The organism is Dyella sp. KRB-257 (assembly GCF_049445995.1).
Lineage (GTDB): Bacteria > Pseudomonadota > Gammaproteobacteria > Xanthomonadales > Rhodanobacteraceae > Dyella_A.
The window spans coordinates 1-57671 of sequence record NZ_JBMSDZ010000014.1 but is presented as its reverse complement, the minus strand read 5'-3'; the positions used below and the strand labels follow the sequence as shown (position 1 = coordinate 57671).

Genomic DNA, 57671 nt, shown 5'->3' with positions numbered 1-57671 from the left:
CGCTGCTGCCGCGCGATGAGGAACGCCTGTGCCAGGCGCAGTTCTCGCTGCTGGTGCTCGACGAAGCGCAGGCGATCAAGAACCCGCACAGCCAGGCCGCGCAGGTGGTGCGCAGGATTCCCGCCACGCGCCGGCTGGCGATGACCGGCACGCCGCTGGAAAACCACCTGGGCGAGCTGTGGGCGCAGTTCGATGCGGTGGAGCCGGGCCTGCTCGGCAGCCAGCGGCAGTTCACCCGGCTCTATCGCACGCCGATCGAGAAGCACGCCGATGCCGATCGCCGGCAGCGGCTCAATCGGCGCATCGGCACGCTGCTGTTGCGCCGGCGCAAGGACGACGTGCTCACCGACCTGCCGGCCAAGAGCGAGATCGTGCATACGCTGGAACTGGACGGCGATCAGCGCGCGCTCTACGAAACCCTGCGGCTGGCCCAGCACGAACGCGTGCGGCAGGCGGTCAAGGAGCGCGGCCTGGCGCAATCCGGCATCATCGTGCTCGATGCCCTGCTCAAGCTGCGCCAGGCCTGCTGCGACCCGCGCCTGGTCAAGCTCGCCAGCGCGAAAAAGGTCAAGCGCAGCGCCAAGCTCGACGCCCTGCTCGACCTGCTCGACGGCCTGCTCGGCGAGGGCCGTCGCGTGCTGCTGTTTTCCCAGTTCACCGAAATGCTCGACCTGATTGCCGCCGCGCTCGACAAGCGGCGCGTGCGCTACCAGCAGCTCACCGGCCAGACCCCGTCCAGAAACCGTACCGCGCTGGTCAAGCGCTTCCAGGACGGCGACGTGCCGGTGTTCCTGATCAGCCTCAAGGCGGGCGGCGTGGGCCTGAACCTCACCGCCGCCGATACCGTGATCCACTACGACCCGTGGTGGAACCCGGCGGTGGAAGCCCAGGCCACCGACCGTGCCCACCGCATCGGCCAGGACAAACCGGTATTCGTCTACCGCCTGATCTGCGCCGGCACGGTGGAGGAAAAGATCCAGGCCATGCAGGGCCGCAAGGCGGAGCTCGCCCGCGCCGTGCTCGAAGGCGGCGGCGCCACCCGGCAACTGCGCTTCGACGAGCGCGACCTCGAGGCGCTGTTCGCGCCGTTGTAAAGGCGCCGACGCAGAAGCCCTACCCGTTGCAGGGGCTTCCAGGTCGACCACCCTCTTGCCTCGACAAGAAGAATCGGCAGAGGCAAGCTGAGCCATGCGATTGCAACGTCTCAATCCATGAGACAGACGCCTGCGATGGTGCGACATGGACAGCATTCAGGGGAGGATGGCCATGCGGCGAGACCAATGTCGTGCGATCGGGTATCTGGCCGGTGATACGCACGCCAGACCGCAGTGCATCGGTCCACGAGCGCGACTTTCTCTCAAGCATCACAAGGAAGCGCGACCATGACGAGCTTCCACGCCCTGTTCCATGCCGCCACGCAAGGCTGCCAGCCCTACCCCTACCAGGCGCGGCTGGCCGCCGGCCCCTGGCCGGACACGCTCGACGTCCCCACCGGCCTGGGCAAGACCGCTGCCGTGGCGCTCGCCTGGGCACACAAGCGCGGCTGGCGGCAAGGCGGGCGCCAGGCCGCGCCGGACAGCGCCACGCCGCGGCGCCTGGTGTGGTGCCTGCCCATGCGGGTGCTGGTGGAGCAGACCGAGCAAAGCATCCGCGGCTGGCTGGAGAACCTGCACATCCTCGGCAATCCCGGCGAGGGCAAGGTATCCGTGCATGTGCTGATGGGCGGCGCGGACGCCTTGAAAAGCTGGGCCGAGTACCCGGAAGAGGACATGGTCCTGATCGGCACGCAGGACATGCTGCTGTCGCGCGCGCTGATGCGCGGCTACGGCATGAGCCGCTACCAGTGGCCGATCCATTTTTCCCTGCTGCACAACGATTGCCTGTGGGTATACGACGAGGTGCAGTTGATGGGCGCGGGACTCGCCACCTCCGCTCAACTGGAGGCCTTCCGCCGCCACTTCCCATTGGCGCGCGGCAGCCGCTCGCTGTGGGTCTCCGCCACGCTCAACCGCGATTGGCTGGACACGGTCGATTTCAAGCCGCATCTGGAGTCGCTCATCGCGCTGAGCATTGGCCAAGAGGATCGCCAACAAGCGGGCGAGCGGCTTGGCGCCGTCAAGCAGGTTGCGAAATTGCCCTTGATCCTGGGCAAGGAAACCGGCAACAAGAAGGGACTCGACGCACACTCGAGCGCCCTGTGCGAGGCGATCCTCGAAGCGCACGACGCCGGCAGCCAGACCCTGGTCATCGTCAACCGCGTGGAACGCGCCCAAGCGCTGTTCCGGCTGCTGCGCAAGGCGCGCCCCGGCAAGAGGGACCTGCTGATCCACGCGCGCTTCCGCGCCGCCGAGCGCATCACCCAGAACCAGCGCTTGCGCGATGAACCCCCGGTCGACCGCATCGTGGTCGCCACCCAGGCCATCGAGGCGGGGGTGGATCTGTCCTCGAAGCTTTTGCTCACGGAACTGGCACCGTGGTCCTCGCTGGTGCAGCGCTTCGGTCGCTGCAACCGCCGTGGCGAGCACAACGCCGACGGCGCGCGCATCCTGTGGCTGGACATCGAGGACGACAAGGATCTGGCGCGCCCCTACGCGGCCGATGAACTTGCCCGCGCCCGCGCCAAACTCGACGTTCTGGACAGCGCCAGTCCACAGGATTTGCCGCCCACCGACCAGGCCCGGCCGCTCAGCGCCGTAGTGCGCCGCAAGGACCTGCTCGACCTGTTCAATACCGACCCGGACCTGTCCGGTTTCGACGTCGATGTTTCCGATTACATCCGCGCCAGCGACCGGCCCGACCTGCAGGTGTTCTGGCGCGAGTTCGATGACCCCAACGCAGCCGCACCGCAGCCCGGACCCGACCGCAGCGAGTTATGCCCGATCTCCATCGGCCAGGCCCGCGATCTGCACAAGCGCGGCGCCTGGCGTTGGGACACGCTCGGCGATGAATGGGTTGCGCTGGACCAACCCCCGCGTCCCGGCATGACGTTGATGCTGCGCGCGGCCGATGGCGGCTACGACGAACAGGTCGGTTTCGACGCCGCGCTGAATAAGCCTCCGGTGAAAACCATCGCGTTGCAACGCCGCTCGCCGGAAGACGCCTTCGACGAGGACCGGCGCTCGCAGCAGCCCCGGCCCATTGGCCTTGCCGCGCACCTGGGCCACGTCGCACGGCATGCCGAGGAACTATGCCGCGAGGTCGGCGAAACGGCCCATGCCGCGGCGCTGATCCGCGCCGGTCGCTGGCACGATCTGGGCAAGGCGCATCCGGTGTTCCAGCACTCGATGTACCGCTGCAAGGCCGCGGTGGGCGAGCTGCTGGCCAAATCCGATTGCACCGGGCCGATGCGTCATGGGCGAAGTTATTTCCGCCATGAGCTGGCCTCCATGCTGGCGTGGCTGGCCCAACACGGCAGTGACCCGGACGCCGACCTCGTCGCCTACCTGATCGCCGCGCACCACGGCAAGGTCCGCATGAGCCTGCGCGCCATGCCCGGCGAGCACGCACCGCCGGGGATCAAGCGTTTCGCCCGCGGCGTATGGGAAGGCGATGTGCTGCCCGCCCTGGATTTCGACGGCGAGCGCAGCGAGCCAACCGCGCTGAAACTGGCACTGATGGAACTGGGCGAGGGCGAACAAGGTCGCTCATGGACCGAGCGCACCGTGAACCTGCTCGACCGGCACGGCCCGTTCTACCTCGCCTGGCTGGAAACACTGGTGCGCCTGGCCGACTGGCGCGCCTCCGCCGCCGAGCAGGTGGAGCCATGAAATTGCTGGCCTTCGAAGCCGTCGCCAGGGCATTGCATGACGCGCGCGTGCGCTACCTCGTCGCCGGCGGGCTGGCGGTCAACGCACACGGCTACATCCGTCTCACGATGGACATCGACCTGGTCGTCGCACTGGACGCGGGCAACATCCAGCGCGCGTTCCAGGCGCTGGCCGGCATCGGTTATCGCCCCACCGTACCGATCGATGCCCAGGCCTTCGAGCGGGCCGAACAGCGCCAACGCTGGCGCGACGAAAAAGGCATGCAGGTACTCAACTTCCACAACGAGTCGTTCCCGGGCACGTCGGTGGACGTGTTCGTGTACGAGCCGTTCGATTTCGCCCACGAGTACGAGGTCGCCCTGCGCGGTGAACTGCTGCCCGGCGTCACTGCGCGCTTCGTTTCCATCCCCACCCTGATCCATATGAAGCGCGTCGCAGGCCGGCCACGCGACCTTGACGACATCCAGCATCTTGAGTGGTTGCAGGAGGACACCTCCGATGAATGAGCATGAGGTCGACTGGCGGGCGACCCGTTTCGACGGCAGCCGGCACGAACAGCTGCGGCAAGCGCGGAACATGACCGTACGCCAACGCCTGGAAGCACTGGACCAACTGACGACGCTGTCCGAACGCCTACAGGCCATGCCGCGCCAGGCCGGTTCCGGACCCCCCGCGTCCGCAGCCTCCGGGGTGCGCGAGCCCATCGCCGGCTACCGCGCGGCCACGCCGGACAACGAGATCGTGCTCGCCGGATGCACGCCAACGCCGCTGTCCCATTACCTGAAGGCGCTGGGCGTGCTGCGCCTGCTGTCCGAACGCCATCCGCAAACCCGGGCGGCGTGGCGAAACGAGAACCTGGTCCTGCATGGCCCGCTCGACCGCGCCGGGCTGGAGCACTTTTTCCTGCACGACTACCAACCGACGCCGATCATGGCGCCGTGGAATGGCGGCAGCGGCTTCTATGAAAAGGACAACAAGGTAGCTCTGCAAGCCATCGTCGAAAGCCCCACACCCCGGCTTGCCGTGTACCGCGATTGCCTGCGGATTGCCGAGTCGGCGCTCACCGGGATGGATCGCAGCGCAAGTCCGAAAGGGGATGAAAAAGTCGTACTCCTGACTCGGATGCGTGCGCTGCTTCCGGACGAGGCTTTGGGCTGGTTCGATGCCGCCGTGCTGATGGCGGGGGACGCTCCGCAATATCCGCCTCTGCTGGGAACAGGCGGCAACGACGGCCGCCTGGATTTCACCAACAACTTCATGCAGCGCCTGACCGAGGTGCTCGATCTTGCGACGGACGGCCCGTCGAGCGAGTCGCTCGCATGGCTGGATACGGCATTGTTCGGAGGCGCCGCGCCCGGCCTGGTCAAGAAGGCGATCGGGCAGTTCTCGCCTGGGCAGGCGGGTGGGCCCAATGCCACGACCGGCTTCGACGCAGAGGCGGCCATCAACCCGTGGGACTTCGTGCTGATGATCGAGGGCGCGCTGTCCTTCGCCGCGGCCGCTGCCCGCCGCAACGCCGACGACCCTTTCGGGGTACTCAGCTACCCGTTCACGGTAAGAGCCGTCGGTGCCGGCTCCGGCAGCCTCGGCGAGAGCGACGCTTCAGGAGCCCGCGGCGAACTGTGGATGCCGCTGTGGAATCGGCCAGCCAGCTACGCGGAGATTCGTGCGCTGCTGGCGGAAGGGCGCGTGGCACTGGAGAAAAAGCCCGCGCGCGATGCGCTCGACTTCGTCCGGGCGGTACACCGTTTGGGCGGCTATCGCGGCGTCAGCAGCTTCCAACGCTATGGACTGCTGATGCGTTCGGGCAAGGCCTATCTCGCGACGCCGCTCGAACGCGTCGGGGTGCTCGATGAGCCGCCAGCCAATGTGCTCGATGATCTCGACCACCATGGATGGTTGACGCAATTTCGCCGGTTCGCGCAAGGCGACAACGTCGCCCGCCGCTTCCTGGCGCTGCGCAAGCGACTGGAAAGTGCCTTCTTCGAGCTGTCCGGACGCGAGCCATCGCCCGGCGAAGCACAGTCGGTGCTGGTGCTGCTTGGCGACATCCAGTCCGCGATCGCCAGCAGCAGCAAGGCACGCGAATCGGTACCCCCGGTTCCGCGTTTGACTAGACGCTGGGTCGAACTGGCAAACGATGGAACGCCGGCTTTTCGCATCGCCATGGCGCTGGCGGGCCTGCAAGGGGTGAGCGATATCCCACTCCCGTTACGCGCTCAGCTTTTTCCGGTGCAACGCCGGCATGACCAATGGATGACCCCCGAGGCCGGCGACAAGGTACGCATCTGCACCGGCCAGCAGGGCCGCCTGACGGACACGCTGCGAGCCTTGCTGGAGCATCGCCTGTGGCTGGCCGACAAGCTGGAAATGACGGATCGCGAAGGCCGAAGGGCCAAGCCGCTTGCCAGCCCCGCCGGCGCCACGCTGGATGACATCGCCGCTTTCCTGCAAGACGGTCGCATGGACGACCGCATCGCCGCGCTGCTCCCTGGCCTTAGCCTGTGCGATATCCCGCGCGACACGGAGCAGGATGGCGGCCAAGGCACCGCCCCAGCGGCATTCGCCTTGCTCAAGCTGTGCCTGACCCCGGAGTCCACGCTGCGCGACCTGCGTGCGCTGGACAACGACACGCACATCGCCGTGCCGCCCGGCCTGCTGGCGCAACTGGCGGCCGGCAATGCAGACAATCGCGCCGTGCGTGCCGCATGGCGGCGCCTGCATGCCTCGGGCGTGAATCCCGTCTTCAAGATCGACGCGCTGCCGCTGCTCGACGGTGCGGCTGCCGACGGCGCCATCAACGGCCCATCGGCGCAACGCGTCGCTGCTGCCTTGTTGATCCCGTTGCGATACGAGGCAACGCGTGCACTGGTTCGCTGCGTCTTGGCAGCCGCAGGGCCAGAAGCTCGAACCGCCTGATTCCTTCCCATCGCTTTCGACTAGGAGCGCCAAACATGAGTGTTGACCTGTCCGCCCTGAGCCACGCACCGCGCCTCCTGATCCAGGCGCGATTGAAGCCGCTGCAAGGCACGCGTTTCCAGCCCACCGGCTTTCCGGAGATCGGCGCTGCGCAATACGAAGGCCCGCATGGCGAGGCCATGCTGCTGGTCGAATCGGCACAGAGTCTGGCCAACCGGATGGAAGCGGTGTGCTGGGACAAGGTTGCCGACGACTGGGTCGAGCCACTGCGCGGGCTTTCGGTCATCAAGGTAATGGACGAAAACGGCCAGCCGCTGACCAATTCCGTGCTCGAAGCGCACCGCATCAATTCGCCTTACGTACTGGAGGGCAGGGACAAGACGGTCTTCGACACGTTGAAGAGCGAACTGGCGGACATGGAAGAAGGTGTCGTCGATTTGAGAAAGCTCGCCCGGGTATTGCTCGGCCTCGACGTAAATGCCCTCCTGCATGGCGTGTTTCTGGCGAAAAAGGAACTGGCCGGCGGCCGCTTGAGGTTGCCGCGCGCGCTATCGGGATTCATCGAGGCGCGCGATACCAAGGTCGCCGCCAGCGGAGGCGTCAAAAACGATTCGGTCAATCCGAAAGGCGATACCGCCAAAGGCTTCGGCAACGTCCCCTTCGCGCGCGACGAATTCGTCTCGCCGCAGATCGATGCCTATTTCAACCTGGATCTGGCCCAGCTGCGCGGCTACGGTTTTTCGAGCGCCGTCTACGAACTGCTGGTAGCGCTGGCGCTCTTCAAGATCCGTGGCTTTCTGGAAGAGGGCTTGCGGCTGCGTACCGCCTGCGATTTCGAATGCGAGGCCGTGACGGTCCAGCGGCCAGGCGATTTCCGCATGCCGGAGTGGGCCGAACTGAAGGCCGCATTGCCGGGATTGATCGCTGCGGCCAAGGCCGACGCCCGATTCGAAGTCACCACCGTGACCTACAGGAAATAGACCATGCTCGCGCTAGCGTTCACCTTCCCCGCCGGGAAGTACCACGCCACGCCCTGGAGCCGGCACGTCAACGAAGGTGCCGTGGTCTGGCCGCCGGAACCATGGCGCGTGCTGCGCGCGCTGATCGCCACCTGGCATCACAAGATCAAACCCCTTGGCAAACACGAGGAAGCCACGCTGGCCGCCTTGATCGACTCGTTGTCGCAAGCTCTGCCGGAATACGCCCTGCCTGCCGCGAGCCACAGCCATACGCGGCACTACATGCCGCAATGGAAGGCGGGCGACACCTCGCTGGTGTTCGACGCCTTCGCCGCCGTCGCACGCGACGAGGCGCTGGTCATGGCGTGGCCGCAACTGGATCTGCCGGGCGCACAAGCCGCCTTGCTGGACGATCTGCTCGCGGCCCTGGGCTACCTCGGCCGCGCGGAATCCTGGGTGGAAGCGGCGCGCTTCGATGGTCCCTTCAAGCCCGATTGCAAACCCGGCAACGTCGCGCTCGACCCATCCACGGGCGAATTGCATGAGGTTGTCACCCTGCTCGCTCCCCTGCCCGCGGGCGAGTACGGCGCACTGCGGGGCAGCTTCCTCGCCGACAAGAAGGCCGCCAGAAAGCTGGGCTCGACCTTGCCATCCAAGTTGCTCGATGCCTTGTCGGTAGAAACGGCGGACCTGCGCAAACAAGGCTGGAGCCAGCCGCCCGCCGCGCAGAAAGTCGCCTACCTGCGGCCCATCGATGCCTTGCGCCCCAAGCGGCTCATGCACGAAGCGGTGGCGGCGCCGGCGACCACGGTTCGCTACATGCTGATCGGCAAGCCGCTGCCGCGGGTGGAGGACAGCGTTCGCATCGGCGAGTTACTGCGCCGCGCGGTGATGAGCGAGGCGAAGAAACAACTGGGCGAAAGCGCGATCCCGTCCGCCTTCTCCGGTCACGGCCTGCCTGCGGGCACCCGGCACCGGCATGCCTTCTACCTGCCGTGGGACGCCAACGGCGATGGCCGGATCGACCGGGTGATCGTGCATCGACCCGGCGGCCTGGCCCGCGAGGAACGCCGGGTCGTCGAAAAGCTGCGCCGCCTATGGAGCCGCGATGGCGGCGAATGGCAACTGGTACTGGAGAACATCGGCGACGCGCCCGCTGGCGGCCCGCTGTTGGCAACCGCCCCGCAGTGGCAGTCGGTCACGCCGTATATGCATCCCTGGCACGCCAAGAAGAACTTCGGCGTGGAGGACCAGATCAGGCGAGAGTGCCGCGAGCGCGGTCTGCCCGAGCCGCAGGTCGAGGCGCTTCCAACCATCACGATCAACGGCCGGCCGCGTCGCTCGATCCACTTTCACCGTTTCCGCGACAAGCGTGGCTTGAACCAGCCCGATCGCCACGGCAGCTTCTGGCGCATGACTTTCACCGAACCGGTTTCCGGGCCGATCGCGCTCGGTTTCGGCTGCCACTTTGGCCTTGGCCTGTTCCAGCCTGTGGCCTGAGGCATCGCCATGACTGATTTCGACACAGGGCACGGGCACCGTACTGGAGTTCATCCCGATGGTGCCGATGAAATCCGCCGGGGCTCGCTCAAGGGCATCGACGCGTCGGTACCGCGCGAGCGGGATAGCCTGTGAATGGGCTGGACTCGTCGGCGTGGCTGGAATATTCCGCGGACGGCCCCAATGCCCCGCGGTTCGCACGGGCCATCGAGGCTGTCGATGCGCTGGCAGTGCCTTCGATCAGCCTGTTGGAAGTGTTCAAGCGCGTGCTGCAGCAGCGCGATGAAAGCGCGGCGCTGCAGGTCGTCGCCGTGATGCGGCAATGAATCATCCCGGACCGACGCGGCTGATCGTCGACGATCGCGAATGGCACGGGGCGATGCCGGCCGCGCTCGCCGCCTGCGCTGCCTTTGCAGTCGAAATACGGCGCCTGCCGGTGGGTGACTATTGCCTCGACGACGCGCTGCTGTTCGAACGCAAGACGCTGCCCGACCTCGCCGCATCGATTGCGGATGGACGGCTGTTCAGGCAATCCCTGCGGCTGCTCAAGGCCACGCTCCCGGCCGCGTTGATCCTTGAGGGCAGCGCGCGGGATCTGGCGTCAAGCGGCATGCGTGTCGAGGCCATCCGCGGCGCTCTGGTTACCGTCTCGCTTTTCATGGGCCTGCCGGTGCTGCGCACGCGCGATGCTGCCGACACGCTGCTTACGCTGAGCTATGCCGCGCAACAGCGTCGGACCCTCGCCAACGGCGGATTGCCGCGCCACGCTTATCGACCCAGGGGCAAGGCCGCACTGCAATCGCATGTGCTGCAGGGGCTTCCGGGCATCGGCCCGGCGCGGGCGGCACGCTTGATCCAGCGCTTCGGCAGCGTGGAAGCGGCGACCGGCGCCGATCTGGATGCCCTGTCCGAAGTGGCCGGTATCGGGCCTGTCATCGCCCGCAAGGTCCGCTGGGCGGTCGAGGAACCGCGCGGCATCTATGTCCGTGAGAAAGGTTCGAACAGTCGTCATTCCGGTGGCCCCCGACAGCATGAAACCCGGACCATCGCCTCGCACTAATCTCGGCTTGCGCCGGGCGGCGCCCCTTCAAGACAATGCCCTCATGAAGATCAGTCGCAACGATCCCTGCCCTTGCGGCAGCGGCCGCAAGTACAAGCACTGCTGCCTGGCCAGGCAGACACCGGCAGCCTCCTCGGAAGAACTGGCATGGCAACGCATCCGGCGGGAGATGGAAGGGTTGCCCGAGCGTATGCTGCGCTTTGTCGCCCAGGTCTATGGGCCTGGCGCGTTCGATGAGGCGTGGTGGGAGTTCATGCTGTGGAACGATGACGAGCAGGCATTCGATGGCGATACGCCGCACGCCCCGGTATTCCTGCCCTGGATGCTGCACGGCTGGTCGCCCAATCCGGACGATACCGATGTCGCCGACACCGCCTTGCATGAAGTCGCGCCGACGCAGGCCTACCTGCAGCGCAAGGGGCACCAACTGTCGCCGGCGCTTCGCGATTACCTGCAATCGTGCCTGGACCGGCCATTCAGCTTCTACGAGGTCGAGCGCGTCGAACCCGGTCGAAGCATGACCCTGCGCGACCTGCTGACAGGCGAGCGCCATGACGTGTACGAACGTGCCGCCTCGCAGTCGTTGTCCCTGCATGAGGTGGTGTATGCACACCTGGCTTCGGCCAGCGGCGTCACCCTGATCGAGGCGATCTGCGCGGTCGCACTGCCGCCGGGTGACAAGGTGCCGGTGATCACGTTGCGCGAACGCATGCACAGCAACGACATCGGACTTGTCGATCCGGACAACCCCACCGAAAGGCTGCGGATGTGGGACATCGAGTTGCGCGAGCTGTACCTGTCGCTGTCGGAACGCTACCTGTATCCGTCGCTGCCGGAGCTGGTGACGTCCGACGGCGAAGTCCTCGAATTCCACACACTGGTATATGACATCGACTCGGCCCAGGCCGCCTTCGACGCCCTCGTCCACCTCGACCCCGCCGATCCCGCGACGCTGGAAGCGGACATCCAGCGCGATGCCGCGGGCCTCGTCCAGCACGCGCGCATCGACTGGGTGAAGATGAATCATGGCATGCACGCCGAATCGGGCACGCTGCTTGGCACCATCACCATCGACGGCAACCGGTTGACCGCGGAGGTGAAATCGCGCGAGCGCGCCGATCGGCTGAAAGCCATCATCGACGACACACTCGCCACCCGCGCCTCGTTGCTCGCCGACACCGCACAGACACTCGAACAGGCCATGGCAGAGGCCGACTCGTCCCCACCGCCACCGCTGGATACTCCCGAAACCCGCACCATCCTGGCCGACTACCTGCGCGATCACTACGAGCAGTGGATCGACCTGCCGCTTCCCGCACTGGCCAACCGCACGCCGCGCGAGATGGTGCAAAGCCCCGACGGCCGCGAACAGGTCGAGGCCTTGCTGCAGGATGCAGAGCAGCATGACCTCGGGCTGCCGGCCGCCACTCGCAAGACCATCTTCGACGCGATCCGCCTTCAATTGGGCCTGAGGACCTGAGAGCCCGCACGCGCTCGCGATTGCCATTCACCGGCACGCCATGTAAAAGCAAGCGACAAATCCGTTCAGAGGCTGAGAAAAATTCGACCGCCGTAGCGAGAGCGCCGCCAAGCGTTCGTGACAAGGTGCGCTGGGCGCCAATCCGGGGAGTTTGGTGGGCCAAATGACCCGGATTGGCACCCAGCGCGCCGCCGGCGCGGGCGTTTGGCGGCGGTCGCAGTAGGCGGGCGATTTTTTCTCAGCCTCTCAGGGTTGCCACGAAGGCGACGTTCGATGGAGCCGCAACAGGGGGATTTGCAATTGCCGTTTCCGGAGTTGAGCGGCGACCAGCCGCTGATCCCGGTACGCATGCTCAACGAGCATGTGTATTGCCCACGGCTGGCGTATCTGGAATGGGTGCAGGGCGAATGGGCCGATTCAGCCGACACGGTGGATGGCCGGCATCGGCATCAGCGCGTGGACAAGCCTTCCGGTGACCTGCCGGCAGCGGACAAGGCGCGCGAGGAGAACACCGAGATCCACGCCCGCTCGGTCACCTTGTCCTCCAACACCATCGGCCTGATCGCCAAGCTCGATCTGATCGAGGGCGAAGGTGGCGTCGTCACGCCAGTCGATTACAAACGCGGCAAACGCCCGCACATTCCGCGCGGCGTGTACGACCCCGAACGCGTGCAGTTGTGCGCGCAGGGCCTGCTGCTGCGCGAGCACGGCTACGTCTGCGAAGAAGGCGCGATCTACTACGTGGCCAGCAAGGAACGGGTCGCCGTGCCGTTCGACGACGAGCTGCTCGCCCACACCCGCAACGCCATCGCCGAACTGCGCGCCATGGCCGCGGGCGGTCGCATTCCCGATCCGCTGGTGGACAGCCCCAAGTGCCCGCGCTGCTCACTGGTGACGATATGCCTGCCCGACGAAGTCCAGTTCCTGCATCGCGCGGAACTGGCACCACGCCCCCTGGCGGTACCGCATCACGAGGCGCTGCCGCTGTACGTGCAGCAGTTCAACGCGAAACTGACCAAAAAGGGAGAGGTGCTGGAGGTCAGCAAGGACGATCAGCTGCTGGCCAAGGCGCGTATCGGCGAGGTGTCGCAAGTGGTGCTGATGGGCAATGTGTATGTCACCTCGCCCTGCCTGGGCGAGCTGATGCAGCGGAACATCCCGGTGACCTGGCACAGCTACGGCGGCTGGTTCTATGGCCACACGATCGGCAACGGCCACAAGAACGTGGAACTGCGCACCGCGCAATACCGCATCAGCTTCAGCGATGCCGCGTGCCTGCGCGTGGCGCGCGGGCTGGTGGCCGCGAAGATCGCCAACTGCCGCACCCAGCTGCGCCGCAACTGGAAGCTGGAAGAAAAACCCGAGCGCCTGCTGGCCGACCTCAAGCGCATCCAGAAACAGAGCGAAAGCGCCGACAATCTGCAAACCCTGCTCGGCATCGAGGGCAACGCCGCCGCGCACTACTTCGGGCATTTCCGCAACACACTCAAAGTCACGGCCGCCGAAGACGAGGCGTTGCTGTCGTTCGACTTCACCCAGCGCAACCGCCGCCCGCCGACCGATCCCATCAACGCCATGCTGTCGTTCGCCTACACCCTGCTCGTCCGCACGCTGACCGTCACCCTGCAATCGGTGGGTTTCGATCCATTCCGCGGTTTCTACCACCAGCCGCGCTACGGCCGTCCCGCATTGGCGCTGGACCTGATGGAACCGTTCCGCCCGCTGCTGGCCGATTCGGTGGTGATCCAGGTCATCAACAACGGTGAAGTGCATCCCGGCGATTTCGTCAGCGCGGCCGGCAGCGTCAACCTCACGCCGGATGGACGCAAGCGCTTCATCGCCGCATTCGAACGCAGGCTCAGTCACGAAGTCACCCACCCGCTGTTCGGCTACCGGCTCAGCTACCGTCGGCTGCTCGAACTGCAGGCGCGCCTGCTCGGGCGGTTCCTGCTTGGCGAACTGGATGCATATCCAAATTTCACCACCCGTTGAATTGTCGACCGCATACCATCGCAACGCATGAGACGACCATGGACGAGCATCTGTACCTGGTGACCTACGACATCCGCGACGACAAACGCTGGCGCCGGGTCTTCAAGACCATGAAAGGGTTCGGCGAATGGCTGCAACTCTCCGTATTTCAATGCAGGTTGAGCCGGCGCCGGCACGCCGAAATGCTGCAGCTGCTCGACGGCATCATCCTGCGCCGTACCGACGCCCTGCTGATCATCGATCTGGGTCCCGCCGACAAGGTCAAACCACGCGTCGTCAGCCTGGGCGACAAATTCGAACCGGTAGCGCGCGAACCCATCATCGTCTGAAAGCAGTCGTTACCCTTGGAATCGATGCCACTTCATCTTGCCGCACGCCGCGAGCGCTCCGGTGATGCCCCAAACCCCCGCCACCGCTCGCACCGCTTTGCTCTTTGACAATCAGTACCTTGCCACCGCTTCTTGCCGATACCGTCACGGCCCCGCTACCCTGCGCCCTCGCCATCCGTCACCGCTCGCATGGCGCGCCACAACAGCCCCTCACACAAGGACTTGCAAGAGGGCTGTAATCCGCAGCGAATAGCTGCGGCCTCATTGAAGCAACAACGCGATCGGTGATCTGCGTCGCGCGTTTGCCGAGTAATCCGCAGCGAATAGCTGCGGCCTCATTGAAGCAGCCGCCTGCTGTTGGGCAGACTTCCAAGCACTGTCGTAATCCGCAGCGAATAGCTGCGGCCTCATTGAAGCCAGCGCCTTGATCTGCTCATAGACGGCAGTGGTGAGGTAATCCGCAGCGAATAGCTGCGGCCTCATTGAAGCCCCATACACGTCAGTTTTTGTGACGCCAGATGGGCGTAATCCGCAGCGAATAGCTGCGGCCTCATTGAAGCAATCGCGTCGAGCAGATCAAGTTCAGCGAGAACTGGTGTAATCCGCAGCGAATAGCTGCGGCCTCATTGAAGCTTAATATTTTTTTTTTAGAAGAGGATATCCCCGGTTCGTAATCCGCAGCGAATAGCTGCGGCCTCATTGAAGCATATCCGAAGCGCCGGGGCTAATAATGCTCCGAATATGTAATCCGCAGCGAATAGCTGCGGCCTCATTGAAGCACGATTTTCTCCGCCGGGATGGCTGGCATGGGGTTTGTAATCCGCAGCGAATAGCTGCGGCCTCATTGAAGCATTGCCGCACGCGTGCCAGGTCGCCGCGCCCTACCGTAATCCGCAGCGAATAGCTGCGGCCTCATTGAAGCAGCACGATGCCGCTCGCCATGTACTCAGCGATTCGAGTAATCCGCAGCGAATAGCTGCGGCCTCATTGAAGCAATATGCCGAGCCGTGACGCCCGCGGGCTACCCACGTAATCCGCAGCGAATAGCTGCGGCCTCATTGAAGCCGCTTGCGGCCCTCGCTTATCAACGCGTTGGCCTGTGTAATCCGCAGCGAATAGCTGCGGCCTCATTGAAGCGCCCGCACTGCGGGGCGGTAGGGCGCGGGGCGCCAGGTGTAATCCGCAGCGAATAGCTGCGGCCTCATTGAAGCGTAGCCAGTACCTCGCAGCTTCGGGCAGGTGATGACGAGTAATCCGCAGCGAATAGCTGCGGCCTCATTGAAGCGGGGCTATCCGCGCCGTGGTCCTGATGTTCAAGGGATGTAATCCGCAGCGAATAGCTGCGGCCTCATTGAAGCTTCTCCTACGTCGCGACATCCGATTTTCTGACCGGGGTAATCCGCAGCGAATAGCTGCGGCCTCATTGAAGCCTCTTAGTGGTGGGTGACTGCGAGGCCATGGTGCCGTAATCCGCAGCGAATAGCTTCGGCCTCATTGAAGCGATGGATAGGAGCCGCACGTATCAGGGAATCGCGGTAATCCGCAGCGAATAGCTGCGGCCTCATTGAAGCGAACGCACCGGTGGTGCCGATGCGGGTGGTGAGCTGTAATCCGCAGCGAATAGCTGCGGCCTCATTGAAGCGTGCAGGGCCTGCGGCTCACCTCGCTCATCGCCCCGTAATCCGCAGCGAATAGCTGCGGCCTCATTGAAGCCGAGGGCACCTGCCCGCCCATGTACACGTCCAGCAGGTAATCCGCAGCGAATAGCTGCGGCCTCATTGAAGCGTGATCGCCTCGACCGGCTTCTTGCCGATGTCCTCGGTAATCCGCAGCGAATAGCTGCGGCCTCATTGAAGCAATACGAACGTCGCAGTAGTTGGTGAATTGGCGGTCGTAATCCGCAGCGAATAGCTGCGGCCTCATTGAAGCCGGCGGATCGTGGTGGGGTGTGCGCTCAGGCACCTGGGTAATCCGCAGCGAATAGCTGCGGCCTCATTGAAGCCAACGCTTCGGCGTGTCCGGTGACCAGATTTGCGCGTAATCCGCAGCGAATAGCTGCGGCCTCATTGAAGCTTGATGAGGACTTTAGCTCTTACGACTGCAATGCTCGTAATCCGCAGCGAATAGCTGCGGCCTCATTGAAGCCTCGACGACGTGTGTCTTGCCGACACCGCCGCGCCCGGTAATCCGCAGCGAATAGCTGCGGCCTCATTGAAGCGGCTGTAATCGATACCCCAGTGCTGACCCTTTCCGGTAATCCGCAGCGAATAGCTGCGGCCTCATTGAAGCTGCACTGCCTCAGCGGAGGCTGCGTAGCCCTTGCGGTAATCCGCAGCGAATAGCTGCGGCCTCATTGAAGCCACATTGCCCGGTCGCCGTGCCATCCGTTCTTCCCGGTAATCCGCAGCGAATAGCTGCGGCCTCATTGAAGCAAGGCAGGACCGCAAGGACGTTCGGCGGAAGGACAGTAATCCGCAGCGAATAGCTGCGGCCTCATTGAAGCCGCGAGTCGGGCGCAGTGATCGCGTTCGATTGGGAGTAATCCGCAGCGAATAGCTGCGGCCTCATTGAAGCTCGGCCAGCACCGACGCGTCGTAGGACTTTTCATCCGGTAATCCGCAGCGAATAGCTGCGGCCTCATTGAAGCACGTTCTCCCAGTGGCCGATTGCCAGCTGCTACGTGTAATCCGCAGCGAATAGCTGCGGCCTCATTGAAGCAGTTTGCCGACTGCCAAGCGTTCCAGTACGTCTTGGGTAATCCGCAGCGAATAGCTGCGGCCTCATTGAAGGGAACTCGATACGTGCGCCGGCCATCAGTGGTAGCCTCCTGTTCGCGCGGTAGTTTCCAAGAGGAACGGTTGGTGGGCCTGCCCACCATGATCCGGTTCGAGTCCGGCGCCGCGCACCTTCTTCAGTCCAGCGAGCCGCGGTAATCCGCAGCGAATAGCTGCGGCCTCATTGAGGCTGCGTACTGCGGCATTTGAGTCGCAACAATCACACCGGCCAGCGAAATTCCACGAAGGTGTTGTGGAAATCCGGATGTTCCGGGCCGCCGCCCAGGCGGGCGGTGAGGTCTTCGGGCAGGCCGGGGATTTCCACCGGCTGGCCGTCCATGAAGCGGCCGCCCAGGGCTTCGAGTTCCATCAGCCGCTCGCACAGGCTGCCGGCGAGGTTCACCTGGGCGTCCGGCACGCCGCGCAGGCTGATGTCCGGGCGGCCGAACTTGCGCATGCCGCGGGTGTGGATCCAGTTGCGGCCGGGTTCGGCCTCGCCGTCGCGCAGGATCAGCAGGTGGCTGCGGATCGGCGCGCCGTCGCGCACCAGATAGCGGCGGCGCCAGCTGTCGGCGTCGAGCAGGGTGAGGATCTGCGGATCGAGGATCGCCACGCCGCCGATGTCGAGCAGACCGGCCAGTACGCCCATCACGTCGCGCAGGTAGCCGGTGTCGGCGGCGTCCGGAATGGTGCCGCGCACCACCAGTACCTGCGGCGCACCGACCGCGCGCTGGTAGGCCTCGGGCGACTCGTCCTTGAACAGCTTGCCCATCGAGCCCTTCAGCGGATAACCATCCCAGCTGCGCAGGGCGTGATGGTGGTGATTGGTGGAGCTGATGCCCGCGGGCAGCCCCGGGCTTCCGTAATCCTGCGAGGGCACGCGCACGGCCGGGAAATCGCCGAACACGTAGAACTGCAGGACGATTTCCTCGTCGTTCGGCTGCCAGTGCGGACGCGCCCAGGCGGTCAGTGGAATCGGCGAGGTCATCGGAAGTCCTTGGGCGGAAAATGCGCGAGTGTGAAAGAGGCGATGTGGCCGCCGCGCGAAGGCTATTCGCCCAGCGGCAGCACGCTCTGCTGCAGTTCGATGCTGCCGCGCCCCTCGGTGATGTGCTTGAACTCGGCGCGGCTGACCGAGACATAACGGTCGTTGCCGCCGATCTCGACCTGCGGCCCTTCGGTCACGGCGCGGCCGCGCTCGTCCACGCGCACGACCATGGTGGCCTTGCGCCCGGTGTGACAGATGGTCTTGATCTCTTCCAGCTTGTCGGCCCAGGCCAGCAGGTAGCAGCTGCCCTCGAACAGCTCGCCGCGGAAATCGGTGCGCAGGCCGTAGGCGAGCACCGGGATGTCGAGCCGGTCGACCACGTCGCTGATCTGCCACACCTGCGCCTTGGTGAGGAACTGCGCCTCGTCGACGAACACGCAGTGCAGCGGCCCGCGCGCCTCGATCTCGCGTTCCACCATGGTCAGCAGGTTTTCCTCGCCGCCGAAGCGCCGCGCGTTGGCCTTCAGCCCGATCCGCGAGGCCACCACGCCCTCGCCGAAGCGGTCGTCCAGCGCGGGCGCCAGGATCAGCGTGCGCATGCCGCGCTCGTGATAGTTGTACGCGCTCTGCAGCAGCGTGGTGGTCTTGCCGGCATTCATTGCCGAGTAATAGAAATAGAGCTTGGCCATGGGCGGCAGGGCGGGCGCGGCTTCGACGGGCGGTCGAGCATGGTAGCGCGCTGAAGCCGGGACGAGGAATGAGTGAAGAGGAGTGAGAGGTGGGGCATGGCCGGATGTTGCCTGCGCTTACTCACTCCCAGCCCGCCCGCGTTACCATCCCCGTCCACGCCGCGCATCGCCGGAACCCCATGCTCAACCCGCAACAACTGGCCGCCGTCGAATACTGCGATGGCCCGCTGCTCGTGCTTGCCGGCGCCGGCTCGGGCAAGACCTCGGTGATCACGCAGAAGATCGCCTACCTGATCCGGCGCCGGAAACTGGCCGCCTCCAAGATCGCCGCGATCACCTTCACCAACAAGGCCGCGCGCGAGATGCGCGAGCGCGTCGGCAAGCTGGTTTCCAGCGAGGATGCCGCCGCGCTGACCGTGTGCACCTTCCACGCGCTGGGCCTGAAGTTCCTGCAGATCGAGCACGCGCGCGCCGGACTGCGCCGCGGCTTCTCGGTGCTCGATGCCGACGACAGCGAAGGCATCGTCAAGGAGCTGGCGCCCCGCTCTGTGGGAGGACGGGGTGCCAAGCCGGACGTGCTGTTCGGCATCCGCAACCTGCTCGGCCGCGCCAAGAACGCCGGCCTCTCGCCGGAGGAAGCGCTGGCCGCCGCGCGCAGCCCGAAGGAGCTGGAGGCGGCGACCATCTACGACCTCTACCAGCAGCGCCTGGCCGCGTTCAACGCGGTCGATTTCGACGACCTGATCCGCCTGCCGCTGCGCATCCTGGAAGCCGATGCCGAGTGCCGCGATGCCTGGCGCGAGCGCCTGCGCTACCTGCTGGTGGACGAGTACCAGGACACCAACGACGCACAGTACCGGCTGCTCAAGGCGCTCACCGGCCCGAAGGGCCACATCACCTGCGTGGGCGACGACGACCAGTCGATCTACGCCTGGCGCGGCGCCAACCCGGAGAACCTCGACCAGCTCGGCCGCGACTGGCCGAACCTGCGCGTGATCAAGCTCGAGCAGAACTACCGCTGCGGCAAGCGCATCCTGCGCGCGGCCAACGCACTGATCGCGCACAACCCGCACGCGCACGAGAAGAAGCTGTGGAGCGAGCATCCGGAAGGCGCGCCGATCCGCGTGCTGGAGTGCAGGGATGCCGAGCACGAGGCCGAGAAGATCGCCTCGATCGCGGTGACCCTGGCCGAGAAGCACAAGGCGCGCTGGCACGACATGGCGATTCTCTATCGCGGCAACTTCCAGGCGCGTCCGCTGGAGAAGGCGCTGCGGCTGGCGCGCGTGCCCTACCACCTCACCGGCGCGTTGAGCTTCCTCGACCGCGCCGAAGTGAAGGATCTGCTGTGCTACCTGCGCCTGCTCACCAACCCCAGCGACGACGCCGCCTTCCTGCGCGTGGTGAACGTGCCGAAACGCGAGATCGGTGCCACCACGCTGGAAAAACTCGGCCAGATGGCGCAGTCCAGGCACTGCTCGCTGCTGGAAGCCACCCGCAGCGACAGCGTGCTGCGCCAGCTCACGCCGCGCCCGGCTGCCGCGCTCGCCTCGTTCTCCACGTTGCTGGACGAGCTGCGCAGCGCCTCGCTGCACGAGAGCGCGGCGGACCTGGTCGAGCGCATCCTCAGCCGCACCGACTATGCCGCGCAGATCGCCGCCAGCACGCCGGACGCCACCGTGCGCGAGCGCAAGCTCGGCAACCTGAAGGAACTGGCCGACTGGTTCCGCGCCATGCAGAAGGGCGGCAACAGCGCCGGCGATCTCGCCTCGCAGCTGGCCCTGCTCAGCCACGCCGACCGCGACGATCCCGGCAACGCGGTGCGCATGATGACCCTGCACGCGGCCAAGGGGCTAGAGTTCCGCTTCGTCTTCATCGTCGGCTGCGAGGACGGCACGCTGCCGCACGAGAGCGCCATCGACGAGGGCCGCATCGACGAGGAGCGGCGCCTGATGTACGTGGGCATCACCCGCGCCCGGGAAGTGCTCACGCTGTCGTGGTCGGCCAGAACCAGGCGCTACGGCGACGTCCACAACAACCAGCCCAGCCGCTTCCTGCACGAGCTGCCGCAGGACGACCTGCACTGGCAGGGCAAGGACCCGGAGGCGGACCAGGAGGCCGTGCGCGTGACCGCCGAATCGCACATGGCCAAGATCGCCGCGATGCTCGCCGGCTGAACCCCCAGCCACCCCCCGGGTCGATTCGGCATCTCCGCTCAGCAGCGGACCCTGTTTAGAAAAGGCGGCGGCGGGGCGGCCCATCGGGCCGCCCCTCGCGCGTCAGGCCGTCATTGACTGGCCAGCCCGCAATCGGTCTTGAGGAAATCGTTGATCAGCGTCAGCGTCTGGCGCTGCTGGCGGGGGTACCACGGCATGCTGTGCGGCATGTCGGCGATCCATTCGAACTTGGCATGGACCTTGTCCTTCACAGCCTCGTAGAACGGATGCGCGTGGATCGCCGGCGGCGTGCGCACGTCGCGGTCACCGTCGAACAGCAGGATCGGCAGGTGCGCCTTGTCCGCGTTGGCCATCGGATCCATGCCCTTGACGGTCACGCCCTGCAGGATGCGCTGCAGCCGGTTGTCGCTCCACGACGTGTTCAGTCGACCCAGATCGGCCACGGGGGCACCGGCGATCGCGCACTTGAACGGCGACGGCGAGCGCACGGTCGCCGCCACGGCGGCAAACCCGCCATAGGAATAGCCGAAGATCGCGATCTGCCCGTCTTTGGTGATGCCCTGCGACACCAGCCAGGCCGCGGCATCATCGAGATCGTCCGACATCTTCAGGCCCCACTGGGCGTCGCCGGCGAGCCAGAGCTGGCGACCGAGCCCCTGCGTGCCGCGGTATTGCGGCCGGATCACCGCATAACCGCGCGAGGTCAGCAGCGGCACCCAGCCGCTTTCGTCCCAGCCGGTGTAGTCGCGAGCCCACGGCCCGCCGTGCGGCAGCACGATCGCTGGCGCCGGGGCATCACCCTTCTTCCAACCTGCGGGCAGATCGAGGATGGCGGGGATCTCCATGCCGTCGCGGGCCTTGTAGCTGACCCAGCTCTCCTGACCGGTCATGCCCGGCTTGATCCACGGGCGGGTGCTTCCCAGCGTGACCAGCCGACTCTTGTTGAGCAGCAGGTGATAGGCGCTGGGCGTCGCCGCATTCTGCGTCGTGAAAAGAACCTTGGAGAAATCGTTGGTGTAGGACTCGATGGCGACCTGCTGACCCGGGAATGCCGGGGTCAGGCCAGCCACGATGCCCTTGAGCACCGGATCGATGTAGACCGTCTGCGGCTGTGGGCCGCCCACCACAAAGCCGACGACCTGGTTGAAGTTCTCCGGCCGCCTGCTGAAGATCAGGTCGGTGATGGAGAAATCCTTGTCCGCCAGGGCGGGCTCGGCATCGTACTTATGCGTGACCGCGTCGTAGAGACGGACCTGGACCTTGTCGGAAAACTGGTTGGTCAGCACGTAGTACTTGCCGGTGGCATCGTCCACGCCGACCACGTTGACCTCGTAGCGGTTCGACAGTTTGGTGGTGAGCGGATCCTGCACCTCGAACGCGCCGGTGCGCGGATTGAGGATCAGCAGCCGCTGCTCGTAATCGCCGCCGACCGGGTCGATTTCCGACTTCACCAGCACCTTGCCGTTGCGCGAGTCGAACAGCACAGGCGTGGTGCGCGTGCTGCCGATGAACAGCAGATCGGTGCTGCCGTCCTTAAGGTTGTAGAGGTAGTAATTGGACATCGCGCTGAGGCCACTCAGGCGCCGGATGATTACCTTGTCCGGATCCAGTGGCAGCATGTCCACCAGCGCCGCCGTTCCGGCCAGCTCGAGGCAAATCTCGGTGTTACGGCTCACGCCCATGCGGCGCGTCTTCTGTTCGAACGCCTCCTGGAACTTTTTCTGGTCGGCCCCCGTCAGGTAGGTCTTGGTGACGAAGGTCTTGGTTGCCCCGACGACCTTGCCTTCGCCGCAGCCGCTGAGCTGGCCGGTCCACTCCTGACGCGCGATGGCGAGAACCCGGTCCGCCTTGAGCGCGTAGGCGCCGATGAACTTCATGTGCTCGCCGGAAGGCGTCACCACCTTCGGGCCAGACGCCAGATCATCCATGTCCCAGGTCGCCAGCGCCGCCTCGTCCCTGTCCTTCGGGGAAGGAATCAGGCCAACCAGGTGCTTGCCGTCCGGACTCATGCTCACTGACTGCAGCGCCGGTAGGCGGGCAAGGTCCTCGATCGCAATGGGTTGGGCCGCATGGGCGACCCCGATGCCCATGAGCAAAATCGAAAGGCCGCCGAACAAGGGCCGTGTGAAAAACTGTCGCATATCTCTGTACTCCATCCAGTCGAAGCCGGAACGGTCGGCCTACTCCATCAACGAGGCTGCGTTGACTCACCCCTACCGCCAGCCGAGGAACGACGTTGCAGTGCGGGTAGCCGGACGATGCCAAGGCCGTCGAACTGACGCCGTAACACTAGGAGCGTGGGCCGTAGAAGCCATTCGGGCTGTAAAGCTCTTCGCCGCGAACGTTTCTACGGCCCACGCTCCTAGCAAGAAGAAGGGAGGCGACGAACGTCGCCTCCCTTTGGATCAACCGATTCCGTTTACTCAGAACCGGTAGTTGATGCGACCGAAGAATGTACGACCGAACCAGTCGTACTGGGACGCGAACCGCGGGGTGTTGCCCAGGCGCGTATCCACACCCGAAGAGATCAGGTCCGGCTTGGTGTCGAACACGTTGCGGATACCGAACTGGGCGGTCCAGCTGTCGCGGTTGTAGGTCACCGACAGGTCATGCAGGAACTGGGCGTCGGCCCTGATGTCACGACGGGCATTCTTGTAACCCTGATAGGTAAAGGTGTCCGAAATGTCCTTGTTGCTGGTGCCGCTGACGTACTGCCCCTGCCACGAGATCGTCCAGTCGCCGCGCGTGTAGCTGGCATTCAGCAGCGCAGTCCACTGCGGGCTGCCGATGTAGCCGATGCGGTCGGAGTTCGCCACACCGCTCGCAGCGTCCGTGCTGAAGTATCGGGTGACATCGGACAGCGTCTTCACTGCCTGGATACCCGCGCGAACGGTGCCGAACGAGTAATCCTGGGCGAAGTCGGCCTGCAGGTCGTAACCGCGCTGGCGCTGGCTGTTGATGTTGATGAACGTGGCGTAGACGTTGGTGATCTTGAACGCCTCGCCACCGGTGCCCGGGTTGCGCTCGAACAGGTTGCACAGATTGTTCGGATACACCGGTGACGCGTAGCAGCCGGTCACGATGTTGGCTGCGCTGAGCGTGCCGATCTCGCCCTTGATCTGGTAGTCGAAGTAGTCGACCGCCAGGCTCAGGTTGGCGAAGTCCGGCGTCCATACCAGGCCGGCCGTCTTGGCGCGCGAGGTTTCCGGCTTAAGGAAGCCCTTGCCACCGCCCGTGAACACCTGGGCCGACGAGTTGTTGGGGGACGTAAAGTCGCCCGGGATTCCAGCTGCGGCGCAGTTGGCGCGGATGAAGTCGTTGGTGCTGTCCTGCCACTGGATGCACGGATCGATCGACAGCTGGCCGACGAAACCGGACTGGTTGCCCAGGTACAGTTCGTACAGCTGCGGCGCACGATAGGACGTACCCAGCGTGCCGCGGGCACGGAAAGTCGGGGTGATCTGCCAGCTCAGGCCAGCCTTCCACACCTTGTCCCACGAGCCCACGCTGTCGTACTTGAACACGCGGCCCGACACGTCGGCGGTGAGCGACTCGATGCCCGGCAGGCCGCTGAGCAGCGGCACGCCCAGCTCGGCGAAGGCTTCCTTCACGTTATCGGTGCCTCGGGTGCGCTGTGCCGAGGAGTAACCCCACTCGTAACCGGCGGCGTTGTTGGCGTCCGGCTGGTCGTCGATCGAGTAGCGGCGGAACTCCACGCCGGTCGCCGCGGACACCTCGCCCGCCGGCAGGCTGAACAGATCGCCCTTCGCCGTGGCGTTGAAGGTGGTCTGCTTGTAGATCGTCTTGCCCTGGGTGGGCAGGCCGACCGCACCGACCAGCTCCATCATCCGATCGCCGTTGAGAAAGCCGGGATCGAAGTAGTCCACCGGGGTCTCGAACGGCGGCAGTTGATTGGCCGGCTCGCCGAAGTCACCACTCTTGCGCGCGTCGATGCCGATATGGCTGTAGGTGCCACCGCTGCGCGAGAACGTGCCGTTGACATTCCAGTCCCAGCTGCTGTCACCGAAACCGCCCTCCAGACCGCTGCGGACGTAGAAGTAATCCACCACTTCCTTGTTGTTGGACGGATACGGCATGACCGGCTGGAACAAGCCAATGCCCGACGGCGGCCAGCCGAAAGCAGCGCTGGCATCATCCGGCGAACCCACCGGCACTTCGTGATACACAAGTGGGAAGAACTGACGCCAACCGCGGGTGGTGGTGACGCGGCGGTTGACCAGTAGCTGGTTGTCCCAGGTGATGTCGCCGAAGATGAAATGCGTGCTGGCGTAACCGCTGGTGTTGCGGTTCTTGTTGATCGCCCACGCTTGATCCTGGAACGGAGAGTTTGTGACCTCCTCGTAGAACGCTTGGCCGCCATTGGCATAGGTGCCTCGCTCGGCTGGCTTGAAGCCGGGCAGCGGGCCGATCGTGCTGCCGTCTCGGGTGGGCACGTAACGGGTACCGCTGGCGTAGGTAAGGAACTCGTTCTGCAGCATGTTGTTGCAGCCGGCGTAGCGCGTGCCGGCGAGGATCGAGCGGTCCTCGCGATCGATGAACTGGCCGTCGGTGCCGCGGATGCGGTCGTTGCTGCAACGCAGGAAGTCGCGGTCGCGCAGCGCCAGCGGCAGCTGCTCCTGTACCTGCGCGGCGAGCACGACGCTGCCCTTCTCGAAGCTGAAGCCGGTGGCGATCGAGGTCGTCACCTGGTCGGCACCACCGTGCTGCGGCGAGCCCCAGAAGGCCTCCAGCTCGGTGCGGTCCATCCGCTTCTTGGTGATCAAGTTGACCACGCCGGAGATCGCGTCCGAACCATAGATCGAGGACGAACCGTCCTTCACGATCTCCACGCCGCCCAAGATGACTTCTGGCACCACGTTCAGGTCGAAACCCGAGCCGGTCTGGCCCTGCGTGCCGGCCGGGCCGGGGCGCTGGCCGTCGAGCAGCACGAGCGTGCGGTTTGCACCGAGACCGCGCAAGTCGATCGTCTGGATGCCGGTACCGCCACCCACCACGAAGCCGCTGAACTGGTTGTTGATCTGGGTCGAGCCCAATGCCACGGCGCTGGTCTGCAGCAGATTGACCGTGCCGAACGAGCCAGCGGCGCGCTGGGCCTGGATGTCGATCTTCTGGATCGGAACGATGTCCTGGTATTCAGGCCGGCTCAACAGACTACCGGTGACGGTGACGGTCTGGAGCTGCTTCGGTTGCTCCTTGGTCTTGTCAGTTGAGCTGGCCTTCTGCTGGTCGGCAGAAGCCGACTGGTCCTGCGCAAACGCCGGCGTGAGCTGGAGGGCAGCGACAATCGCGACGGTTAGCGGCAAACGCGGAAGCCCCCGACGAACAAACTTCATCATTGTGTTTCTCCCCTGGATTATTCTGATAACTTTGGTCAATTCATTAAATTGACGTTCAGGAGAGTAGTGGGTGGATCGATGAGATCGCAACTTCTTTCGTGCAGCCAAGCCTTCGCATGATTTTCCGAAAACATGGGCTGTACAGAGATGTCGCTGGTGGCGGCACGGGTCGACAGCCAGTCATCGCGATCACGCCAGCGGCACGCTGTTCGCCGAGACCAAGTTGCCGTTGCGGACGTGGTTTCTGGCGATCTACCTGCTGACCCAGCACAAGAACGGCATCTCGGCGCTGGCGCTGCGGCGGCAACTAGGCGTGTCGTCGTACAACACGGCGTGGCTGCTTCAAGCACAAGCTGATGCAGGCGATGGTCGAGCGCGACAGCGAGCAGGTCCTGAGCGGCATCGTGCTGATGGACGATGCGTACTGGGGTGGCGAACGCCACGGCGGTGGCACGGGCCGCGGCAGCCCCGGCAAGACGCCGTTCGTGGCGGCGGTGCAGTGCACTGCCGAGGGGCACCCGATCGCCATGCGGATGGATGAGGTGGCCGGGTTTCGCAAAAAGGTGTTGGCCGCGTGGGCCCAACGCCATCCGGCGCCGGGCACGGCGGTCGTCACCGACGGGCTGACGTGTTTTCCGGGCGTGACCGATGCCGATTGCACGCATACCGCCATCCCCACCGGCGGCGGCGTCCCCGATCTGGGGCATCCCATCTTCACGTGGGTCAACACGATGCTGGGTAACGTCAAGAACGCGCTGCATGGTACCTACCATGCGCTGCGTCCGAAGTACCTGCAGCGCTATCTGTCCGAGTTCTGCTACCGATTCAATCGCCGCTTCGACCTGGCCGCCCTGGTGCCGCGCCTCATCGTCGCCGCGGCGCGGACGCCACCGCTGAGTTATCGGCTTGCAACGGTGGATGCGTGACGTGGGAAATCAGGACGCGGCTTGTCCGCGATGGGAGAACGACGATGGCAAAGGCAGCATTGCGAAGCAGACTTCCGTCCTGGGAAGTGTCGGACGCGTTTTGGCAGCGGGTCGAACCCTTGATTCCACAACGCCAACGAGAAGCGGGCAAGGAGTATCGGCGCAAACCCGGCGGCGGGCGCAAGCCCAAGGAGGCACGCGTGGTGTTCGAGGCCATCGTGTATGTCCTGCGCACCGGTTGCCAGCCAAAGAGAAGCGTCGAGACCCCACCAAACGCGCCCGGCGCCGGGGGGGGTCGAGGTCGCACACAGTTGGTTCAATCGCTTTCGCAAGCTCTTGGTATGCCACGAAAAACTTGAACGCAGTTTTCTCGGCCTCAATCATCTCGCGGCGGCGATCATCGCGTTTCGCAAGGTGCCTTTGAAGGTCAATATTATTTACGGATAAGTTCTAAGCCGCTCCGGCCCCTCCGCTGGCGGAATGTTCCCGACCGGACCCAGCAGTCGTTGGTAATTGTGGACCCGGTGGGCGTGATGGCCTCACCGTTCCTCCGGGATTCCGGGGGGATGTACTCGTTCTCGTACAGCCCATTGACCGTCCCCGGCCAACGCATTGTCGCAGCCGTCTCCGACGCTGCCGACCGGCGGCGCGATGCCCGTCTCGGTCAGGCGTCCGCTGTAACGGATCGATACGTGCTGCACGCGGTGGATGTGCGCATCGCCGCCGTCACGGTGTCGGGCATGCAGTGGAAACAGCGTCGATTGCGGCCGGCTTCGCCACGTGCGAAAGCCGTCAAGGCCATGCCCGCAATTTGCGCTGCGGGCATGGTTGCGAGCATATCGGCGCGGGAATCCGCGTTTTGGCACAGGCTTCATGCTGAGCGTTCTTGCATCCCGCAGGGCCCGGTGGACGGGCTGCCTCGTGACGGTGCGCCGCAGCATGACAAGCCCAAATTTCTGTCGCATCTTATGTCATATAGTATGACAATTTAAATTGTCCGACTATCCATGGACAGCTTGAAAGCGGGTCCGAAGAGACGGGACGCCGCCGATAATCTGCATCGTCCAGGCCGGATCATTGCCTCGGCTGTTGCGGCATCGGTCACGCCTCCGCCAACCGTCAGCGACACAAAAAGCCTTGGGGAGAACTTCATGGAGCATCCGATTCTGGTTTCCTGCACGACCAGTCTTCTGGCCGGTGCGATCAGCGCCTGCCTGATCCCGGCAACCGCGATGGCGACCACTGCGGTCGACAAACCCGCCTTGGAACAAGCTGCCCAGGCGTCAGCGCAAGCCAGCTCCGCCAGGGGCAACGCCGCGCAGGCAGCCAGGCAGCGCGAGAAAGAGCAAGCCAAGAAGAATGCAGTCAATCTCTCCACCATAAACGTGACTCCGTTGCGAAGCAGTCTCGAGAGCGCACAGGAGATCAAGCGCGATGCGAGGATGGTGGTGGATTCCGTCGTGGCCGAAGACATCGGCAAGCTACCGGACAACAGCGTGGCCGATGCCCTGCAGCGCGTGACCGGCGTGCAGGTGGCGCAGGGCTTCCAGGGCGAGACCAGTACCGTGGTCGTGCGTGGCCTGCCGAATGTAGTCACCACGTGGAATGGTCGCGAGATCTTCAACGCCGGTGGCCGCCAGTTTTCGTTCCAGGATCTTCCGGCCACCGCCGTGAGTCGTCTGGACGTCTACAAGTCGACCGAAGCGACGATGGTCACCGGTGGCATCGCGGGTACTGTCGACATGCGGACCTACCGGCCGTTCGACTTCAGCGGTTTCAAGGCGGTGGCCACGCTCAACGAAACCCATCAGAAATACGGTGGCCACACCGACCCCACGGCCAGCTTCTTGCTCAGCAACCGCTGGCACACCGATGCAGGCGAATTCGGTGCGCTGCTGAACGCTGGCATCACCACCATGCATTACGACTACAACGTCGCCTACGTGGACGACAATCTCACCCGGGTGATGACGGACGGCTCAGGGAATCCGGTGCGCACCGGCAATGGCAATCTGCTCGTGGCCCCGAACCAGTACGGCGCGAATTACAACGTGGGTTGGCGCAAACGCCCGGAAGCCAACTACGCCCTGCAGTGGAAGCCGACCGACAACACCGAAATGTACCTGGAGGGCCTGTATACCTGGGATTCGGACAAATACAACCAGACGTACTATTTCTCGGGGCCGCAGAACGTGGTCGCGCCATCACAGGTCACCGCCAGCGATGCCTGCTTCCCGGTAGGTCAGGTCGGTTCGCCATATTACGGGCAGACGATCTGCCCATTGACCAGTACGACGTTCACCGGCAATTACTATGCCGCCACAAGCACCCAGGCACGTCAGCAGTGGGGCCACAATTTCCAGAATGCCTGGGGCTTCAAGTGGCGCGGTGACCGCCTTCGGCTGTCCACCGATCTGAGCCGCACCACCTCCAGCTTCCAGACCGACAATTTCGTCATCGACACCTTCCTCGATGCCTACCACGCTCCGCTCACCACCTACTACAACTACCCGAATACGTGGGGCCTGGTCGGCAATCCCCAGCTGGACCCGCACAACTACTATCTGAACGGGCTGTACCAGCAGTGGAACAACAACCGAGCGACGCAGACCGCGTGGCGCGGCGACGGCAATTACGATTTCAATGGCGATCTGTTCGGCTCGGTCGATTTCGGCTTGCGCTACGCGGATACCACGGCCAGCGCGTCCGGCGCCATGCACAACCAGGGTCCTCCGGGCGGTGCCTGGCTGGCTGGCGGCGTGCCGAATCCGGCAAACAACGTCTATGCGTTGTTCGGCCCCGGATATTTCTGCTCGATCCCGCGGGACGGTGCGGTGCCTGACGGCGCACTGAGCGGTTGTTACGATTACCTGGCGAACAACGAGGATGCTCTGCGCGGCTACTACGGCATGCCGCCCGGCCTGCTGCCGCCGCAGCAGGGCCAGTACTTCCATATCGGCGAGAAGACCTACTCGGCGTACGCCCAGTTCAATTACGGCAACGAATTGTTCGGCCTGCCGTTCGATGGTGTCATCGGCATGCGCATGGAACGGGTCAAGCGCAATCTCGCCGCCTACACCTATGACACTTCGACCAACACCTATTCGCCGATAGGCTTGAACACCGACGAACGGAACTGGTTGCCGAACGCCACTTTCAACCTGCACTTCACCGACAACCTGCAGATGCGCCTGTCGGCCGGCAAGACGATCCAGTATCCGGGCTTCGGCCAGCTCAATCCGTCACTTACCCTGAGCCCGGCCACGGCCAATACCATCGCCACCGGCGGCGGTGGCAACCCCAACCTGAAGCCGACCAGATCCAACAGCTACGACGCCACGCTCGAGTGGTATTTCAGCCCTGCCGGCTCGCTGACCGGCGGCGTGTTCTACCACGATATCACCGGCTATATCGAAAATTACAGCTTCGAGGAAAACATCAACGGAACCACCTACCTGATTTCCGGCCCCCAGAGTTCGGGCAGCGGGCATCTGGAGGGCATGGAACTGGCCTATACGCAGTTCTTCAGCTTCCTGCCCGGCGCCTGGAGCGGCCTGGGCGTGCAGGCCAACTACACCCTTATCGACAGCAAACTCAAGACGCCTGCGATGACCGGCAACGGCTTCATCAGCACATCGTTCCAGAACGTGTCGAAGAGCAACTACAACCTCGTGCTGATGTATGAAAAGTACGGTTTCTCGGCCCGCCTCGCCTACAACTACCGCAGTCGTTTCCCCGAGTTCTTCCTTGCTTCGTCCGGCGTGATCGGCAACAACGCCCAAATGTACGACAAGCCGGCGAACATGCTCGACATGTCGATCGGCTACGACGTCAACACGCACGTGGCGGTGGTACTGAATGCAACCAACCTCACGCATGCCAAGTTCCATTCGTATGCGGGGCCAGGCCAGGCGCTGCCGCAGGACCTGCGCTACCAGGACAGCTCGGTGGGCCTGGGCGTACGCCTGAAGTTCTGACCGGCGTTCCATCCGGGTTTCCCGGCCCACCGCGCCACCCGGTTGACCGGTTGGCGCGGTGGGCCGGGGGCAGTCGAGGAGGACATCGTGCTGCGACACTTTCCGGGCGCTGCGCTCGCACTTTCGGCATGGGTGCTGCCCGTGCCGGGAGTTGCGGCGGCGCATACCGGACCCACATTCGCCAATCCGTTGTTTGCAGGCGGCGATCCGTGGATCACGCAGGTCTCCGGCGTCTACTATTACTCCGCCTCGCAATGCGGCGTGGCTGCCATCTGCATCAGACACTCGCGAAGCCTGTCCGGGCTGGCACGGGCGCCCTGGATCGGGGTGTGGAATCCTCCTGACCGGGGCGCACCGAACGCCCGCGACATCTGGGCTCCAGAACTGCACCACATCAACGGCCGCTGGTACATCTACTATGCCGCCGACGATGGTGACAACGACCATCATCGGCTCTACGTGCTGGAGGCGGCCCGACCTGAAGGCCCCTATGCAGAGGCAGATACCGGCCTGCCGCACGGACACCTGGCCGAATCAAGCAGGCACTGGGGGATCGATCCGGACGTTTTCACTGCGGCCGACGGCCGCCTGTATCTGACCTGGTCGTGCACCGATCACCATGATTCGCGCTTCCCGCAGCGGATCTGCCTGGCACGAATGCGCGATCCGCTCCACGTGACCGGCGCCACGGTCGCACTCTCCACGCCGAGGCGCCCATGGGAGACGCGCGGCAAGCCGATCCAGGAAGGGCCGGTTGGCTACACCCGGGCCGGCCACACCTACATCACCTATTCCGCCGGCGCGAGCTGGATCCCGAACGACTATGCGGTTGGGCTGCTTGCGCTCACACCCGGCGCCTCGCCGCTGGATGCGTCGGCATGGCACAAGTCCGGGCCGATCTTCGACCATCACGGCACGGTCTACGGACCGGGCTCGGTAGTGTTCGTTCCATCGCCGGATGGGCGCCAGTGGTGGAACGTGTACCACGCCATCGAGCGCCTGGATTGCAAGCCAGCTTATGTATGCCGGGACATTCGCATGCAGCCGATGCATTTCGATGACCTTGGCGCGCCCGTGCTGGGCGTGCCCTACAAGGCAGGCATGGCACTACCGCTGCCGTCCGGTGACCTGAGGCAGGCGCATGGATCCTGAGGATCGCGCACGGAAGCCTCGACGCGCTCCCCCGGTATGGCGGTAGCAGGAGCGGTTGCGGGCCTGGTGGCCGTCCCGGCGATCGGCATGTGCGCATCCATTTGCAAGTGCTGGTGGCGGTGGCGGCCCTCCCCGAGGCCACCGCCACATTTTTTCCGAACGGCATCCAGCCCCATGTGCGGCAGGGCAACGACGGCCAGGCTCGCCAGCAGATGGCGGCGCACCGCCACCCCACCGTCTCAGCGCCCGATCTCGCGCAGCCGCTTGCCGGACATCAGATTGCGCTCGATCTCCTCCAGCGTGGTGCCCTTGGTCTCCGGCACCAGCCAGAAAGTGAACAGGATGAACACCACGTTGAACGCCCCGTACAGCCAGAACGTGGCGGCATTGCCGATGCCGTTGAGCAGGCTCAGGAAGGACACGCCCACCACCCAGTTGGCCGCCCAGTTGGTGAAGGTGGAGCAGCCGATGCCGAAGTCGCGTCCCTTCAACGGCTGGATCTCCGAGCACAGCGTCCAGATCAGCGGGCCGGCCGACATGGCGAAGCCGACGATGAAGATCAGCAGCATGCCGACGGTGAAGAACTGCTCGGCGTGGCTGTGGATGCCCAGGTGCATCATCGTGCCGACCACGCCCAGACCCAGCGCCATCACCACGAAGCCGACGTACAGGATCGGCTTGCGGCCGAGCTTGTCGACGAAGGCGATGGCGATGAAGGTGGCCAGCACGTTGACCAGCCCGACGATGGCGGTGAACCACAGCTGCGACTCGGTGTTGTAGCCCATGCCCTGGAAGATGCGCGGCGCGTAGTACATCACCACGTTCATGCCGGTGAGCTGCTGCATCACCTGCAGCAGCACGCCCAGGCCCACCGAGCGGCGGAAATTGGCGTTCTGGAAGAACATGTGCACGCCACGCTGCGGCACCTTGAGCTGCTGCTCGATATCGCTCAGCTCCTGGTTGACCTCCACCGGATTGCCGCGCAGCTTGAACAGCACCTGCTCGGCCTCGGCGCGACGGCCACGCATCATCAGCCAGCGCGGGCTGTACGGCAGGAAGAACACACCGGCCAGGAACAGCGCTCCGGGAATCGCGATGATGCCCAGCATCCAGCGCCAGTTGCCGGTGTAGCTGAAGGCGGTGTCGGAGAGGAAGGCCGCCAGGATACCGATGGTGATCATCAGCTGGTACAGCGAGATCATCGCGCCACGGATCTTCTCGGGGGCGATCTCGGCCAGGTACAGCGGCGCGGTGAAGCTGGCGATGCCGATGGCCACGCCGAGGATGAGCCGACCCACGATCAGCACGTAGGGCGCCCATGCCATGCCGCACAGCACCGAACCGGCGACGAACAGCACGGCGCCGAGGATCAACGAACGCTTGCGTCCCAGGTGGCCGGACATCCAGCCCGCACCCAGCGCACCGAGCGCGGCACCGGCCATCATGATCGAGACGATCCACTCGATGGTGCGATCGCCGACCGCGAACTCCTTCTGGATGAACTGCTGGGCACCGGAGATCACGCCGATGTCCAGGCCGAACATCAGGCCGGCGAGCGCGGCGAGGATACAGGTGAAGATCGCGGTGGCCCTGGAATGACCGACGGCAGCTTGGGCAACGGAGTTCATGGCAGGCTTCCTTGTGGAAGGGATGAAGGGTTGAAACTCAGCCGGCGGCAGACGATGCCCCGGGGCGACCGGCAAAGCGGGGTTCGGGCAATCCATGCACGCCGACGTTGGCGCGGAACAGCGCCCCTGCAAGCGGCTCGGCAGCCAGCGCGGCGCTGGAGAGGCCCTCGCGCGCGCTGGTGACGTACAGCGTGTCCAGCCGCGCACCACCGAAGGCTGCACGGGTGGGTTGGCTCGCCGGCAGTGGCAGCACGCTGCGCAGCGCGCCATCGGGTCCGTGGCAGACCACGCGACCGCGGCCCCATTGCGCATTCCAGAGGTTGCCATCGGCGTCCACGCAGGAACCGTCCGGCTCGCCGAGCCGGCCATCGACCGTGGCGAACAGGCGCGGCGGCCCCAGCGTGTCGCCGTAGGCGCAGCAATGGATCTGCCGGGTCAGCGAATCGCAGAAATACATGGTGCCGCCATCGGGGCTGAAGGCGATGGAGTTGCCGATCGCCACCGCGGGCAGGTCGAGCTTCTCCAGCACCCGATGGGCATCCAGCCGCCAGAAGCCGCCGACCGCTTGCCTGACACCGGATGCCGGCTCGTGCAGCGTGCCGAACACGAAACGGCCCTGGCGATCGCAGCCACCGTCGTTGCTGCGCGTGGAGGCGCCCGGCTCGACGGCGTGCAGCGGTTCGAGGTAGCCGTCGGCAAGACGGAAAAAGGCCAGCCGCGAGGCCAGCGCCAGCAGCAGCCAGCCGTCGTCTTCGCACAGCGCGAACGAGGCCAGCCGCTCGGGCATCGCCCAGGCCTGCAGCGCATCACTGTCCGGGTGCCAGCAGTACAGCAGCGCGCGGGCGATGTCGGTCCAGTACACCGACTGTGTGCGGTCACACCACACGATGCCTTCGCCGAGCGTATTGCCCGCGTCCACCGCCGGCTGCATGACGGGCAGCGTCCGGACCTCGCTCATACCCAGCCGCCGTCCACGATGAAATCCTGGCCGGTGCACATGCGGCTGTCGTCGGCGGCGAGGAACAGCGCCATGCGCGCCAGGTCCTCGGCCATCAGATAGCCCGGCATGCACTGCACGCGGCGGAGCTCGGCCTCGCCCTCGGCATCCAGCCACAGCGCACGCTGTTTCTCGGTGATCACCCAGCCGGGAATCAGCCCGTTGATGCGGATGTGCTGCCGGCCCAGTTCGCGCGCCATGCCGTTGACGAAGCCGCGCACGGCCGCCTTGGCCATCGCGTACAGCGGGTAGCCGCCGCTCTTCTTCATCCAGCCGGTGGAGCCCAGGCAGATGATCGAGCCGCCGCCCAGTGCCTGCATGTCCGGCAGCACCGCCTGGGTGGCGAAGATCTGGTGGCGCAGGTTGATCGCCACGTTGCGCTCGAATGCCGCCACGTCGACCGTGGCCAGCGCATGGCGCGCGTCGTTGGCGGCGTTGTTGACCAGCACGGCGATCGGCCCGATGCCTTCGCGCGCGGTGGCGATCGCCGCCCGCAGTGCGGCGACGTCGGTGAGATCGCAATGCAGGTAGACCGGCGCGTGCGGCACTTCGTCCAGTGCGTCCAGCACCCGCCGGGCGCCGGCGTCGTCGACGTCGAGGAAGGCCACGCGCGCGCCCTGGCGGGCGAAGTGTTCGACGAAGCTGGCGCCGATACCGCTGGCGCCGCCGGTGATCAGGACGTTGCGATCGACCAGGCTGGGGTACGTGGCGAAGGAGGACATCAGCAGGTTCCGGAAACGGGAGGGAGCGCGGCGACGCGTGGCATCACCATTCGGCGACGCTGCCGTCGGCGTGGCGCCACAGCGGGTTGCGCCAGCGGTGGCCGATCTCGGCCCGTTCCGCCACGTAGGCCTCGTTCACCTCGATACCCAGGCCGGGGCCGTGCGGAATGGTCACGTAGCCGTCCTCGTAGGCGAACACGCGGCGGTCGGTGACGTAGTCGAGCAGGTCGTTGGTCGCGTTGTAGTGGATGCCCAGGCTCTGCTCCTGGATGAAGGCGTTGTGGCACACGCCGTCCAGTTGCAGGTTGGCCGCCAGCGCAATCGGACCCAGCGGGCAGTGCAGCGCCAGCGCCACGTCGTAGGCCTCGGCCATCGCCGCGATCTTGCGCGTCTCGGTGATGCCGCCCGAATGCGACGGATCGGGCTGGATGATGTCCACGCCGCCCATCTGCAGCACGCGCTTGAAGTCGTAGCGCGAATAGAGGCGCTCGCCCAGCGCGATCGGCGCCGGCGACAGCGAGGCCAGCTCGGGCAGCGCCTCGAGATGGTCGGACAGCACCGGCTCCTCGATGAACATCAATTTGTACGGCGCCAGCTCGCGCATCAGCACCTTGGCCATCGGCTTGTGCACGCGGCCGTGGAAGTCCAGGCCCAGGCCGACGTTCGGCCCGACCGCATCGCGCACCGCCTGCACGTTCTCCAGCACGCGGGTGACCTTGTCGTGGGTATCGACGAAGTGCATTTCCTCGGTGGCGTTCATCTTCACCGCGGTGAAACCGCGCTCGACCGCGGCCTTCGCCGCCGCCGCGGTATCCGCGGGGCGGTCGCCGCCGATCCACGAGTACACGCGGATGCGCTCGCGCACGCGCCCGCCCAGCAGTTCGTGCACCGGCACACCCAGCGCCCGGCCCTTGATGTCCCACAGCGCCTGGTCGATGCCGGCGATCGCGCTCATCAGGATCGGCCCACCGCGGTAGAAGCCGCCGCGGTACATCACGTTCCACAGGTCCTCGACCCGGCGCGGGTCCTGGCCGACCAGGTAGTCCGACAGTTCCTCGACCGCGGCTGCGACGGTCTGCGCGCGGCCCTCGACCACCGGTTCGCCCCAGCCGCTGATGCCGGCGTCGGTTTCGATGCGCACGAAGCACCAGCGCGGTGGCACCAGGTACGTGGTGAGTCGGGTGATCTTCATGGGGCGCTTTCCTGGGGCGATGTGGCAAGGGCGGCCCACGCGTCGGCAAAGCGGCGGGCGCGTCGTTCGATCTCCGCGGCGTCGACGCCGGGGGCAAACAGCGCCGAGCCGATGCCGAAGCCCTGCGCTCCGGCAGCGATCCACGGCGCCATGGTGTCCGGCGTGATGCCGCCGACCGGCAGCACCGGCAGGTCCGGCGGCAGCACGGCGCGCCAGGCCTTGAGTACTCTCGGCGCGGCCTGCTCGGCGGGAAACAGCTTGAGCCCGTCGGCGCCGGCGGCGATCGCCGCGAAGGCCTCGGTGGGCGTGGCGACGCCCGGCACGCAGACCAGGCCACGCGCCTTGGCGGCGCGGATCACGGTGGCATCGGCGTGCGGCATCACGATCAGCCGGCCACCGGCCGCGGCGACCTCGTCGACCTGCGCCGGCGTCATCACAGTGCCCGCGCCGACCAGACAACCGTCACCCAGCGCCTCGACCAGCCGGCGGATGCTGTCGCAGGGCCGCGGCGAGTTCAGGGGCACTTCGAGTACACGCAGGCCCGCGCTGGCCAGCGCCCGGCCGATGGCAACCGCTTCCTCCGGCAGCAGGCCGCGCAGGATCGCCACCAGCGGCAGCGGCGAGAGCCAGGGGGTCAGCATGAACGGGCCTCCTTCGGCGCCATGGCCAGGGGCTCGGCCACCAGTCCGGCAGCGACGGCGAGCTGCCACAGCCCATCGGCGACGACGTCGACCCACGGCTGGGCAAAGGAAAGATCGAAATGCGCGGCAGCCTCGCGGTAGCGCGCACACAGCGCGGCATCGCCGATCAGCTGGATCGGCGCATCGATGCGGAAGCGGCCGCTGGCGATCTGCGCGCGCAGTTCCTCGCCCAGCAGCAGACCGGAGAGATAGTCCGGCACCGAGGCCGGCGCCAGCATGCCGTCGAGCATCAGCGCGCGGGCCGAGAACAATCGCGAGAGTCCACCGGCCGCGCCGCTGTCGCGGGCGGCGAGCACGCCGCGCGCAAAGGCATCCGGCGCCGGCGCACCCTCGTCGCCGCCGGCATTCAGGATCGAGTGCCGCCGCAGCAGCGCGAACAGTTCGCCGGTCATCGCCGTGCTGAAGTCGACGATCGCGCCGTCGCGCACGCTGGCCCACTTGCTGTGCGTGCCGGGCAGCACGACCGTGGCATGCGCGGCCAGCGCCGGATCGCGCGCCATCGCGCCGAACAGCTGTGTCTCCTCGCCACGCATCACGTCCGGGCCTTGCGGGTTGCGCAGCCCCGGCACCAGGTGCAGCGCACGGCCGTCACCGGCGACGAAAACATGCAGCGCGCGCCCCAGTGTTACCGCGTCGGTCGGCAGCTCGAGATACGGTACCTCGCACCAGCCGTTGCGGCTGCCGACCATGCCGCAGGCCAGCCGCGGCAGCGCGGGCCAGCCGGCGGTGACCTCGGCCAGCGCCGCGTCGAAGCCGCCTTCCGGCAACTGGCGGATGCCCCACGGACGCGCGCGCACCTCGGCCACCGTGCCGGCATCGAGCCGATAGGCGCGCAGGCTGCTGGTGCCCCAGTCGAGTCCGATCAGGCCCGCCATCTGCTCAGGCCTTCGCCTTGCGGTGGCGGCGGATGTTGCTGCGCGAATCGGCCACCATCTTCAGCATCGCCTGACGTGCCACCTCGGGCTGGCGCCGGCGGATCGCCTCATACACCTTCTGGTGGTGGGGCAACGAATACTTGAAGTTGCTGGCGGTGCTCGCCGACAACACGAAGTAGGTGCCCAGCGCGGTCTCGATCACCGAGAACAGCGAGATCATCAACTCGTTGTTGGTGGCATGCAGCACGGCCTCGTGGAAGGCCAGGTCGGCCTCGGCCCAGTCGTCGAGGTTCTTCGCGGCGGCCATCGCCGCGTAGGCGGCTTCCACCGCGGCCAGCTGTTCCGGCGTGCGGCGGCGCGCCGCAGCGGCGGCGGCGGCCGGCTCGATGATCTCGCGCATTTCCACCAGCTTCTCGACGAAGTCTTCGGTAGGCATCGACTCGCAGCGCCAGGCCAGCACGTCGGCGTCGAGCTGGTTCCAGTGGATCGTCTCGCGCACCCGGGTACCGGTCTTCTGCCGCGATTCGATCAGCCCCTTGGCCGACAGCACCTTCATCGCCTCGCGCAGCGCGGTGCGGCTCATGCTCATGCGCTCGGCGAGCAGTTCTTCGCGTGGCAGGCTCTCGCCCGGCTTGAGCTCGCCGCTGACGATCTGCCTGCCCAGCTCATGGATCACCTGGCCATGCAGATTGCGCGTGGCGATCGGCCTCACCATTGGCTGTCTCCTTGTCGATGCCCGCCGTCCGCAAGGACGACGGCGGTTGGTTGGAGCGGCTGCCTCGGCCCGGCGGCATCCGGCCCGGCCAGCGCCGTTTATTTGTAATACTTTTTACCTTATAACAGGGCGAATGGGTAGCGTCATCGCGATGACGACCCGCGCGGTGCGACGCACCTCTCGTGGTGCGCCGCACAAAACAGCCCTGGTGCGCGCACTGCAAGAGCCGGACGCCGCAGCCACGATACCCGGCGCACGCCTCGCGCGCGGTCGCTGCGGGACGGCCACGGCCGATCGCGGACGCCGATCTCCCGCCATCGGACGATCCGCGCAGTGCCGGCGGTCCGGGCCGGAAATGCGGAGGAAGTACCGGGCCCGAATCCGACCCGGTGCTGCAGCGACCCCGTGCGTGCGTGACCGCACCGGACTTTTCCCGCCGGACGCGGGACACTATGCGTCTTTGATTCCCCATCTTCAGAGGAGCGGCCCATGAGCACGGACCGACTGGACATCGTCCGCCCCGACGACTGGCACCTGCATCTGCGCGACGGCGAGGCGCTGGCCTCGGTGGTCGGGCACACCGCGCGGCGCTTCGCCCGCGCCATCGTGATGCCCAACCTCAAGCCGCCGGTGACCACCGTGGCGCAGGCGCTGGCCTACCGCGGGCGCATCCTCGCTGCGCTGCCCACCGGCATGGCGTTCGAGCCGCTGATGACGCTGTACCTCACCCGCCAGACCATGCCGGAGGAGATCGTCGCGGCCAAGGCCAGCGGCCAGGTGCACGCGGTGAAGTTCTATCCGCAGGGCGCCACCACCCACTCGGACGCCGGCGTGTCGGATCTTTCCACCGTCTATCCGGTGCTGGAGGCGATGGAACAGGCCGATCTGCCGCTGCTGGTGCACGGCGAGGTGACCGACCCGGCGGTGGACGTGTTCGACCGCGAGAAGACCTTCATCGACCGCCACATGCTGCCGCTGCGTGCGCGCTTCCCGAACCTGCGCGTGGTGTTCGAGCACATCACCACCGCCGACGCCGTGCAGTTCGTGCAGGCGCAGGACAACCACGTGGCCGCCACCATCACCGTCCATCACCTGCTGCTCAACCGTAACGCGCTGTTCGACGGTGGCGTGCGCCCGCACCACTACTGCGCGCCGGTGCTCAAGCGCGAGCAGCATCGCCAGGCGCTGCTGGCCACGGCGACCGGCGGCGACAGCCGCTTCTTCCTCGGCACCGACAGCGCGCCGCACCCGCGCGCGGCCAAGCTGGCCGACTGCGGCTGCGCCGGCATCTTCACCGCGCACGCCGCGATCGAGCTGTACGCCGAAGCCTTCGACGAGGCCGGCAAGCTGGAAAACCTGGAGAGCTTCGCCAGCTTCCACGGCCCGGACTTCTACCGCCTGCCGCGCAACACCGAACGCCTGGTGCTGGAACGCCGCCCCTGGACCGTGCCCGCCACCGTGCCGCTGGGCGACAGCGTGTGCGTGCCGCTGCGCGCCGGCGGCAGCGTGGCGTGGTCGGTGGTGGATGCGCCCACGGACTGAGCGCCGTTTCGAGTGACACAGAGAGGGGTTATTTGCATCACCAGCTTGCGTAGACAGGTGAGGGCAGCGTCGGATAAGCGACCTGCGGCAAACGGATTCAGGGCGAGGAGCTTTTCGCCCAGGATGCGGGTCTGTACCAGGCCTGCAGCGCGAACGTGTTGAGCAACTGTCGCCCCCACAGCGACGGCGCTGCGCCTCGCCCAGCCCTGCCTCGTCGTAGACCTCCGGCCAGTGCCGGCGGATCGCCTGCAGGCCCGTCGATGATGCGGGGCTTGGCCGCCACCATCGTGGCGCGTGCCAGCGGCGACGCCGGCGAAGCGATGCGCGAGACGATGGGCGATCTGGCCGGCCACGCCAGCCGCCGACACTGTTTCGCGCCGCCTGAGCGCGCCAGCTCGATACGGCCGTTCGCTCCGGCGGAGCCGCGCAGGCGACTCAGAGGCTGAGAAAAATTCGACCGCCGTAGCGAGAGCGCCGCCAGGCGTTCGTGACCGCCGGCACGGGCGTTTGGCGGCGGTCGCAGTAGGCGGGCGATTTTTTCTCAGCCTCTCAGCCCATGCCGCCGTTGACGCCGATCACCTGGCCGTTGATGTAGCCGGCGGCGTCCGAACACAGGAAGGCAACCAGCGCAGCCACTTCCTGCGGCGTGCCGGCGCGCTGCGCGGGCACCATCTCGCGGATGCGCCCGGGCGGGAACTCCTCGCCGGTCATCCTGCCTTCGATGATGCCCGGCGCCACCACGTTGGCGGTGATGCCGCGCGAGGCCATCTCGCGCGCCAGCGACTTGCTGGCGCCGTGCAGCGCGGCCTTGGCCGCCGCGTAGTTGGTCTGCCCGCGGTTGCCGACCACCGCCGCCACCGAGCTGATCGACACCACGCGGCCGAAGCGCGCGCGCGCCATCGGCAGCAGCAGCGGCTGGGTGACGTGGAAGAAGCCGTGCAGCGACACGTCGATCACGCGGTGCCAGGCGGCGTCGGTCATGCCGGCCATCGGCATGTCCTCGTGCACGCCGGCGTTGTTGACCACCGCGTGGATCGCACCGTCGGCCAGGAGCGAGTCCAGCGCCGCGCGCGTGGCCGCCGCGTCGGCGACATCGAACGCCAGCGCCTGCGCGCGGCCACCCGCCTGGTGAATCGCGGCAGCCACCGCCTCGGCGCGTTCGAGGCCACGGTTGGCGTGCACGATCACGTGGTAGCCGGACGCGGCCAGCGCGCGGCAGATCGCGCCGCCGAGGTCGCCGCTGCCGCCGGTGACGAGGGCGCGACGGGAAGGCTGGGCATCAGTCATGGCTGGGCTCCGAAGGGTGGATCACGGCGGCGCGGCCGCTGGCCAACAGGCGGCCGGCCTGCTCGACGCGGAAGGCGTATTGCGCACCGGCATCGTCGGCATACAGGCATTCGGCATGGACGTCCAGACGTCCACCCGATGCGGCCACGTATTCGACCGCCAGCCGCACCCCGCGCAGGCTCACCAGGCGCCCCGGTTTCACCGCCGTTGCGCCCTGGGCCCGATCGCGCAGCGCGCCGTGCACGGCCATCGCCTGCGCACCGTATTCGGCCAGGTGCACGGCGTGCAGGCCGCCGCCGGCACCGCGCAGCGGGTGCTCGGCACGTGCGTGGCTTTCGCTCACCGCATGGATGGTGGTGGCGTCCCAGGTCAGCACGGCGTCGAGCAGGCACATGCTGCCGGCGTGGGGAATCAGCGGGGCGAACTCAGTCCTGTCGAGCATGCGGTGCCATCAGGATCGAAAGGCAGAAGTGGAAGGCCACGCCCAGGCTCACGGTGAGCCCGATCGCGCGCAGCACCGGGATGCTCGCCCAGGCCAGCATGCCGAACACCAGCAGCGCGGACGCCACGCACACCAGCGTGGCGTGCAGGGTACGGCGCTGCTCGGCCGGGTCGCCGGTCTCGCGCTCGAAGAACAGCGCGTAATGCAGGCCAAGGCCGCCAGCGAGGATCAGCGCGACCAGATGGAACAGCGAGATCTCGATGCCCATCAGCCGCTCGACCGCCAGCACCAGGAAGGTGGCCAGGGTCATCGGTGCCAGCACGTGCCAGGCGCGCCGCACGCTGCGCAGCGACAGCGTGATGGTGAGCACCAGCAGCAGCGTGGCCACGCCCAGCGCCTTGAGGATGCGCACGCGATACGCCGCCACCAGCGATTCGGCCGCGCCCTTCATGTCCAGCAGACGCACGCCGCCGCCCTGCGCCGCGGCCATCGCCTGAATCGCGGCCACGTCGTGCACGCCGCTGACCGTACCCAGGCCCAGCCAGTGGTCGCCGCGATGCATCAGCATCGCCGTCAGCCGCTGGCCCAGGGGGCTCTGCGCATAGCGCTCCGGCGTGAGCAGCGGCGCGCTGCGGGCGGTTTCCACGTCGTCCACGAACGGGGCGAACAGATCCTGGCGGAACGGCAAACCGCTGACCGCCTGCGCCAGCGACCCCTGCAGCGTGGCGCGATCGGGCAGCCGCGCCTGGCGTGCGCGCTGGGTCGCCTCGCTGGGCAGGTATTTCGAGGGCAGCTCGATCGCATCGACCGCATGGCGCGCCACCAGCGCCTCGATCGCCGGCTCCAGCCGCTCGGACGTTTCGAGCACGCCCTGCTCGGTGGGCGCCTGGATCAGCAGCAGGTAGCGCACGTCCGGCGCGCCCAGCGCCTCGCGCAGGCGGGCGTCGCGCAGCAGCAGGTCGGCGGGCAGCGGGGTGAGCGCGGCGAGATTGTTCTGCCAGAACGGGCCGGGCGCGCAGGCGAGCATCAGCACGGTGGCCGCCGCTACGAGCAGCGGCACCCAGCGCGGCCGCGGCAGGCGGTCGACCAGGTGCCGCGCCTTCACCAGCCACGGCATGCCGGCCACGTCGCGCACCTGCGCGGGCAGCAGGTACGGCAGCAGGTAGCGGGTGCTGAAACCGGCCACCAGCAGGCCGGTGATGGTGAACACCGCCAGCTGCTTCAGGCCGTCCACGCCCGAGGCGTAGAAGGCGAGGTAGGCGATGCAGGCCGAGGCGATCGCGGTGAGCAGCAGCGGCCACAGCTGGCGCGCGCTGGCCAGCGCGTCCTCGCCGGCGCGGCGGTGACTGAGCAGGCGGATCGGATACTCCTGCGCCACGCCCAGCAGGGTGAAGCCGAACGCCAGCGTGATGCCGTGCACCTGCGGGTACACCAGCACCAGCGCGGCCATGCCGGCCAGCGCGGCGCTGACCACCGGCAGCGCGCCGAGCAGCAGCGAACGCACGCTGCGGTAGGCCAGCAGCAGCAGCGCGACGAAGCCCACGGTGGAGATGCGCCCGATCCAGTCCGCCTGCGCGCGGGTGGCCGCGTTCACCACCACGCTGAAGTAGCCCGGGCCGCTCGGCGTGAGGGTGGCCGCCTCGTGCTGCGGCAGGCGCGCGAAGGCCGCGCGGATGCCGTCGATGGCCTGCCGCTGCGCGTCCGGGTCGAAGCCGGCCGCCTGGGTCTGCACCAGCAGCAGCGCCTCGTGCTGCGGCGAGAACCACACGCCGTCGCGCGTCTCGGGGGATTTGGGCGGCGACCAGCGCTGCGCCAACTTGAGCACTTCCAGCGTGGGATCGCGCGGCAGCAGATCCTTCAGCAGCACCGCGGCCGGCGAGGACAGATCGTCCAGCCGCTGGTCGAGCTGGTCGGCCAGATAGGCCTCGTCCAGCGGCTGGGAGTCCAGTGTGGGCGACAGCAGGTAGCGATACGGCAGCAGCGCCGGATCGAGCGCGCCGGGATCGAAGCTGCCGTTGAGCACCTGGCTGTAGCGTGCGTCACCCTTGAGCGCAGCGGCCAGTCCCTGGCTGAGCGCGGCCAGCGTGGCGTCGCGCTGCGCCGGCGTGGTGCACGCCGCGGCGTCGACGTGTGCATGGCAGCGCGCCTCGATCGCCAACAGCAGCAGCCGCGAGCCGGGGCCATCGCCCACCTGCTCCATCAGCAGGCGCTGCTCGGGCGTGGTGGGGGCGGGCATGAAGCTGCGCAGGTCGGTGCTGATCTGCAGCCGGTGCGCCACCAGCGCGCCGAGCCCGCCCAGCGCCAGCAGCCAGGCCGCCAGCAACGCAAGCCGTGCGCCCGGCCGCATGCCCTGCGGCGCACCGCTCAAGGCGCGGGCTGCTGGCACAGTGCCGCGAGCGCGGCGCGGGTGGGTGCCGCGGGCATCTTCGCCGCCAGCGGGCCGAGCAAGTCGATCGCCACGTCGCCGTCGGACTCCTGCATCACCATGCAGCGCGGCTCGTCGGCCTGGCCGTCGATGCGGATGCTGGTCACCTTGCTGGCCACGCGTGCGTCGCGCGGCGTGAGGGTGAGCGTCCAGTGCGTGGCGTCGCTGCCGCTGCGCTCGATCCGGAACGCCTCGGCCAGCCGTGCGGAATCGCCGCTCAGCAGGGCGGTGAAGCTGTCGAGCAGGCCCTGCAGCTGCGGCGCGTGCCTGAGCGAGAAGTGCCGCGCCGGACGACCGGTACGCTCCTGCGTGACCTCACCGTCGGCGATCGTGAAGCGCTCCGCGCGCGGCGCGGTGACGGTGCGCTGCAGCCGGTCGCCGCCGAGCCAGGCCAGTTCGCCGGACACCACCAGCGGGCGATCGAGCAGCTTCATGAAGCGCGCCTCGGCGAACGCGGTACGCGCGGGCGCAGGCCGCCCCAGCGAGGCGATCAGCGCCTGCGCGTCAGGCGCTGGCGTGCTGGCCCACGTCGGCAGGCTCACCAGCCACGCCGCCAGCAGGAGCACGCTGATCTTGCTGCCAGAAATCATAGAAGTTGAACCAGTTGTAGGGGGCAAGGCGGGCGTAATGGTCGAGCCGCGCGGCGTAATGGGCGATGAGCGCGTCCAGCGCCGGGCCGCGCTGGTTGCGCGGGATCACCACGCGCTCGGCCACCGGCTCGAATACCAGCCGGTAGCGCTTGCCGCCCAGGTACAGGCCGAAGCACAGCATCACCGGCACCTGCAGCGCGTGCGCCAGCAGCCACGGCCCCACCGGGAACGGCGCCGGCCGGCCCAGGAACGGTGCGTGGCGCAGGGTTTCGCGGTCGCGGCCGCGATCGGCCAGCAGCGCCACCAGCGCGCCGCGCTGACAGGCTTCGGCCAGCGCCAGCGTGATCGAGGTGCCGTCCTGCGAGGCGTCGATCACGCTGGCGCCCACTTCCGGGGCCAGCGCTTCGAGCAGCTCGGTCATCGCCGGCGTCTTCTGCTTGTCCAGCACCACGCGCAACGGCACCTCGGGACGGCGCGCGCCGATCGCCCTGAGCGCCTCGAAGCTGCCGTGATGCGAGCCGAGCAGCAGCACGCCGCGGCCCAGCGCGATCTGCGCGTCGAGCAGGTGCAGGCCCTGCGTCTCGATCTCGAATGCGCGGTCGCCGTCGGCGAGCAGGTAGACGCGGTCCATGGTGATCGCGGCGAAGCAGTGCAGGTGGCGGAACACCTCGCGCCGGGTCGGCGCACGGCCGAGCACGCGGCCCAGGTACTGCCGCGAGGCCTGCCGCTCGGGCCGGCGACGCACGTAGAAGTAGGCCGTGATCGGATACAGGAACAGCCGCGCGAAGCGGCGTCCGCACAGCAGCGCGATGGAGCGGATCAGCCACAGCGCGAAGCGTCCGCCCCCCTCGGGCCGACTCTGCCAGCGCGCGGTCATGTGCGCGCTCCTTCCACCACGCCGCGCGCCAGCAGTTCGCCGCCGCGCCGGATCTCGAAGCGCACGCGGCTGCCCGCCTCGCTCAGCGTGAGATCGGCCGTTTCGCCCGGCAGCAGCGGCGCCACGAACTTGGCTTCGGCCACGCCGGCCATGCGCTCGTCGCGCCACGCGCGCAGCGCCATCGCCACCTGCTCCAGCATCACCACGCCGGGCACCAGCGGCTGCCCGGGGAAATGCCCCGGCAGCGCGGGATGCGTCAGCGCGACGGCAAACGTCGCGTGGCAGGCAGCGGCAGTCATCGGTGGCGGTGCGTGTCGTGCAGCAGTTGCGGCCAGTGCCGCATCATCTGCAGCGCCTGGGCGTGCAGCCCGGGATGCTGGACGTGCCGCAGGTGCCAGCGGCGGAAGGCGTATTCCAGGGTGAACGCGAGCGGGATCAGCAGATAGCCGCCCACATGCTGGTAGGCCAGCGCCCAGCGCGGCAAGTCGGTGGCATCGAACAGGCCGCGCAGCCACAGCGCGGCAAGGATCAGCGCCTGCAGCGCGAGCAGGACGGTCCAGAACACGGTGACGCCGCGCGCATAGCGGGCGACGCCGGGCCGGGCCAGCTGCGCCTCGCCTTCCAGCACGCGGATGAACCGCGCCACCCGCGGCTCGCGCCCCGCGCGCAGCGTGGCGCCGAACCACAGCGCGAGGCCGGCGAGAATGCCCGGCGGCACGGCATCGAGCAGGCGATCGGCCAGGCCGAGCCAGGCGCTGGCGCACGCGAGCAACACGGCCGTACCCCAGCCGATCCACGGGCGCACGCTACCGGCGAGCAGGCGCGGCAGCAGCCACAGCGTGACCAGCAGGAGCAGGGCGGCCAGCGAGAGCGCGGCGCGATGCGTCAGCGCGCCGCCGATCGCCAGCGCCGGATACAGTGGCAGCAGGGCGAGCGTGGCGCGTCGCAGCGGAAACGCGCGGGCAGGCATCGCACGCTCATTCATCGACGTGGGCCCTCGGAAAGGAAAGCCGCCGCGGCAGCGATGGCTTGACGCAGCCCGCGCGGCGGACTCAGCCCGCGCGATGCTGCTCGATGTGTTCGGACAGCGTGCGCAGGCTGGAGAAGATCCGCCGGTTGTCCGGATTGTCCGAGCGCAGCTGGAAACCGTAGCGCCTGGAAACCGCCAGCGAGATCTCCAGCGCGTCGATCGAATCGAGCCCCAGCTCGCCGCCGAACAGTGGCGCGTCCGGATCGATCTGCCCGGGGGTAACGGCCTCCAGATGGAGGCTTTCGATGACCAGGGTGGCCAGTTCGTGTTCTGCGGCGGTCTGCTCTGCCATGCTCGTTTCCGTACCCCAAGATCATTGCCTCCCCCCGGTGGCAGCGGGCGTGGAGTGTACCATGGGGCCCTTGTCGTTCTCGGTAGATCGCATGGTTCAGGGATGTGAAATAGCAGCGGCGCAAGCCGTCGAATACCGCGCGCCGCGGGTGTCGTATCGCAGCATGCAGGCTGCCGCCGCGCTGGCCGAACCGGGCATGCTGGCGGTGATCGGATTCGGCGCGGGACAGGCCGATCGGGACGATCCGCGCTGGCTCACCCTGGCGCTGGAACCGTTCGATGCACCGGCACCGCTCGAATGCTGGGAGGTCGACGGCGACGTGGTGGCCGGTCGCGACGGCGCCATCCGCTGGTCGCGCGGCGGCGGCTGGCTGTTCGCCTCCCTCGGCCTCGACGAGACCGAGCACGGCGGCGCCGCATCCACCGCCGAGCGCGCCTACGCGGCATTGTCCGAGTTCGTGGCGCAGCAGCCGGAACGGCACGTGCTGCGCGTCTGGAACTACCTCACGGCGATCAATGATGGCGATGGCGACGCGGAGCGCTACAAGCAGTTCTGCAACGGTCGCGCGCGCAGTATGGGCGCCTTCGGCGACGGCTTCCCGGCGGCCACCGCGATCGGATACCACGACCACCATCCACGGCTGCAGGTGTACCTGCTGGCCGGCAGGCGGCCCGGGCGGCGCGTGGAGAATCCGCGCCAGCTGAGCGCCTGGCGCTACCCGCGCCAGTACGGCCCCACCCCACCCAGCTTCGCGCGGGCGATGCGCCTGCCCGGTGGCGACGCGCTGGCGATCTCCGGCACCGCGGCGGTGATCGGCCACGCCTCGGCCCATCGCGACGACCTGCTCGCGCAGCTGGAGGAAACGCTGGCCAATCTCGAGGCCCTGCTCGCCAGCGCCGGCATGCCGGCCGGCTTCGACACGCATTCGCCGCTGAAGGCCTACGTGCGCCATCCGGCCGATGCCCGCGTGGTGCGCGACTTCTTCCGCCAGCGCCTGCCGGGCGTGCCGGCACTGCTGCTGCACGGCGACATCTGCCGCCGTGAGCTGCTGGTGGAGATCGACGGCTGGCGCTACGCCTGAGAGCGAGAAGTGAGAAGTGAGAAACGAGAGAGAGCCAGACGGTGAGCGCTTCTCACTTCTCACTTCTCACTCCTCACTCCTCACCACTTACTTCTGCTTCAATGGCCGCCGCCAGCCCGCCAGCGTCTGCTGCCGGCCGCGCGCCACGGTGAGTTCGCCGTCGGGCGCATCCTTGGTGATCACCGAGCCGGCGCCGATGGTGGCGTTCGCACCGATGCGCACGGGCGCCACCAGCGCGCTGTTGGAGCCGATGAAGGCGCCGTCGCCGATCCGGGTGAGGTGCTTGTTCACGCCGTCGTAGTTGCAGGTGATGGTGCCGGCGCCGATGTTCACCCCGGCGCCGATCTGCGCATCGCCGATGTAGCTGAGGTGGTTGGCCTTGCTGCCATCGCCCAGCTTCGCTTTCTTGATCTCGACGAAGTTGCCCACGTGCACGCCGGCGGCCAGTTCCGTGCCGGGACGCAGGCGCGCGAACGGACCGATCGTGCACGGGCCGTGCGTGACCACGCCGTCGAGGTCGCAGTGCGCCAGCACCACCGTGCCGCTGGCCAGCCGCGCGTTGTGCACGCGGGTGAACGGACCGATGCGAACGTCGTCGCCCAGCACCACGTCGCCCTCGAGGATCACGTCGACGTCGATCTCCACGTCGCTGCCGGTCTCGACCGCGCCGCGCGCGTCGAAGCGCGCCGGATCGGCCAGGCGCACGCCGGCCACCATCAGCTCGTGGGCGCGCCGCCGACGGTACTGCGCCTCCAGCTCGGCCAGCTGCAGCGGATTGTTGGCGCCGGCCGCTTCCACCGGGTCGGCGCACTCCACCGAGCGCGCGGCGGCGCCTTCCGCCGCGGCCATCGCGAAGATGTCGGTGAGGTAGTACTCGCCCTGGGCGTTGTTGCAGCCCAGCCGGGCGATCCAGCCGCGCAGGCGCGCGGCATCGGCGGCCACGATGCCCGTGTTGACCAGGTTCACCGCCCGTTCCTCGGCGCTGGCGTCCTTCTCCTCCACCACCGCCATCACGCGGGCCGCGTCGTCGCACAGCACCCGGCCGTAGCCGAACGGATCGGCCAGCCGTGTGGTGAGCAGGGTCAGGCCTTCGGCGGTCGCCAGCGGACGCAGGGTCTCGGCGCGGGTCAACGGTACGTCGCCGTACAGCACCAGCACGCGCGCCTCGTCCGGCACCTGCGCCAGCGCCTGCGCCACCGCGTGCCCGGTACCGAGCCGCTCGGCCTGCAGCACCCACCGCAGGTCGGCGTCGGCGGCGAACGCTTCGCGCACCTGCTCTGCGCCGTGGCCGTACACCACATGGATCGCCGCCGGGTCCAGCTGGCGCGCCGTCGCCAGCACGTGGCCGAGCAGCGGGCGGCCGGCCACCGGCATCAGCACCTTGGCGCGCTTGGACTTCATGCGCTTGCCCTCGCCGGCGGCAAGGACGATGACGTGCAGAGGAGGCGCTTCCATGGATCACCGGGGTCGTGGACTTGAGGCCGCAAGAATATCAGCCGCACGACGGAAACCCGGGGCGGTGCGCGGCCGCCCGGATGCACGAATGCCGGCACGAGGCCGGCGTTCGTGGAACCGCAGGCGCCCCGGGGGGCGGACGCGGATCGTATCAGTGCTTGAGCGTGCGGCGCAGGCGCTCGAGCGCCTGCAGCTGGGTGATCGCCTCGGCCAGCTTGGCCTGCGCCTCGGCGATCTCCATCGCGTCGGTGCGGTTGGCCAGCGCCTCTTCGGCCTGGCGCTTGGCTTCCAGCGCGGCGGCCTCGTCGATGTCGGCCGAACGGATCGCGCTGTCGGCCAGCACCGTCACGACCTGCGGCTGCACCTCGAGGATGCCGCCCCCGGTGATGGAAATATCGACCTTCTCGCCATCGGGCTGGGTCACGATGACCTTGCCCGGCTTGAGGCGGGTGATCAGCGGCGCGTGGCGCGGGGTGATGCCCAGCTCGCCCAGCTCGCCGGTGGCAACGACCATCGTCGCCTCGCCCGAGTAGATCTCGGCTTCGGCACTGACGACGTCGACGCGGATTGTAGTCATGGTTGGTTACTCATCACGTTCGCGGGAACCGAAGGGCTTCTGAAAAGCCAGCTCGGATTGCAGTGCTGCCGCCAGCTTGCCCGTGTCTATGCGAAAACCGCTTACGCGGTTTTCCTGGCGCCCATGTCCTCGGCCTTCTTGATCGCCTCGTCGATGCCGCCGACCATGTAGAACGCCTGCTCCGGCAGGTGGTCCACGTCGCCGTCGACGATCATCTTGAAGCCGCGGATGGTTTCCTTCAGCGGCACGTACTTGCCCGGTGAGCCGGTGAACACCTCGGCGACGTGAAACGGCTGGCTGAAGAAGCGCTCGATCTTGCGCGCGCGCGACACGGCCTGCTTGTCCTCTTCCGACAGCTCGTCCATGCCCAGGATCGCGATGATGTCCTTCAGCTCCTTGTAGCGCTGCAGCGTGCCCTGCACGCGGCGGGCGACGTCGTAGTGCTCGGCGCCGATCACGTTCGGATCGAGCTGGCGGCTGGTGGAGTCCAGCGGATCCACCGCCGGGTAGATGCCGAGCGAGGCGATGTTGCGGCTCAGCACCACGGTCGCATCCAGGTGGGCGAAGGTGGTGGCCGGCGACGGATCGGTCAGGTCGTCCGCGGGCACGTACACGGCCTGGATCGAGGTGATCGAACCGGTCTTGGTCGAGGTGATGCGCTCCTGCAGCACGCCCATCTCCTCGGCCAGCGTGGGCTGATAGCCCACCGCCGACGGCATGCGGCCGAGCAGCGCGGACACTTCGGTGCCGGCCAGCGTGTAGCGGTAGATGTTGTCGACGAAGAACAGCACGTCGCGGCCCTTGCCGTGCTCGTCCTTCTCGTCGCGGAAGTACTCGGCCATGGTCAGCCCGGTCAGCGCCACGCGCAGGCGGTTGCCCGGCGGCTCGTTCATCTGGCCGTACACCATCGCGACCTTGTCCAGGACGTTGGAGTCCTTCATCTCGTGGTAGAAGTCGTTGCCCTCGCGGGTACGCTCGCCGACGCCGGCGAACACCGACAGGCCCTCGTGCGCCTTGGCGATGTTGTTGATCAGCTCCATCATGTTCACGGTCTTGCCCACGCCGGCGCCGCCGAACAGGCCGACCTTGCCGCCCTTGGCGAACGGGCAGACCAGGTCGATGACCTTGATGCCGGTTTCCAGCAGGTCGGTGGCTGCCGCCTGGTCGGCGTAGCTCGGCGCCTCGCGGTGGATCACCCACTGGTCCTGCTCGCCGATCGGGCCGGCTTCGTCGATCGGGTTGCCGAGCACGTCCATGATGCGGCCGAGGGTCGCCTTGCCGACCGGCACCTTGATGCCCTCGCCGGTGTTGCGGGCGATCAGGCCACGCTTGAGCCCGTCGGTCGAACCGAGGGCGATCGTGCGCACGACGCCGTCACCCAGCTCCTGCTGCACTTCCAGCGTGATGTCGGTGCCGTCGATCTTCAGGGCGTTGTAGACCAACGGCACCTGATCGCGCGGAAACTCGACGTCGATGACCGCGCCGATGATCTGAACAACTTTGCCCTGGCTCATTCTCGTTTCCTCGAACCTTCAAAACCTTCGTTTGTTGGCCCCCCTCCCGGCGGGAGAGGGGTTGGGGAGAGGGTCCGGCGCTTGCATGATGTGCTTCGCTCGTACCCTCGTCCGGCGCTTCGCGCCACCTTCTCTCGGCGGGAGAAGGGTCTATTCGAATCAAACCGCCGCCGCGCCGCCGACGATTTCCGAGATTTCCTGGGTGATCGCGGCCTGGCGGGCCTTGTTGTAGACCAGGGTGAGCTCGCCGATCACCTTGTTGGCGTTGTCCGAGGCGCTCTTCATGGCGACCATGCGCGCGGCATGTTCGCTGGCCAGGTTCTCCAGCGCGGCCTGGTACACCACCGACTCGATATAGCGGCCGAGCACGTGCTCCAGCACGGTGGCGGCATCGGGTTCGTAGATGTAGTCCCAGTCGTGCGTCTGCGCGAGCGCGATGCCGGCCGAACCCTCCATTTCCGATGCCACCAGCGGCAGCGGCAACAGGGCCTGCACGGTGGCCGTCTGGGTCATGGTGTTGACGAAATCGTTGTAGGCCAAAAACACTCGATCCAGGCCGTTGGCCGAATACGCGTCCAGCACCACCTTGATCACGCCGACCAGGCTTTCCAGCTTCGGTCGTTCACCCAGGTGGGTGACGCTGCCGATCAGATTGACGCCCTTGATCCGGCGGAAGAACTGCACCGCCTTCTGGCCGATCGCCACCACGTCGACCTCGACGCCCTGGTCCCGCCACTCGCGGATCGCCGGCAGCAGGCGCCGGAACAGGTTGGAGTTGAGGCCGCCGCACAGGCCACGATCGGTGGAGACCACCACGTAGGCCACGCGCGCGACGTTCCCGCGCTGGATCAGGAACGGATGGCTGAAGTCGGTGCTGGCCTGCGCCACGTGCGCTATCACCTTGCGCATCAGTCGGGCGTAGGGACGCGAGGCCTTCATCAGCTCCTGCGCCTTGCGGATCTTCGAGGCCGAGACCATTTCGAGCGCGCGCGTCACCTTGCGCATGTTCTGCGTGCTCTTGATCTTGGTTTTGATTTCGCGTCCGCTTGCCATATCTGTCGCTCGCTGTGCTCGCTCAGGGATTCGGGATCAGGGATTCGGGATTCGGGATTCGGGATTCGCACAAGCCTCGGGATCGCCGCGCTTCCGAATCCCAAATCCCGTCTCTCCAATCCCGGACTTACCAACTACCGGTCTTCTTGTACTCGTCCATCGCCGACTTGAACGTGGCCTCGATCTCGCCGTTCCAGTCGCCGGTGGCGACGATCTTCTTCATCAGCTCGCCGTGGTTCTGGTGCATGAAGGCATGCAGGCCCTTCTCGAACGCCAGCACCTTGTTCACCGGCAGGTCGTCCAGGTAGCCCTTCTCGGCGGCGTACACCGACAGCGCCAGCTCGGCGATCGACAGCGGCGCGTACTGCGACTGCTTCATCAGCTCGGTCACGCGCTGGCCGCGGTCCAGCTGGGCGCGGGTGGCCGGGTCCAGATCCGAGGCGAACTGCGCGAACGCGGCCAGTTCGCGGAACTGCGCCAGCGCCAGCTTCACGCCGCCGGACAGCTTCTTGACGATCTTGGTCTGCGCCGCGCCGCCCACGCGCGACACCGAGATACCGGCGTTGACCGCCGGGCGGATGCCGGCATTGAACAGGTCGGTCTCGAGGAAGATCTGGCCGTCGGTGATCGAGATCACGTTGGTCGGCACGAAGGCGGACACGTCGCCGGCCTGGGTCTCGATGATCGGCAGCGCGGTCAGCGAACCGGTCTTGCCCTTCACTTCGCCGTGGGTGAACTTCTCCACGTACTCCTCGGACACGCGCGAAGCGCGCTCGAGCAGGCGCGAGTGCAGGTAGAACACGTCGCCCGGATAGGCTTCACGGCCCGGCGGGCGCTTCAGCAGCAGCGAAATCTGGCGGTAGGCCACGGCCTGCTTGGACAGGTCGTCGTACACGATCAGCGCGTCCTGGCCGCGGTCGCGGAAGTACTCGCCCATCGCGCAGCCGGAGTACGGCGCAATGTACTGCAGCGCGGCCGACTCGGACGCCGAGGCCACCACCACGATGGTGTTGGCCAGTGCGCCGTTCTCTTCGAGCTTGCGCACCACGTTGGCGACCGACGAACGCTTCTGGCCGATGGCGACGTAGATGCATTTGATGCCGGAATCTTTCTGGTTGATGATCGCGTCGATCGCCAGCGCAGTCTTGCCGGTCTGGCGGTCGCCGATGATCAGCTCGCGCTGGCCGCGGCCGATCGGGATCATCGAGTCGACCGACTTGTAGCCGGTCTGCACGGGTTGGTCGACCGACTTGCGCCAGATCACGCCCGGCGCCACTTTCTCGATCGGGGCCTTGACGGTGGCGGCGATCGGACCCTTGCCGTCGATCGGGTTGCCCAGCGCGTCGACCACGCGGCCGAGCAGTTCCGGACCGACCGGCACCTCGAGGATGCGGCCGGTGGTCTTGGCGGTATCGCCTTCGCGCAGGTGCTGGTATTCACCCAGCACCACGGCACCGACCGAGTCGCGCTCCAGGTTGAGTGCGAGGGCAAACGAGTTGCCCGGCAACTCGATCATTTCGCCCTGCATCACGTCGGCCAGGCCGTGGATGCGCACGATACCGTCGGACACGCTGATGATCGTGCCCTCGTTGCGGGCCTCCGCGCCGAGCTTGAACTGCTCGATGCGGTTCTTGATCAGCTCGCTGATCTCGGACGGGTTCAAGGTGGTGCTGGACATGGTCGTTATCCCGAAATTTTGAAATCGAAGCTCTTTCACCGAGTCCGGCCATGGATGGCCGGTTCAGCTCTTCGCGAAATGGACTTCGCGTTGAATCAATGCGCCAGCGCGCCGGCGAGCCGCTCGAGGCGGCCGCGCGCGGAACCGTCGATCACTTCGCTGCCGGTATCGATCACCACGCCGCCCAGCAGCGAGGCATCGACCTGGGTCTCCAGTTCGATCTCGCGCTTGAAACGACGCTTCAGCGATGCCTTCAACTGGTCGATCTGTGCCGCGTCGAGCGCCATGGCGCTGGTCACCTTCACCAGCAGCTGCGACTCGGCTTCACGCTTGTACTCCTCGAAAAGATCGGCCACTTCGGGCAACAGCGCCATGCGCCGGTGCTCGGCCAGCTCCGCCAGGAACAGGGCGAACGGGCTGTCCGAAGCCATGCCCTGGGGCAGATGCAACGCCGCCATCTGTGACGGCTGCACCCGTGGGTCGTTGGCGAGACCGGCGATCTGCGGATCCTTCGCCACGATGGCTGCGAACGCCAGCGCGCGCGACCAGTCGTTCAGCGCACCGGCGGCGTGCGCCAGTTCGAAAGCGGCGCGCGCGTAGGGGCGGGCGAGCGTAATTGCCTGGGCCATCGCCTAGATCTCGGTCGCGAGCTGATCGAGCAGGACCTTGTGCGCGGCCGGATCGATCTCCCGCTGCACGATCTTGCTGGCGCCCTGCACCGCGAGTGCGCCGACCCGCTCACGCAGCTCCTCGCGGGCACGCTGCGCCATCGAGGCGATCTCGTCCTGTGCCACGGCCTTCTGCCGGCCGATCTCGGCCACAGCGTCCGCCCTGGCCTTGTCCAGAATCTGGTTGGCCTGCTGCTGTGCTTTGTCGATGATCTCCGCGGCCTGCTGACGCGCCCTGCGGATTTCGTCAGCCACCTTGGCGTCCGCGTCCTTGAGCTCGGCGCGCGCGCGCTCGGCGGCGTTGAGGCCGTCGGCGATCTTCAGCTGACGCTCTTCGATCGCCTTGGTCAGGTTCGGCCAGATGAATTTGACGGTGAACCCGATCAAGATGGCGAACGAGAGCATTTCGCCAATCAGAGTGGCGTTGATATCCATCGCTGCTTACCTGTTGCTGCGGGGTACAAGCATGGGCGCCGGAGCGCCCTTGCAGGAAAGCGACACCACCTAGTGGTGCCGCGCTGGCGTGATTACTTGCCGGTGCCGGCAGCCGACAGCACGGCGCCCAGCAGCGGGTTGGCCACGGCGAAGTACATGGCCAGCGCCACGCCGATCAGGAACGCCGCATCGATCAGACCGGCCAGCAGGAACATGCGGCCCTGCAGCAGCGGCACCAGCTCCGGCTGACGCGCGGCGGCTTCGAGGAACTTCGAACCCATGATGCCGATGCCGATACAGGCACCCAGTGCACCGAGGCCGATGATCAGGCCGAGCGCGATCGCGGTGAAGCCCTGGATTTGTGCAAACTGAACGAGTTGTTCCACGGTGGTCTCCTCAAGAAAAGAAATGCGTAACAGCGGCAATAACAAACGAAATCAGTGGTGATCGTGCGCCATCGAGATGTACACGATAGTCAGCACCATGAAGATGAAAGCCTGGATCGAGATGATCAGGATATGGAACAGGCCCCATACCGTGTAACCGATGATCCCCATGCCGAACAACAGCCAGCTGCCCGCGCTGAACAGGCCGGCGATCAGCATGAACACCAGCTCGCCCGCATACATGTTGCCAAACAGTCGCATGGCGAGACTGACCGGCTTGGACAGCAGCTCGACCAGGTTCAGCGCGAAGTTCGGGATCCACAGCAGCGGATGCTTGCCGAACGGCGCGGTGAACAGCTCATGCATGTAACCGCCGAAGCCCTTGGCCTTGAAGCTGTAGAAGATCACCAGGATCAGCACGGTGAACGACATGGCGAAGGTAAGGCTGAGATCGGCGGTGGGCACCGAGCGGAAGTGGGCGATGCCGAATTTCTCGGTAATGAACGGGAGCAGGTCGACCGGCAGCAGATCCATGGCGTTCATCAGAAACACCCACAGGAACACCGTCAGCGCCAGCGGGCCAAGGAAGCGACGGTCGCCATGGAAGACGTCCTTGACCTGGCCGTCGACGAACTCGAGCACGATCTCGACGAATGCCTGGCCCTTGCCCGGCACGCCCGCCGTGGCACGGCGCGACTTCAGCCAGAACCAGCCACACGACACCACGCCAAGGATCAGAGACACGGCGATCGAATCGAGGTGGAACGACCAGAAACCGCCTTCGTGCGAGGACTGCAGAAAGGTCAGGTGATGCTGGATGTATTCGGTAAGACCGCCCTGCGGCTCGCTTGCCATGTTTCAACCCTTGAATCTGAACGCCAGCAGATTGACCGCATACGCCCCCGTCAGCCCCGCAATCGCGGCCAACGGCGGCAACTTGAATTGGACCAGGATCATGAGCAGCCCACCCAGCGTCACGATCCATTTGAGGATCATCCCCGACACCAGCCGACCCAGCGCCACCCCGCCGTGCCCCAGTCCAGCGAAGGCTCGCATGGACAGCAGCAGGGTTCCCGCCGCCGCCACCGTCGCTCCGGCTGCCGCAGCCATCGCCTCGCGGGGTCCTTGAACCAGGAAGATGCCACCTGCACCCGCGGCGACTGCCAGTTGCAGCAGCACCATCCGCATGGCGAGACGACGTCCGGAGTGCAGGCTGTTGATCACGTGAGCTTCCCGTGCGGCTTGACGCCAAGCGGCATTCAATCCCGCGACAGGCCACGACCCAATCCCCGGAATTCTAGCAGTGGGCCGACACGAGCGACAAGCATCGAAGTCGGGCTGTAGCTGCCAGTTAGTAGTGTCCCCTTCCTGCAAGTTACAAGTGTCCCCTTTTCCGTCGAGGGGGTGACCGTGGAGGTGGGGATGACGCAACGTGAGGTGGAACGGGCAGGCTTGATCGCCGAGGT

At 66.6% G+C, this 57671-nt stretch carries 47 protein-coding genes, 3 pseudogenes and 1 CRISPR repeat array (1 of these 51 running past the window's edge); of the genes and pseudogenes, 20 read left to right on the top strand and 30 right to left on the bottom strand.

Annotated elements, in window-relative coordinates; all coding sequences use genetic code 11:
- The 12 genes from ACO2Q2_RS11905 to cas2 all read left to right on the top strand — a co-directional run.
- Window positions 1–1094, top strand: the final stretch of a protein-coding gene (locus ACO2Q2_RS11905; protein WP_423255995.1) for an SNF2-related protein. The gene continues 2329 nt to the left of window position 1, outside the view; only the last 1094 of its 3423 coding nucleotides appear in the window; the start codon falls outside the window, past its left edge; it ends in the stop codon at window positions 1092–1094.
- A gap of 288 nt (window positions 1095–1382) precedes the next feature.
- Entirely contained in the window at window positions 1383–3767 is a 2385-nt protein-coding gene (gene cas3g, locus ACO2Q2_RS11900; protein WP_423255994.1) for a type I-G CRISPR-associated helicase/endonuclease Cas3g, read from the top strand.
- The gene (locus ACO2Q2_RS11895) at window positions 3764–4273 is read left to right on the top strand and encodes a hypothetical protein (protein ID WP_423255993.1); all 510 of its coding nucleotides are present in this window, start codon (window positions 3764–3766) and stop codon (window positions 4271–4273) included. Before cas3g ends, ACO2Q2_RS11895 begins: the two co-directional genes overlap by 4 nt.
- Entirely contained in the window at window positions 4266–6686 is a 2421-nt protein-coding gene (gene cas8g1 / locus ACO2Q2_RS11890; protein ID WP_423255992.1) for a type I-G CRISPR-associated protein Cas8g1/Csx17, read from the top strand. Before ACO2Q2_RS11895 ends, cas8g1 begins: the two co-directional genes overlap by 8 nt.
- A gap of 35 nt (window positions 6687–6721) precedes the next feature.
- Window positions 6722–7666, top strand: a complete 945-nt coding sequence (cas7g, locus tag ACO2Q2_RS11885) for a type I-G CRISPR-associated RAMP protein Csb1/Cas7g (RefSeq protein ID WP_423255991.1) — start codon at window positions 6722–6724, stop codon at window positions 7664–7666.
- A gap of 3 nt (window positions 7667–7669) precedes the next feature.
- Window positions 7670–9145, top strand: coding sequence for a type I-G CRISPR-associated protein Csb2 (gene csb2 / locus ACO2Q2_RS11880; RefSeq protein WP_423255990.1), 1476 nt, complete (start codon window positions 7670–7672; stop codon window positions 9143–9145).
- 9 nt (window positions 9146–9154) lie between these two features.
- Window positions 9155–9280 carry a hypothetical protein gene (locus ACO2Q2_RS11875; RefSeq protein ID WP_423255989.1) on the top strand — a complete coding sequence of 42 codons (126 nt, stop codon included), beginning with the start codon at window positions 9155–9157 and terminating at the stop codon, window positions 9278–9280.
- Window positions 9277–9471 (top strand): hypothetical protein, encoded by a 195-nt coding sequence (locus tag ACO2Q2_RS11870; RefSeq protein ID WP_423255988.1) that lies wholly within the window; start codon window positions 9277–9279, stop codon window positions 9469–9471. Before ACO2Q2_RS11875 ends, ACO2Q2_RS11870 begins: the two co-directional genes overlap by 4 nt.
- The gene (locus ACO2Q2_RS11865; protein ID WP_423255987.1) at window positions 9468–10205 is read left to right on the top strand and encodes an ERCC4 domain-containing protein; all 738 of its coding nucleotides are present in this window, start codon (window positions 9468–9470) and stop codon (window positions 10203–10205) included. Before ACO2Q2_RS11870 ends, ACO2Q2_RS11865 begins: the two co-directional genes overlap by 4 nt.
- A complete protein-coding gene (locus ACO2Q2_RS11860; RefSeq protein ID WP_423255986.1) occupies window positions 10162–11685 on the top strand; it encodes an SEC-C metal-binding domain-containing protein in 1524 nt (507 codons plus the stop codon). Before ACO2Q2_RS11865 ends, ACO2Q2_RS11860 begins: the two co-directional genes overlap by 44 nt.
- Window positions 11686–11958: 273 nt before the next feature.
- Complete coding sequence (gene cas4g/cas1g / locus ACO2Q2_RS11855) at window positions 11959–13677, top strand: CRISPR-associated endonuclease Cas4g/Cas1g (RefSeq protein WP_423255985.1); 1719 nt, start codon at window positions 11959–11961, stop codon at window positions 13675–13677.
- A 38-nt stretch (window positions 13678–13715) separates the two neighbouring features.
- Window positions 13716–14006, top strand: coding sequence for a CRISPR-associated endonuclease Cas2 (cas2, locus tag ACO2Q2_RS11850; protein ID WP_423255984.1), 291 nt, complete (start codon window positions 13716–13718; stop codon window positions 14004–14006).
- A 235-nt stretch (window positions 14007–14241) separates the two neighbouring features.
- A CRISPR array of direct repeats spans window positions 14242–16796; the repeat unit is 36 nt; unit sequence GTAATCCGCAGCGAATAGCTGCGGCCTCATTGAAGC.
- Between the two features lie 204 nt (window positions 16797–17000).
- Here cas2 and ACO2Q2_RS11845 read toward each other — a convergent pair.
- Window positions 17001–17768: a hypothetical protein gene (locus tag ACO2Q2_RS11845; RefSeq protein WP_423255983.1), complete on the bottom strand. Its 768-nt coding sequence runs from the start codon at window positions 17766–17768 to the stop codon at window positions 17001–17003.
- Window positions 17769–17830: 62 nt separating this feature from the next.
- The gene (locus ACO2Q2_RS11840; protein ID WP_423255982.1) at window positions 17831–18457 is read right to left on the bottom strand and encodes a thymidine kinase; all 627 of its coding nucleotides are present in this window, start codon (window positions 18455–18457) and stop codon (window positions 17831–17833) included.
- 179 nt (window positions 18458–18636) lie between these two features.
- On the opposite strand from ACO2Q2_RS11840, the gene ACO2Q2_RS11835 reads away from it, so the two are divergent.
- On the top strand, window positions 18637–20631 hold the full coding sequence (locus tag ACO2Q2_RS11835) for a UvrD-helicase domain-containing protein (protein ID WP_423255981.1): 1995 nt from the start codon (window positions 18637–18639) through the stop codon (window positions 20629–20631).
- A gap of 110 nt (window positions 20632–20741) precedes the next feature.
- Here the strand turns inward: ACO2Q2_RS11835 and ACO2Q2_RS11830 are convergent, their stop codons facing one another.
- Together ACO2Q2_RS11830 and ACO2Q2_RS11825 are read right to left on the bottom strand one after the other, a co-directional pair.
- Window positions 20742–22721, bottom strand: a complete 1980-nt coding sequence (locus tag ACO2Q2_RS11830) for an alpha/beta hydrolase family protein (RefSeq protein WP_423255980.1) — start codon at window positions 22719–22721, stop codon at window positions 20742–20744.
- Between the two features lie 333 nt (window positions 22722–23054).
- Window positions 23055–25955, bottom strand: a complete 2901-nt coding sequence (locus ACO2Q2_RS11825; protein WP_423255979.1) for a TonB-dependent receptor domain-containing protein — start codon at window positions 25953–25955, stop codon at window positions 23055–23057.
- A gap of 178 nt (window positions 25956–26133) precedes the next feature.
- Between ACO2Q2_RS11825 and ACO2Q2_RS11820 the strand changes: the two are divergent.
- Window positions 26134–26914 (top strand): annotated as a pseudogene (locus tag ACO2Q2_RS11820) (IS1595 family transposase); the annotation flags it as partial.
- 59 nt (window positions 26915–26973) lie between these two features.
- Window positions 26974–27361, top strand: a pseudogene (locus tag ACO2Q2_RS11815) (transposase).
- On the opposite strand, the pseudogene ACO2Q2_RS11810 reads toward ACO2Q2_RS11815, so the two are convergent.
- Window positions 27352–27615 (bottom strand): annotated as a pseudogene (locus tag ACO2Q2_RS11810) (IS3 family transposase); the annotation flags it as partial. The pseudogenes ACO2Q2_RS11815 and ACO2Q2_RS11810 overlap by 10 nt on opposite strands.
- A 306-nt stretch (window positions 27616–27921) precedes the next feature.
- Between ACO2Q2_RS11810 and ACO2Q2_RS11805 the strand changes: the two are divergent.
- Together ACO2Q2_RS11805 and ACO2Q2_RS11800 are read left to right on the top strand one after the other, a co-directional pair.
- Complete coding sequence (locus tag ACO2Q2_RS11805) at window positions 27922–30891, top strand: TonB-dependent receptor (protein ID WP_423255978.1); 2970 nt, start codon at window positions 27922–27924, stop codon at window positions 30889–30891.
- 87 nt (window positions 30892–30978) lie between these two features.
- On the top strand, window positions 30979–32043 hold the full coding sequence (locus ACO2Q2_RS11800; RefSeq protein ID WP_423255977.1) for a glycoside hydrolase family 43 protein: 1065 nt from the start codon (window positions 30979–30981) through the stop codon (window positions 32041–32043).
- A 239-nt stretch (window positions 32044–32282) separates the two neighbouring features.
- Here ACO2Q2_RS11800 and ACO2Q2_RS11795 read toward each other — a convergent pair whose 3' ends face one another.
- From ACO2Q2_RS11795 to ACO2Q2_RS11765, 7 genes are read right to left on the bottom strand one after another with little or no spacing between them, the layout of a single operon-like run.
- Window positions 32283–33671, bottom strand: a complete 1389-nt coding sequence (locus tag ACO2Q2_RS11795) for a sugar porter family MFS transporter (RefSeq protein WP_423255976.1) — start codon at window positions 33669–33671, stop codon at window positions 32283–32285.
- A 37-nt stretch (window positions 33672–33708) separates the two neighbouring features.
- The gene (locus tag ACO2Q2_RS11790) at window positions 33709–34629 is read right to left on the bottom strand and encodes an SMP-30/gluconolactonase/LRE family protein (RefSeq protein ID WP_423255975.1); all 921 of its coding nucleotides are present in this window, start codon (window positions 34627–34629) and stop codon (window positions 33709–33711) included.
- Window positions 34626–35390 (bottom strand): SDR family NAD(P)-dependent oxidoreductase, encoded by a 765-nt coding sequence (locus tag ACO2Q2_RS11785; RefSeq protein ID WP_423255974.1) that lies wholly within the window; start codon window positions 35388–35390, stop codon window positions 34626–34628. Before ACO2Q2_RS11785 ends, ACO2Q2_RS11790 begins: the two co-directional genes overlap by 4 nt.
- Before the next feature lie 43 nt (window positions 35391–35433).
- Window positions 35434–36582 carry a galactonate dehydratase gene (gene dgoD, locus ACO2Q2_RS11780; protein WP_423255973.1) on the bottom strand — a complete coding sequence of 383 codons (1149 nt, stop codon included), beginning with the start codon at window positions 36580–36582 and terminating at the stop codon, window positions 35434–35436.
- Window positions 36579–37223, bottom strand: a complete 645-nt coding sequence (locus tag ACO2Q2_RS11775) for a 2-dehydro-3-deoxy-6-phosphogalactonate aldolase (protein ID WP_423255972.1) — start codon at window positions 37221–37223, stop codon at window positions 36579–36581. Before ACO2Q2_RS11775 ends, dgoD begins: the two co-directional genes overlap by 4 nt.
- Window positions 37217–38158, bottom strand: coding sequence for a 2-dehydro-3-deoxygalactonokinase (locus ACO2Q2_RS11770; RefSeq protein WP_423255971.1), 942 nt, complete (start codon window positions 38156–38158; stop codon window positions 37217–37219). The genes ACO2Q2_RS11775 and ACO2Q2_RS11770 overlap by 7 nt, the downstream gene beginning before the upstream one ends.
- Window positions 38159–38162: 4 nt before the next feature.
- Window positions 38163–38873, bottom strand: coding sequence for a FadR/GntR family transcriptional regulator (locus ACO2Q2_RS11765; protein WP_423255970.1), 711 nt, complete (start codon window positions 38871–38873; stop codon window positions 38163–38165).
- 489 nt (window positions 38874–39362) lie between these two features.
- On the opposite strand from ACO2Q2_RS11765, the gene pyrC reads away from it, so the two are divergent.
- Window positions 39363–40415, top strand: coding sequence for a dihydroorotase (pyrC, locus tag ACO2Q2_RS11760; protein WP_423255969.1), 1053 nt, complete (start codon window positions 39363–39365; stop codon window positions 40413–40415).
- 272 nt (window positions 40416–40687) lie between these two features.
- A complete protein-coding gene (locus ACO2Q2_RS11755) occupies window positions 40688–40861 on the top strand; it encodes a hypothetical protein (RefSeq protein WP_423255968.1) in 174 nt (57 codons plus the stop codon).
- Window positions 40862–40964: 103 nt separating this feature from the next.
- On the opposite strand, the gene fabG is transcribed toward ACO2Q2_RS11755, so the two are convergent.
- The 8 genes from fabG to ACO2Q2_RS11715 all read right to left on the bottom strand — a co-directional run bounded on the left by fabG (window position 40965) and on the right by ACO2Q2_RS11715 (window position 47358).
- Entirely contained in the window at window positions 40965–41702 is a 738-nt protein-coding gene (gene fabG, locus ACO2Q2_RS11750; protein ID WP_423255967.1) for a 3-oxoacyl-ACP reductase FabG, read from the bottom strand.
- On the bottom strand, window positions 41695–42144 hold the full coding sequence (locus ACO2Q2_RS11745; RefSeq protein ID WP_423255966.1) for a phosphotransferase: 450 nt from the start codon (window positions 42142–42144) through the stop codon (window positions 41695–41697). Before ACO2Q2_RS11745 ends, fabG begins: the two co-directional genes overlap by 8 nt.
- Entirely contained in the window at window positions 42128–44491 is a 2364-nt protein-coding gene (locus ACO2Q2_RS11740; protein WP_423256020.1) for an MMPL family transporter, read from the bottom strand. The genes ACO2Q2_RS11745 and ACO2Q2_RS11740 overlap by 17 nt, the downstream gene beginning before the upstream one ends.
- 17 nt (window positions 44492–44508) lie before the next feature.
- The gene (locus ACO2Q2_RS11735) at window positions 44509–45135 is read right to left on the bottom strand and encodes a LolA-related protein (protein WP_423255965.1); all 627 of its coding nucleotides are present in this window, start codon (window positions 45133–45135) and stop codon (window positions 44509–44511) included.
- A complete protein-coding gene (locus ACO2Q2_RS11730) occupies window positions 45074–46036 on the bottom strand; it encodes an acyltransferase (protein ID WP_423255964.1) in 963 nt (320 codons plus the stop codon). The genes ACO2Q2_RS11735 and ACO2Q2_RS11730 overlap by 62 nt, the downstream gene beginning before the upstream one ends.
- Complete coding sequence (locus tag ACO2Q2_RS11725) at window positions 46033–46335, bottom strand: hydroxymyristoyl-ACP dehydratase (RefSeq protein ID WP_423255963.1); 303 nt, start codon at window positions 46333–46335, stop codon at window positions 46033–46035. Before ACO2Q2_RS11725 ends, ACO2Q2_RS11730 begins: the two co-directional genes overlap by 4 nt.
- Window positions 46332–47006, bottom strand: a complete 675-nt coding sequence (locus tag ACO2Q2_RS11720) for a xanthomonadin biosynthesis protein (RefSeq protein ID WP_423255962.1) — start codon at window positions 47004–47006, stop codon at window positions 46332–46334. The genes ACO2Q2_RS11725 and ACO2Q2_RS11720 overlap by 4 nt, the downstream gene beginning before the upstream one ends.
- Window positions 47007–47088: 82 nt before the next feature.
- A complete protein-coding gene (locus ACO2Q2_RS11715) occupies window positions 47089–47358 on the bottom strand; it encodes a phosphopantetheine-binding protein (protein ID WP_423255961.1) in 270 nt (89 codons plus the stop codon).
- Between the two features lie 91 nt (window positions 47359–47449).
- Between ACO2Q2_RS11715 and ACO2Q2_RS11710 the strand changes: the two genes are divergently transcribed.
- Window positions 47450–48439: a pteridine-dependent deoxygenase gene (locus tag ACO2Q2_RS11710; protein WP_423255960.1), complete on the top strand. Its 990-nt coding sequence runs from the start codon at window positions 47450–47452 to the stop codon at window positions 48437–48439.
- A gap of 87 nt (window positions 48440–48526) precedes the next feature.
- Here ACO2Q2_RS11710 and glmU read toward each other — a convergent pair whose 3' ends face one another.
- The 10 genes from glmU to ACO2Q2_RS11660 all read right to left on the bottom strand — a co-directional run bounded on the left by glmU (window position 48527) and on the right by ACO2Q2_RS11660 (window position 57429).
- Complete coding sequence (glmU, locus tag ACO2Q2_RS11705; RefSeq protein WP_423255959.1) at window positions 48527–49894, bottom strand: bifunctional UDP-N-acetylglucosamine diphosphorylase/glucosamine-1-phosphate N-acetyltransferase GlmU; 1368 nt, start codon at window positions 49892–49894, stop codon at window positions 48527–48529.
- Window positions 49895–50045: 151 nt separating this feature from the next.
- Complete coding sequence (locus ACO2Q2_RS11700; protein WP_423255958.1) at window positions 50046–50471, bottom strand: F0F1 ATP synthase subunit epsilon; 426 nt, start codon at window positions 50469–50471, stop codon at window positions 50046–50048.
- Window positions 50472–50572: 101 nt separating this feature from the next.
- Window positions 50573–51985, bottom strand: a complete 1413-nt coding sequence (atpD, locus tag ACO2Q2_RS11695) for a F0F1 ATP synthase subunit beta (RefSeq protein WP_423255957.1) — start codon at window positions 51983–51985, stop codon at window positions 50573–50575.
- 159 nt (window positions 51986–52144) lie between these two features.
- A complete protein-coding gene (atpG, locus tag ACO2Q2_RS11690; protein ID WP_423255956.1) occupies window positions 52145–53038 on the bottom strand; it encodes a F0F1 ATP synthase subunit gamma in 894 nt (297 codons plus the stop codon).
- A 127-nt stretch (window positions 53039–53165) separates the two neighbouring features.
- Window positions 53166–54716, bottom strand: coding sequence for a F0F1 ATP synthase subunit alpha (gene atpA / locus ACO2Q2_RS11685; protein WP_423255955.1), 1551 nt, complete (start codon window positions 54714–54716; stop codon window positions 53166–53168).
- A 95-nt stretch (window positions 54717–54811) separates the two neighbouring features.
- The gene (locus tag ACO2Q2_RS11680; protein WP_423255954.1) at window positions 54812–55345 is read right to left on the bottom strand and encodes a F0F1 ATP synthase subunit delta; all 534 of its coding nucleotides are present in this window, start codon (window positions 55343–55345) and stop codon (window positions 54812–54814) included.
- A 3-nt stretch (window positions 55346–55348) separates the two neighbouring features.
- Window positions 55349–55819 carry a F0F1 ATP synthase subunit B gene (locus tag ACO2Q2_RS11675; protein WP_423255953.1) on the bottom strand — a complete coding sequence of 157 codons (471 nt, stop codon included), beginning with the start codon at window positions 55817–55819 and terminating at the stop codon, window positions 55349–55351.
- A gap of 92 nt (window positions 55820–55911) precedes the next feature.
- Window positions 55912–56205: a F0F1 ATP synthase subunit C gene (atpE, locus tag ACO2Q2_RS11670; RefSeq protein WP_324896046.1), complete on the bottom strand. Its 294-nt coding sequence runs from the start codon at window positions 56203–56205 to the stop codon at window positions 55912–55914.
- Between the two features lie 51 nt (window positions 56206–56256).
- A complete protein-coding gene (gene atpB / locus ACO2Q2_RS11665) occupies window positions 56257–57060 on the bottom strand; it encodes a F0F1 ATP synthase subunit A (RefSeq protein WP_423255952.1) in 804 nt (267 codons plus the stop codon).
- A 3-nt stretch (window positions 57061–57063) separates the two neighbouring features.
- Complete coding sequence (locus ACO2Q2_RS11660) at window positions 57064–57429, bottom strand: hypothetical protein (RefSeq protein ID WP_423255951.1); 366 nt, start codon at window positions 57427–57429, stop codon at window positions 57064–57066.
- Window positions 57430–57671 lie beyond the last annotated feature (242 nt).

Excerpts from the sequence above, each read along its gene's own strand:
- atpB (WP_423255952.1), bottom strand. The coding sequence starts at position 57,060 with ATGGCAAGCGAGCCGCAGGGCGGTCTTACCGAATACATCCAGCATCAC.
- pyrC (WP_423255969.1), top strand. The coding sequence starts at position 39,363 with ATGAGCACGGACCGACTGGACATCGTCCGCCCCGACGACTGGCACCTG.
- ACO2Q2_RS11795 (WP_423255976.1), bottom strand. The coding sequence starts at position 33,671 with ATGAACTCCGTTGCCCAAGCTGCCGTCGGTCATTCCAGGGCCACCGCG.
- fabG (WP_423255967.1), bottom strand. The coding sequence starts at position 41,702 with ATGACTGATGCCCAGCCTTCCCGTCGCGCCCTCGTCACCGGCGGCAGC.
- cas4g/cas1g (WP_423255985.1), top strand. The coding sequence starts at position 11,959 with ATGGAGCCGCAACAGGGGGATTTGCAATTGCCGTTTCCGGAGTTGAGC.
- glmU (WP_423255959.1), bottom strand. The coding sequence starts at position 49,894 with ATGGAAGCGCCTCCTCTGCACGTCATCGTCCTTGCCGCCGGCGAGGGC.
- atpA (WP_423255955.1), bottom strand. The coding sequence starts at position 54,716 with ATGTCCAGCACCACCTTGAACCCGTCCGAGATCAGCGAGCTGATCAAG.
- ACO2Q2_RS11740 (WP_423256020.1), bottom strand. The coding sequence starts at position 44,491 with ATGCGGCCGGGCGCACGGCTTGCGTTGCTGGCGGCCTGGCTGCTGGCG.
- cas2 (WP_423255984.1), top strand. The coding sequence starts at position 13,716 with ATGGACGAGCATCTGTACCTGGTGACCTACGACATCCGCGACGACAAA.
- atpG (WP_423255956.1), bottom strand. The coding sequence starts at position 53,038 with ATGGCAAGCGGACGCGAAATCAAAACCAAGATCAAGAGCACGCAGAAC.
- ACO2Q2_RS11785 (WP_423255974.1), bottom strand. The coding sequence starts at position 35,390 with ATGTCCTCCTTCGCCACGTACCCCAGCCTGGTCGATCGCAACGTCCTG.
- ACO2Q2_RS11745 (WP_423255966.1), bottom strand. The coding sequence starts at position 42,144 with ATGCTCGACAGGACTGAGTTCGCCCCGCTGATTCCCCACGCCGGCAGC.
- ACO2Q2_RS11830 (WP_423255980.1), bottom strand. The coding sequence starts at position 22,721 with ATGGGCATCGGGGTCGCCCATGCGGCCCAACCCATTGCGATCGAGGAC.
- ACO2Q2_RS11845 (WP_423255983.1), bottom strand. The coding sequence starts at position 17,768 with ATGACCTCGCCGATTCCACTGACCGCCTGGGCGCGTCCGCACTGGCAG.
- ACO2Q2_RS11835 (WP_423255981.1), top strand. The coding sequence starts at position 18,637 with ATGCTCAACCCGCAACAACTGGCCGCCGTCGAATACTGCGATGGCCCG.
- ACO2Q2_RS11715 (WP_423255961.1), bottom strand. The coding sequence starts at position 47,358 with ATGGCAGAGCAGACCGCCGCAGAACACGAACTGGCCACCCTGGTCATC.
- cas3g (WP_423255994.1), top strand. The coding sequence starts at position 1,383 with ATGACGAGCTTCCACGCCCTGTTCCATGCCGCCACGCAAGGCTGCCAG.
- ACO2Q2_RS11805 (WP_423255978.1), top strand. The coding sequence starts at position 27,922 with ATGGACAGCTTGAAAGCGGGTCCGAAGAGACGGGACGCCGCCGATAAT.
- ACO2Q2_RS11775 (WP_423255972.1), bottom strand. The coding sequence starts at position 37,223 with ATGCTGACCCCCTGGCTCTCGCCGCTGCCGCTGGTGGCGATCCTGCGC.
- csb2 (WP_423255990.1), top strand. The coding sequence starts at position 7,670 with ATGCTCGCGCTAGCGTTCACCTTCCCCGCCGGGAAGTACCACGCCACG.
- ACO2Q2_RS11865 (WP_423255987.1), top strand. The coding sequence starts at position 9,468 with ATGAATCATCCCGGACCGACGCGGCTGATCGTCGACGATCGCGAATGG.
- cas8g1 (WP_423255992.1), top strand. The coding sequence starts at position 4,266 with ATGAATGAGCATGAGGTCGACTGGCGGGCGACCCGTTTCGACGGCAGC.
- atpD (WP_423255957.1), bottom strand. The coding sequence starts at position 51,985 with ATGAGCCAGGGCAAAGTTGTTCAGATCATCGGCGCGGTCATCGACGTC.
- ACO2Q2_RS11730 (WP_423255964.1), bottom strand. The coding sequence starts at position 46,036 with ATGACCGCGCGCTGGCAGAGTCGGCCCGAGGGGGGCGGACGCTTCGCG.
- ACO2Q2_RS11675 (WP_423255953.1), bottom strand. The coding sequence starts at position 55,819 with ATGGATATCAACGCCACTCTGATTGGCGAAATGCTCTCGTTCGCCATC.
- ACO2Q2_RS11895 (WP_423255993.1), top strand. The coding sequence starts at position 3,764 with ATGAAATTGCTGGCCTTCGAAGCCGTCGCCAGGGCATTGCATGACGCG.
- ACO2Q2_RS11710 (WP_423255960.1), top strand. The coding sequence starts at position 47,450 with ATGGTTCAGGGATGTGAAATAGCAGCGGCGCAAGCCGTCGAATACCGC.
- cas7g (WP_423255991.1), top strand. The coding sequence starts at position 6,722 with ATGAGTGTTGACCTGTCCGCCCTGAGCCACGCACCGCGCCTCCTGATC.
- ACO2Q2_RS11720 (WP_423255962.1), bottom strand. The coding sequence starts at position 47,006 with ATGCCTGCCCGCGCGTTTCCGCTGCGACGCGCCACGCTCGCCCTGCTG.
- ACO2Q2_RS11790 (WP_423255975.1), bottom strand. The coding sequence starts at position 34,629 with ATGAGCGAGGTCCGGACGCTGCCCGTCATGCAGCCGGCGGTGGACGCG.
- ACO2Q2_RS11770 (WP_423255971.1), bottom strand. The coding sequence starts at position 38,158 with ATGGCGGGCCTGATCGGACTCGACTGGGGCACCAGCAGCCTGCGCGCC.
- ACO2Q2_RS11680 (WP_423255954.1), bottom strand. The coding sequence starts at position 55,345 with ATGGCCCAGGCAATTACGCTCGCCCGCCCCTACGCGCGCGCCGCTTTC.
- ACO2Q2_RS11765 (WP_423255970.1), bottom strand. The coding sequence starts at position 38,873 with ATGGTGAGGCCGATCGCCACGCGCAATCTGCATGGCCAGGTGATCCAT.
- ACO2Q2_RS11840 (WP_423255982.1), bottom strand. The coding sequence starts at position 18,457 with ATGGCCAAGCTCTATTTCTATTACTCGGCAATGAATGCCGGCAAGACC.
- ACO2Q2_RS11875 (WP_423255989.1), top strand. The coding sequence starts at position 9,155 with ATGACTGATTTCGACACAGGGCACGGGCACCGTACTGGAGTTCATCCC.
- ACO2Q2_RS11700 (WP_423255958.1), bottom strand. The coding sequence starts at position 50,471 with ATGACTACAATCCGCGTCGACGTCGTCAGTGCCGAAGCCGAGATCTAC.
- ACO2Q2_RS11725 (WP_423255963.1), bottom strand. The coding sequence starts at position 46,335 with ATGACTGCCGCTGCCTGCCACGCGACGTTTGCCGTCGCGCTGACGCAT.
- dgoD (WP_423255973.1), bottom strand. The coding sequence starts at position 36,582 with ATGAAGATCACCCGACTCACCACGTACCTGGTGCCACCGCGCTGGTGC.